General features: G+C 65.1%; 53 protein-coding genes, 1 tRNA gene, 1 other RNA gene and 1 pseudogene (1 of these 56 cut by a window edge). 32 read left to right on the top strand and 24 right to left on the bottom strand.

Annotated features, from left to right (window positions below):
- Positions 1-344 precede the first annotated feature (344 nt).
- The 5 genes from EO156_RS07040 to EO156_RS07020 are packed head-to-tail and all read left to right on the top strand — an operon-like array spanning position 345 to position 4,753.
- Positions 345-932 carry a hypothetical protein gene (locus tag EO156_RS07040; protein WP_016849962.1) on the top strand — a complete coding sequence of 196 codons (588 nt, stop codon included), beginning with the start codon at positions 345-347 and terminating at the stop codon, positions 930-932.
- Positions 929-1,129, top strand: a complete 201-nt coding sequence (locus EO156_RS07035; protein ID WP_005914830.1) for a helix-turn-helix transcriptional regulator — start codon at positions 929-931, stop codon at positions 1,127-1,129. Before EO156_RS07040 ends, EO156_RS07035 begins: the two co-directional genes overlap by 4 nt.
- A gap of 54 nt (positions 1,130-1,183) precedes the next feature.
- Positions 1,184-2,785, top strand: a complete 1,602-nt coding sequence (locus EO156_RS07030) for an alpha/beta hydrolase (protein ID WP_016849961.1) — start codon at positions 1,184-1,186, stop codon at positions 2,783-2,785.
- A 31-nt stretch (positions 2,786-2,816) separates the two neighbouring features.
- Positions 2,817-3,563: an ATP-binding cassette domain-containing protein gene (locus EO156_RS07025; RefSeq protein WP_003487292.1), complete on the top strand. Its 747-nt coding sequence runs from the start codon at positions 2,817-2,819 to the stop codon at positions 3,561-3,563.
- Positions 3,560-4,753, top strand: a complete 1,194-nt coding sequence (locus tag EO156_RS07020; protein WP_003487291.1) for an ABC transporter permease — start codon at positions 3,560-3,562, stop codon at positions 4,751-4,753. The genes EO156_RS07025 and EO156_RS07020 overlap by 4 nt, the downstream gene beginning before the upstream one ends.
- A gap of 187 nt (positions 4,754-4,940) precedes the next feature.
- Here EO156_RS07020 and EO156_RS07015 read toward each other — a convergent pair whose 3' ends face one another.
- The 6 genes and pseudogenes from EO156_RS07015 to EO156_RS24325 all read right to left on the bottom strand — a co-directional run bounded on the left by EO156_RS07015 (position 4,941) and on the right by EO156_RS24325 (position 12,952).
- Complete coding sequence (locus EO156_RS07015; RefSeq protein ID WP_029829588.1) at positions 4,941-5,951, bottom strand: energy transducer TonB; 1,011 nt, start codon at positions 5,949-5,951, stop codon at positions 4,941-4,943.
- A 139-nt stretch (positions 5,952-6,090) separates the two neighbouring features.
- Positions 6,091-7,656 carry a tryptophan halogenase family protein gene (locus tag EO156_RS07010; RefSeq protein WP_016849907.1) on the bottom strand — a complete coding sequence of 522 codons (1,566 nt, stop codon included), beginning with the start codon at positions 7,654-7,656 and terminating at the stop codon, positions 6,091-6,093.
- A gap of 10 nt (positions 7,657-7,666) precedes the next feature.
- Positions 7,667-8,680, bottom strand: a complete 1,014-nt coding sequence (locus EO156_RS07005; RefSeq protein ID WP_016849906.1) for a cupin-like domain-containing protein — start codon at positions 8,678-8,680, stop codon at positions 7,667-7,669.
- Entirely contained in the window at positions 8,670-9,371 is a 702-nt protein-coding gene (locus EO156_RS07000; RefSeq protein ID WP_003487286.1) for a SapC family protein, read from the bottom strand. The genes EO156_RS07005 and EO156_RS07000 overlap by 11 nt, the downstream gene beginning before the upstream one ends.
- Before the next feature lie 191 nt (positions 9,372-9,562).
- Positions 9,563-12,577, bottom strand: coding sequence for a TonB-dependent receptor (locus EO156_RS06995; RefSeq protein WP_016849905.1), 3,015 nt, complete (start codon positions 12,575-12,577; stop codon positions 9,563-9,565).
- Positions 12,578-12,745: 168 nt separating this feature from the next.
- Positions 12,746-12,952, bottom strand: a pseudogene (locus EO156_RS24325) (hypothetical protein).
- Between the two features lie 14 nt (positions 12,953-12,966).
- Here EO156_RS24325 and EO156_RS06985 point away from each other — a divergent pair.
- Both EO156_RS06985 and EO156_RS06980 read left to right on the top strand, forming a co-directional pair.
- Positions 12,967-13,656, top strand: a complete 690-nt coding sequence (locus EO156_RS06985) for a glutathione binding-like protein (protein ID WP_003487283.1) — start codon at positions 12,967-12,969, stop codon at positions 13,654-13,656.
- Between the two features lie 328 nt (positions 13,657-13,984).
- Positions 13,985-16,231: a S9 family peptidase gene (locus tag EO156_RS06980; RefSeq protein WP_016849904.1), complete on the top strand. Its 2,247-nt coding sequence runs from the start codon at positions 13,985-13,987 to the stop codon at positions 16,229-16,231.
- A 251-nt stretch (positions 16,232-16,482) separates the two neighbouring features.
- Here EO156_RS06980 and EO156_RS06975 read toward each other — a convergent pair whose 3' ends face one another.
- Entirely contained in the window at positions 16,483-16,854 is a 372-nt protein-coding gene (locus tag EO156_RS06975; RefSeq protein WP_011052694.1) for a hypothetical protein, read from the bottom strand.
- Positions 16,855-17,159: 305 nt separating this feature from the next.
- On the opposite strand from EO156_RS06975, the gene EO156_RS06970 reads away from it, so the two are divergent.
- Entirely contained in the window at positions 17,160-18,950 is a 1,791-nt protein-coding gene (locus tag EO156_RS06970; protein WP_016849903.1) for a DUF885 domain-containing protein, read from the top strand.
- A gap of 98 nt (positions 18,951-19,048) precedes the next feature.
- Here the strand turns inward: EO156_RS06970 and EO156_RS06965 are convergent, their stop codons facing one another.
- A complete protein-coding gene (locus EO156_RS06965; RefSeq protein ID WP_011052691.1) occupies positions 19,049-19,519 on the bottom strand; it encodes a hypothetical protein in 471 nt (156 codons plus the stop codon).
- A 225-nt stretch (positions 19,520-19,744) separates the two neighbouring features.
- Here EO156_RS06965 and EO156_RS06960 point away from each other — a divergent pair, with 225 nt between their 5' ends.
- Both EO156_RS06960 and hemB read left to right on the top strand, forming a co-directional pair.
- A complete protein-coding gene (locus tag EO156_RS06960; RefSeq protein WP_016849902.1) occupies positions 19,745-19,987 on the top strand; it encodes a hypothetical protein in 243 nt (80 codons plus the stop codon).
- A gap of 226 nt (positions 19,988-20,213) precedes the next feature.
- Complete coding sequence (gene hemB, locus EO156_RS06955) at positions 20,214-21,206, top strand: porphobilinogen synthase (protein ID WP_005916512.1); 993 nt, start codon at positions 20,214-20,216, stop codon at positions 21,204-21,206.
- Between the two features lie 44 nt (positions 21,207-21,250).
- Here the strand turns inward: hemB and EO156_RS06950 are convergent.
- A non-coding RNA gene (locus tag EO156_RS06950) (sX9 sRNA) lies at positions 21,251-21,328 on the bottom strand.
- A 64-nt stretch (positions 21,329-21,392) separates the two neighbouring features.
- On the bottom strand, positions 21,393-22,385 hold the full coding sequence (locus tag EO156_RS06945) for an SDR family oxidoreductase (RefSeq protein ID WP_029829586.1): 993 nt from the start codon (positions 22,383-22,385) through the stop codon (positions 21,393-21,395).
- 92 nt (positions 22,386-22,477) lie between these two features.
- On the opposite strand from EO156_RS06945, the gene EO156_RS06940 reads away from it, so the two are divergent.
- Positions 22,478-23,392: a LysR family transcriptional regulator gene (locus EO156_RS06940; protein WP_016851022.1), complete on the top strand. Its 915-nt coding sequence runs from the start codon at positions 22,478-22,480 to the stop codon at positions 23,390-23,392.
- Positions 23,393-23,520: 128 nt separating this feature from the next.
- Here EO156_RS06940 and EO156_RS06935 read toward each other — a convergent pair whose 3' ends face one another.
- The gene (locus EO156_RS06935) at positions 23,521-24,270 is read right to left on the bottom strand and encodes a DNA/RNA non-specific endonuclease (protein ID WP_016851021.1); all 750 of its coding nucleotides are present in this window, start codon (positions 24,268-24,270) and stop codon (positions 23,521-23,523) included.
- 230 nt (positions 24,271-24,500) lie between these two features.
- Between EO156_RS06935 and EO156_RS06930 the strand changes: the two genes are divergently transcribed.
- On the top strand, positions 24,501-27,035 hold the full coding sequence (locus EO156_RS06930) for a sulfite reductase flavoprotein subunit alpha (RefSeq protein WP_016851020.1): 2,535 nt from the start codon (positions 24,501-24,503) through the stop codon (positions 27,033-27,035).
- Positions 27,036-27,500: 465 nt separating this feature from the next.
- On the opposite strand, the gene EO156_RS06925 is transcribed toward EO156_RS06930, so the two are convergent.
- Positions 27,501-28,382, bottom strand: coding sequence for a PD40 domain-containing protein (locus tag EO156_RS06925; protein ID WP_016851019.1), 882 nt, complete (start codon positions 28,380-28,382; stop codon positions 27,501-27,503).
- Between the two features lie 64 nt (positions 28,383-28,446).
- Here EO156_RS06925 and aroE point away from each other — a divergent pair, with 64 nt between their 5' ends.
- The 13 genes from aroE to EO156_RS06850 all read left to right on the top strand — a co-directional run bounded on the left by aroE (position 28,447) and on the right by EO156_RS06850 (position 42,969).
- Positions 28,447-29,298 (top strand): shikimate dehydrogenase, encoded by an 852-nt coding sequence (gene aroE, locus EO156_RS06920; protein WP_029829584.1) that lies wholly within the window; start codon positions 28,447-28,449, stop codon positions 29,296-29,298.
- Entirely contained in the window at positions 29,288-29,662 is a 375-nt protein-coding gene (locus tag EO156_RS06915; protein WP_015471456.1) for a hypothetical protein, read from the top strand. Before aroE ends, EO156_RS06915 begins: the two co-directional genes overlap by 11 nt.
- On the top strand, positions 29,659-29,895 hold the full coding sequence (locus tag EO156_RS06910) for a hypothetical protein (protein ID WP_016849709.1): 237 nt from the start codon (positions 29,659-29,661) through the stop codon (positions 29,893-29,895). The genes EO156_RS06915 and EO156_RS06910 overlap by 4 nt, the downstream gene beginning before the upstream one ends.
- 267 nt (positions 29,896-30,162) lie before the next feature.
- Positions 30,163-32,298, top strand: coding sequence for an ATP-dependent DNA helicase DinG (gene dinG, locus EO156_RS06905; protein ID WP_003489836.1), 2,136 nt, complete (start codon positions 30,163-30,165; stop codon positions 32,296-32,298).
- A 411-nt stretch (positions 32,299-32,709) separates the two neighbouring features.
- A complete protein-coding gene (gene katB / locus EO156_RS06895; protein WP_016849710.1) occupies positions 32,710-34,215 on the top strand; it encodes a catalase KatB in 1,506 nt (501 codons plus the stop codon).
- A gap of 59 nt (positions 34,216-34,274) precedes the next feature.
- On the top strand, positions 34,275-34,856 hold the full coding sequence (locus EO156_RS06890) for an ankyrin repeat domain-containing protein (RefSeq protein WP_003489834.1): 582 nt from the start codon (positions 34,275-34,277) through the stop codon (positions 34,854-34,856).
- Positions 34,857-35,438: 582 nt separating this feature from the next.
- Positions 35,439-35,663 (top strand): hypothetical protein, encoded by a 225-nt coding sequence (locus tag EO156_RS06880; RefSeq protein ID WP_003489833.1) that lies wholly within the window; start codon positions 35,439-35,441, stop codon positions 35,661-35,663.
- 450 nt (positions 35,664-36,113) lie between these two features.
- The gene (dusA, locus tag EO156_RS06875; protein ID WP_016849711.1) at positions 36,114-37,118 is read left to right on the top strand and encodes a tRNA dihydrouridine(20/20a) synthase DusA; all 1,005 of its coding nucleotides are present in this window, start codon (positions 36,114-36,116) and stop codon (positions 37,116-37,118) included.
- A gap of 275 nt (positions 37,119-37,393) precedes the next feature.
- Entirely contained in the window at positions 37,394-37,759 is a 366-nt protein-coding gene (locus EO156_RS06870; protein ID WP_026006955.1) for a hypothetical protein, read from the top strand.
- Between the two features lie 71 nt (positions 37,760-37,830).
- A complete protein-coding gene (locus EO156_RS06865; protein WP_002808458.1) occupies positions 37,831-38,514 on the top strand; it encodes a response regulator transcription factor in 684 nt (227 codons plus the stop codon).
- Between the two features lie 74 nt (positions 38,515-38,588).
- Positions 38,589-39,959: an ATP-binding protein gene (locus EO156_RS06860; RefSeq protein WP_003489823.1), complete on the top strand. Its 1,371-nt coding sequence runs from the start codon at positions 38,589-38,591 to the stop codon at positions 39,957-39,959.
- Between the two features lie 117 nt (positions 39,960-40,076).
- Positions 40,077-41,666, top strand: a complete 1,590-nt coding sequence (locus tag EO156_RS06855) for a DUF1800 domain-containing protein (RefSeq protein WP_016849712.1) — start codon at positions 40,077-40,079, stop codon at positions 41,664-41,666.
- Positions 41,667-41,784: 118 nt separating this feature from the next.
- Positions 41,785-42,969 (top strand): DUF1501 domain-containing protein, encoded by a 1,185-nt coding sequence (locus EO156_RS06850; RefSeq protein WP_026006956.1) that lies wholly within the window; start codon positions 41,785-41,787, stop codon positions 42,967-42,969.
- Between the two features lie 148 nt (positions 42,970-43,117).
- On the opposite strand, the gene EO156_RS06845 is transcribed toward EO156_RS06850, so the two are convergent.
- Positions 43,118-43,873: a M90 family metallopeptidase gene (locus EO156_RS06845; RefSeq protein WP_003486629.1), complete on the bottom strand. Its 756-nt coding sequence runs from the start codon at positions 43,871-43,873 to the stop codon at positions 43,118-43,120.
- Between the two features lie 8 nt (positions 43,874-43,881).
- Entirely contained in the window at positions 43,882-44,193 is a 312-nt protein-coding gene (locus EO156_RS06840; protein ID WP_005917941.1) for a hypothetical protein, read from the bottom strand.
- A gap of 241 nt (positions 44,194-44,434) precedes the next feature.
- On the opposite strand from EO156_RS06840, the gene birA reads away from it, so the two are divergent.
- From birA to EO156_RS06815, 4 genes are all read left to right on the top strand, one after another.
- Positions 44,435-45,514, top strand: a complete 1,080-nt coding sequence (gene birA, locus EO156_RS06830; protein WP_313905334.1) for a bifunctional biotin--[acetyl-CoA-carboxylase] ligase/biotin operon repressor BirA — start codon at positions 44,435-44,437, stop codon at positions 45,512-45,514.
- On the top strand, positions 45,511-46,239 hold the full coding sequence (locus EO156_RS06825) for a type III pantothenate kinase (protein WP_003486621.1): 729 nt from the start codon (positions 45,511-45,513) through the stop codon (positions 46,237-46,239). Before birA ends, EO156_RS06825 begins: the two co-directional genes overlap by 4 nt.
- A gap of 9 nt (positions 46,240-46,248) precedes the next feature.
- Positions 46,249-47,142 carry an SPOR domain-containing protein gene (locus tag EO156_RS06820; protein WP_016850779.1) on the top strand — a complete coding sequence of 298 codons (894 nt, stop codon included), beginning with the start codon at positions 46,249-46,251 and terminating at the stop codon, positions 47,140-47,142.
- Positions 47,143-47,331: 189 nt separating this feature from the next.
- Positions 47,332-47,407 (top strand) — tRNA-Thr (locus tag EO156_RS06815).
- Between the two features lie 10 nt (positions 47,408-47,417).
- Here EO156_RS06815 and EO156_RS24135 read toward each other — a convergent pair.
- The 10 genes from EO156_RS24135 to EO156_RS06765 form a co-directional block, all read right to left on the bottom strand.
- A complete protein-coding gene (locus EO156_RS24135; protein WP_154666353.1) occupies positions 47,418-47,579 on the bottom strand; it encodes a hypothetical protein in 162 nt (53 codons plus the stop codon).
- A 26-nt stretch (positions 47,580-47,605) separates the two neighbouring features.
- On the bottom strand, positions 47,606-47,938 hold the full coding sequence (locus tag EO156_RS06810; RefSeq protein ID WP_005917950.1) for a hypothetical protein: 333 nt from the start codon (positions 47,936-47,938) through the stop codon (positions 47,606-47,608).
- Positions 47,935-48,651, bottom strand: coding sequence for a hypothetical protein (locus EO156_RS06805; protein WP_016850778.1), 717 nt, complete (start codon positions 48,649-48,651; stop codon positions 47,935-47,937). The genes EO156_RS06810 and EO156_RS06805 overlap by 4 nt, the downstream gene beginning before the upstream one ends.
- Positions 48,651-49,670, bottom strand: coding sequence for a transglutaminase-like domain-containing protein (locus EO156_RS06800; protein ID WP_230578017.1), 1,020 nt, complete (start codon positions 49,668-49,670; stop codon positions 48,651-48,653). Before EO156_RS06800 ends, EO156_RS06805 begins: the two co-directional genes overlap by 1 nt.
- 46 nt (positions 49,671-49,716) lie before the next feature.
- Positions 49,717-50,676 carry an integrase arm-type DNA-binding domain-containing protein gene (locus EO156_RS06795; RefSeq protein WP_016850776.1) on the bottom strand — a complete coding sequence of 320 codons (960 nt, stop codon included), beginning with the start codon at positions 50,674-50,676 and terminating at the stop codon, positions 49,717-49,719.
- A gap of 517 nt (positions 50,677-51,193) precedes the next feature.
- Positions 51,194-51,877: a dTMP kinase gene (tmk, locus tag EO156_RS06790; protein ID WP_011052674.1), complete on the bottom strand. Its 684-nt coding sequence runs from the start codon at positions 51,875-51,877 to the stop codon at positions 51,194-51,196.
- A gap of 437 nt (positions 51,878-52,314) precedes the next feature.
- The gene (locus tag EO156_RS06780; protein ID WP_003486615.1) at positions 52,315-52,857 is read right to left on the bottom strand and encodes a GTPase; all 543 of its coding nucleotides are present in this window, start codon (positions 52,855-52,857) and stop codon (positions 52,315-52,317) included.
- Positions 52,854-53,771: a hypothetical protein gene (locus EO156_RS06775; protein WP_016850774.1), complete on the bottom strand. Its 918-nt coding sequence runs from the start codon at positions 53,769-53,771 to the stop codon at positions 52,854-52,856. The genes EO156_RS06780 and EO156_RS06775 overlap by 4 nt, the downstream gene beginning before the upstream one ends.
- 96 nt (positions 53,772-53,867) lie before the next feature.
- On the bottom strand, positions 53,868-54,227 hold the full coding sequence (locus tag EO156_RS06770; RefSeq protein ID WP_003486613.1) for a hypothetical protein: 360 nt from the start codon (positions 54,225-54,227) through the stop codon (positions 53,868-53,870).
- 63 nt (positions 54,228-54,290) lie between these two features.
- Positions 54,291-54,743: a roadblock/LC7 domain-containing protein gene (locus tag EO156_RS06765; protein WP_003486611.1), complete on the bottom strand. Its 453-nt coding sequence runs from the start codon at positions 54,741-54,743 to the stop codon at positions 54,291-54,293.
- 320 nt (positions 54,744-55,063) lie between these two features.
- On the opposite strand from EO156_RS06765, the gene rocF reads away from it, so the two are divergent.
- From rocF to EO156_RS06750, 3 genes are all read left to right on the top strand, one after another.
- Positions 55,064-55,987: an arginase gene (gene rocF, locus EO156_RS06760; protein WP_003486608.1), complete on the top strand. Its 924-nt coding sequence runs from the start codon at positions 55,064-55,066 to the stop codon at positions 55,985-55,987.
- Between the two features lie 106 nt (positions 55,988-56,093).
- Positions 56,094-56,246, top strand: a complete 153-nt coding sequence (locus tag EO156_RS06755; RefSeq protein WP_003486606.1) for an entericidin A/B family lipoprotein — start codon at positions 56,094-56,096, stop codon at positions 56,244-56,246.
- Between the two features lie 74 nt (positions 56,247-56,320).
- Positions 56,321-56,387 carry the 5' end (the start) of an entericidin A/B family lipoprotein gene (locus tag EO156_RS06750; RefSeq protein ID WP_005914328.1) on the top strand. It continues 68 nt past the right edge of the window, so the window shows 67 of its 135 coding nt (coding positions 1-67); it begins with the start codon at positions 56,321-56,323; its stop codon lies beyond the right edge, outside the window.

Raw genomic sequence — 56,387 nt, 5'->3', positions numbered from 1 at the left:
CGCCATGCGAACGCGGCCGCGGCTCGGCAGCGGGATGTGCCGCGCGTACGCTGCGGCGGCTGTGTGTCGTCTGTACCTACCAGCCGACGTCCCGCGACGGGTGTTCGCCGCTTGGGCCAGGCAATGAAGACTGATGCGGAAAACCGCGTTCGAATGTGTAAAGGGTGCTTGACAGTAAGCGCCAGTGGGCGCATCTTGCCTGTCAAGCGTACTTGACAGGCGAATGAGATGCGGCGGCAGCATAGGCGAATGGAATGCAGACATGACCGCGCAACGCGATGCGCTGTGCGCACGGTCGCCGGGCATGCGCGCAGTGCGCGTCATGGCTTGGCCGAGGCCGTGCGATGACAAGCTGCAAACGCAAGGCGCTGCTGGTGTTCTGCGTGGGACTGGCCTTCCTCGGCATTGGGCTGCTCGGTCTGTGGCAGGTGCTGCCGTTAAACAACTACCTTGCCGGGCTCAGCGCCGGCATCGGTGGATCATGCATGCTGCTGTCGGTGCCGATGTGGCTGATGCGCGGCAGCATGCGCGACAGCGCCCGCCCGATGCTGGCGCAACGGTATTACCGCGAATTCGGCATCCCGATGGTGTTGTACGTACTGGTGATGCTGTTCTGGCGCTATCTGCTTGGGCATGTCGGGTCCAACTGGGCGCGGGTGTTGATCGCCCTGCTGCCGGCGGTGCTGGTCGTACTGGTCATTCGTGCGGTGGCGCGTTACGTGCGCGATTCTGATGAAATGCAACGGCGGATCGAGCTGGAAGCGATCGCCATTGCCGCCGGGCTGGTCAGCGGTGCGTACATGACGGCCGGATTTCTGCAGGCCGCCGAGTTGATCGATGTTCCGGCGAGCGCGGCGATGCTGTGGGTGTTTTCCCTGCTGTGCGCCATCTACGGCATCACCAAAAGCATCCACGCGCGTCGTTTTGAATGAATAGCCGCGTGCGCGAATTGCGCGAGGCCAATGGGTGGTCGCAAGGAGAGCTTGGCGAACGGCTGGGTGTGTCGCGGCAGACGATCAATGCGCTGGAAACCGGCAAATACGATCCCAGCCTGCCGCTGGCGTTCCGTATCGCACGCTTGTTTGGGGAATCGATCGAGCACGTTTTTCTTTACGAAGAAGGGCAGTAACGGTCACGTGTGGCCGCATGCAACGTCAGGGGACAGGCAATGCCAGGAGATAGGATGACGATGGTCAAGCAATCCACGATGGTGGCGGCAGTGCTGATCGCGATGCTGGCTGCCGGATGCCAGCGCGCTGCAGCGCCGGCCGCAGCGAACGACGTTGCAGCAAAGCCCACCGCGACAGCGCCCGGTACCACTGCGCCGCAGCCTGCGGCAAACAACCCACCCGGCAATGCTGCAGGCAATCGTTACGGCACGTTGCGGTTCACCCCGTGCACGCTGAGCGCCGGCGGTGCTGCCGGCAATATCGAAGCGCAATGCGCGAGCCTGCGCGTGCCGGAAAATCCGGCCGCACCGAACGGGCGCAGCATCGCGTTGAAGATCGCCTGGCTGGAAAGCGAGGCCGGCGGGGGCAGCACGCCGGACCCGGTGTTCTTCATTGCCGGTGGGCCGGGGCAATCGGCCACCGAAGTCGCTGCGATCGTGGACATGGGACTGCACGAAGTGCGCAAGCAGCGCGACATCTTTCTGGTCGATCAGCGCGGCACCGGTGGCTCGCATCCGCTGGAGTGTCGCGACGCGGCCGGCAAGCCGCTGGCGCTGGACAACAGCAGCGAAGCCACCGCCGAGCAATTGACCGCGTATGCGGCCAGATGCGCCGAGGGTTTGCGCAACGACGCCGACCCGCGTTACTACACCACCAGCGAAGCCATTGGCGATCTGGATGCGGTCCGCGCAGCGCTGGGCGTGCAGACGCTGAATCTGATCGGTGCCTCGTACGGCACGCGTGTGGCGCAGCACTATGCCGCGCGTTATCCGCAGCACACGCGCACCGTGGTGATTGATGGCGTGGCGCCGAACGATCTGGTGATCGGCGGCGAGTTCGCGCGTACCTTCGAAGATGCGATTGCGCTGCAGTCTGCGCAATGCCGCGCGCAGCCTGCATGCGCCAAGCGCTTTCCGGTCGATACCGCCACGCAGTTGCGCCAGGTGGTCGAGCGGCTGCGGCAGGCACCGGTGGCGGTGGAGTATCGCGACCCGCGCACCGGTGCCTTACGCCACGAACAGGTCACTGCCGACACCGTGGCCGGCCTGGCGTTCGGTTTCTCGTATGCGCCGGAAACCGCGTCGCTGCTGCCGTTGGTGCTGGACGAAGCCGCCGCAGGCCGTTACGCCTCGTTGATGGCCTTGGCGCAGATAAGCGCGTCGGGCATGTCCGATCAGATGAATCGCCTGATGCAATGGTCGGTGTTGTGCAGCGAAGATGCCGGGCGTTATCACCCACCCGCACACCAGGACACCACGTTGCTGGGCAACGAGGTCGCCGAGATGTTCTTCGCACCATGCAAGGTGTGGCCCTCCAAGCCGGCGCCGGCTGCCGCGAGCGCCCCGTTCCGCTCCACGTTGCCGGTGTTGCTGCTCTCCGGCGCGCTCGACCCGGTCACGCCGCCACGCTATGCCGAGCGCGTGCTGCAGGGACTGTCCAACGGCCGGCATGTGATTGCGCCCGGGCAGGGGCATGGCGTGTTCCGGCTGGGCTGCATGCCCAAGGTGCTGAGCCAGTTCATGCAGACCGCCGATGCCAAGGCGCTGGATACCACCTGCGTTGCCAGCCTCAACACCGTGCCTGCCTTCACCTCGTTCAACGGATGGGAACCATGAGCCGCATCGACCACGCCACGGAGGCGCTCGCATGATCGTCGTCGATACTCTGCATAAGTCGTTCAAGACCAAGACCGGGCTGGTGAAAGCCGTCGACGGGGTCAGCTTCAGCGCCGCCGATGGCCAGATCACCGGGCTGCTCGGCCCCAACGGCGCCGGCAAGACCACCACCTTGCGCATGCTCTACACGTTGATGGGGCCCGACCAGGGCAGCGTCACGGTCGATGGCGTGGATGCCGCCCGCGATCCGGTGACGGTGCGCCGCGCACTCGGGGTGTTGCCGGACGCACGCGGCGTCTACAAGCGTTTGACCGCACGCGAGAACATTGCCTACTTCGGCCAGTTGCATGGCATGTCGCGCAGCCAGATCGCCCAGCGCACGCAGCTGCTGGCCAGCGCGTTGGACATGGACGACATTCTCGACCGCCAGACCGAAGGCTTCAGCCAGGGCCAGCGCACCAAGACCGCGATTGCGCGCGCATTGGTGCACGACCCGCGCAACGTGATCCTGGACGAGCCCACCAACGGCCTGGATGTGATGACCACCCGCGCCATGCGCGGCTTCTTGCAGCAGCTGCGTGCGGAGGGGCGCTGCGTGATTTTTTCCAGCCACATCATGCAGGAGGTCGCCGCGCTGTGCGACCGCATCGTCATCATCGCCAAGGGCAAAGTGGTGGCCTCCGGCAGCGCCGAGGAATTGCGCGCTGCCACCGGTGAACACAATCTGGAAGACGCCTTCGTCAAGGCGATCGGCTCGGACGAGGGGCTGCACGCATGAGCACCACATCGTTGTTGTCCACGCTGTGGACCGTGCTGCGCAAGGAATTGCGCGACATCTCGCGCGACCGGCGCACTCTGGCATTGGCGTTGCTGTTGTCGCCGCTGCTGTACCCGATTCTGATCCTGGGCATGGGCGCCCTGAGCGAAAGCCGGGTACGCACGCAGATCGACAAGCCGCTGGACATCCCCACGCTCGGTCGCAGCAATGCACCGAATCTGGTGCGATTTCTGGCCGCGCAGGGGCTCAATGCCGTGGATGCGCCAGCCGATCTGACCGCGGCGATCCGCAACCAGGATGTGGATGTGGCACTGCGCATCAGCGACAGCTACGCCGAGGATTGGCGCGAAGGCCGGCCGGCGCTGGTGGAGATCATCAAGGACAGCACCCGACGCGAGGCCGATGTGCCGAGCATGCGCTTGCAGGCCGCGCTCACCGCCTACAGCCAGCAGGTCGGCGCCTTGCGGCTGCTGGCGCGCGGTATCGACGCGCAGGTATCCAGGCCCCTGGAAGTCGCCGCGCAAGATCTGGCCACTGCCGAAGCCAAGCGCGGCCAGATGATGGCGATGCTGTTGCCGGTGTTGCTGGTGATCACCTCGTTTCTGGGCGGCGCGTCGTTGATTCTGGACGCCACCGCCGGCGAGCGCGAACGCCAGTCGCTGGAGCCGTTGCTGGCCACGCCTGCGCCGCGCAGCGCCATCGTCAGCGGCAAGATCGCTGCGGCCTGCGTCATCGGCATGGTGTCGCTGTTGCTCACCTTGCTGGCATTCAAGCTGAGCGCGCAGCTCTCCACATCCAATCTGGGCCGCCAGCTCAATGTCGGCTTCGTGCCGATGCTGCAGATGCTCTTCATCCTGGTACCGATGCTGTTTGTCGGCACTTCGCTGCTGACCTATCTGGCCGCCGCGGCCAAGAGCATGAAGGAAGCGCAGGCGCACATGACCTGGTTGCTGCTGCTGCCGATGCTGCCAGGCTACGCCTTGATGGCCTATCCGCTGAAGACGCAGCTGTGGCATTTTGCGGTGCCGTTTCTGGCGCAGAACCAGATGCTGTTGAAGGTGATCCGCCACGAGACCATCAACCTACAGACGTGGGCGGTGTATCTGCTGGCCGGTTTCGGTGTGGCGGCATTGCTGTGGTATGCGGCAGTGCGCCGGTATCACCAGGAGCGTCTGGCGATTTCGGGCTGAGGTTGTTGCGTGGCGGCTGTTTGCTGCAAGTTCCTGCGGCACCCTCCAACGCGCAATACCGACGCTGCACCATCGCCACAACGCACCATCGCCACAACGCACCATCGCCACAACGCACCATCGCCACAACGCAAAAGCCCGCATCGCTGCGGGCTTTTGCGTTTCCATGTCATCGACGACGCAGGCATCAATCGCCCGGATTGAAGGACAGCGTACGCCGCGTGGTCACCGGTGCGGCCACCGGTTCGAAGCGCCAGCGCTTGACCGCGTTGAGGGCTTCGCGGTCGAACACGCGCGGCGGGTTGGCGCGCAGCACGCGCGAGGCGGTGATCGAGCCGTCGGTACCGACCGTGAGTTCCACCAGCACTTCGCCCGAGGTACCCGAGCGCAGCGCTTCGGCCGGGTAGCGCGGTGCCGGGGTGCTGATCGGACGCAGCGACTGCGCGGCCGGTGCGGCTGCAGCGGCGGCGGCCGGCGCCGGACGCGGGGCCGCCGGTGTGGGTGCCGGCGCTTCGGCCTGACGCCGCGCAGCCGCCTGGCGCTCGGCCTCGGCAGTCTGCTGGCGGGCCGCTTCCTGCTGGGCGGCAATCTGCTGGGCAGCGGCGGCCTCGCGGCTCTGTTGCTCGGCCAGGCGCTTCTGCTCGGCCGCCTGCTTGGCCTTGTCCTCGACCTGCTTCTTGGCTTGCTCGGCATCCTGCTCGGAGCGGTTGGCAGCGGTCTTCATGCCGGTTTCCAGGCCGCTCTTCAGGCGTGGCAGTGCCGGTGCCTGCGGGTCGACCTTCTCGATCAACGCGATCAAACGCTGCGCTTCGGGAAACTCTTCGCGGCTGATGCCTTGTTCGGCGGCGATCAGCGTATAGGGAAGCAGATCGGTCAGCGCGCTATTGACGGTGGCGTCCTGCGGCTGCTTCTCGCGCAAGGCCAGGTAGTACTCCACCGCGTTGTCGCCGGCCGGGGCGTACATGCGGTTGTCCTGCAGCGCTTTGGTGGCCGATTCGCGCAACTGTTCGGCAGCCATCGACTGCACCTGCGGCGAGACGGCCGTGGCCGGCGTGGGTGCCGTTGCCGCCGGTGTGGCGCCGGTCGCCGGCGTGGTGGCGGCGGCCTTGTCTTCCTGCTTGGAGCAGGCGACCAGGCCCACCAGCAAAATGACCGGCGCGATCCGGCGTGCCATACGGCCCTGTGTCAGATCCAACATGCGTCCCCCTTACCCCGAGTGCGAAAGATAACGTTGCTGCGGCGAGCGCCGGCCATTGTTCCCGCAATGGACGGCAATGCCGCAATCTAGCATTGCTGGGGCGGTCTAAGCCAAGGGTTGCGCCGCAGATCGCCGAAATTTATCCCGCCGGGGTCGCCATGACCGGCGGGGCCGGCACGCGCGCGGCCGCTTCGGGCAGCGGCGGGGCAGGGCAGTAGCGCTGCAGGAAGTCCGCGTGCGCAGGCAACCGCACCAGCGCCGCCTCCACCCGGGTGCGGATGGTTTCCAGAAAGCGGCTCAGCTCCGCATCGCCCATCAGGTCGGCCACCGGGTGGTGCTGTTGCGGCACCACCCCCTGGCCCAGCATCACCTGCACCCAGGAGTTCTCGGCGAACAGCTCGTTGGCCTGATGGAAGACCCGCCCGCTCTGGCGGAACAACTCCACCCGGTGACGCAGCGAATCGGGGATGTCTATGGCCGCGCAGTCGCGCCAGAACGGCGTATCGCGGCGATCGGTGGCGTGGTAATGCAGGATCACGAAATCCCGGATGTGGGTGATCTCCTGGGCCGCCTGACGGTTGTACTCGGCGATGTCGACAGCGTTGATCACCTGCGGAAAGGTCTGCAGCAGGCGGATGATGCCGCGCTGGATCAGATGGATATTGGTCGATTCCAGCGGCTCCAGGAACCCGCTTGCCAGGCCCAGCGCCACGCAGTTCTTTTCCCACACGCGGTGGCGCTGGTTGGGCGTGAAGCGCAGCGGCCGCGGTTCGGTCAGCGCGCGCCCGGTGAGGTTGCGTTCCAGTACCGCGCGGGCGCCATCCTGGTCCATGTAGCGGCTGGAATACACGATGCCGTTCCCCACCCGGTGCTGCAGCGGAATGCGCCACATCCAGCCGGCCTGATCGGCGCGCGAACGGGTGTAGGTCACCGGCGGGCCCACCGATTCGGTCTGCACCGCCAACGCGCTGTCGGCGAACAACCAGCGCGACCAATCGTCGCTGCCCACGCCCAGCGTCTTGCCGATCAGCAGGCCCGCAAAGCCGGTGCAATCCAGGAACAGGTCGCCTTCCAGCCGCGTGCCGTCCTGCAGGGTCAGTGCGGCAAGAAAGCCGCTTTGCGCATCGGTCTCCACCTGGCCGATGCGGCCTTCGACGCGGGAGACGCCGAAGCCTTCGCTGAAGCGGCGTAAGAAGCGCGCGTACAGCCCGGCGTCCAGGTGGTAGGCGTAATTCATGCCGCCATTGGGCAGATGCGCGAAGCGGCCTTCCTGCGCCGCACGCAGTTCCAGGCAGTAGTCGCCGAAGTCGCGCGCCACCCCGCGCTGGCGCCCCTTCAACCAGAAATGCTGGAACCCGGCGCTCCAGTGGTCGGTCCCGGCATGCCCGAAAGAATGGATGTAATGCTGGTCCACATCGCGCCAGTGTTCGAAGGCGATGCCGAGCTTGATGGTGGCCTGGGTGGCGGCCATGAAGGCGGCTTCGTCGATTTCCAGCAAGCGGTGGAAGGTGACCAGGCTGGGGATGGTGGCTTCGCCCACCCCCACCGTGCCGATCTCGTCGGACTCCACCAGGGTGATCTGCAGGTGCCGGCCCAGCAGTTTCGACAGCGCTGCAGCCGCCATCCAGCCGGCCGTGCCGCCACCGGCGATGACGACGCGGCGTACCGGGCGCTGCTGCGGGTCCGAAGGCGTGGTGTCGGGCATGGTCAAATCCTCAGCGATTCAAGCGTTGCAGCAGCCGCGCACGCAGGCTGCGCGCGCTGGACTCGTCCATCGGCGCCAGCACACCGCGCGCGGCATCGGGCAGATGCGCGGCGGTCCCGTCGTCGGACTCGAAGACATAGTGACGGAACACTTCCTGCCAGGTGGCGCGTTGTTCGGCCGGCAGGTCGCGAATGGTCAGCAGCGCCAGCATCAGCGCGTTCATCGGCGAATCCATATAGGCCGGGCTCTGCCGCCACCAGAAATTGACCAAGACGTTGAAGCTCTCCAGTGCCTCGACGTGATGCCACCACATGCTGGGAATGAACAGCGCATCGCCCGGCGCCAACTCGGCGACCAGGGCGTGGTCCAGCGCCTGCGCATAGCGTGGAAAACGCTGCAGGTCCGGTGCGGCGATATCCACCAGGCTGACCGGCTGCCCGGCCGGGGTGAGATCCAGCGGACCGATGTAGAGATTGGCCAGCTGATCGGGCGGGAACAGAGTGAAACGGCGTCGCCCGGCGACCACGCAGGCCAGGTTGTCGGGCAGGTCCTGATGGGCGGCGATGCGGGTGCGGTTGCCGATCCAGATGCTGGCCAGCGGCTCGCCCTGCGGCAGCGCGATCGGGTTATGCGCACGCAACCCGGGCAGGTAGGTGTCCAGCGTGGTGGAGCCGACGTAGATCGCCGGCGGCAGGGAGACGTGCAGGTCGCGCAGCAAGGTGTCCAGCACCACGCCCAACGGCACGCGTTCGGGGCGGAAGTTGAAGCCGCTCATGTCCGCGTTGTAGAAAAAGCGCCCACCGATCTCCGGTGGTCCAACCTGCGCCACCACCGCTTCGCCGCGGTCGAAGCCACGCAGGTAGGCGGCAGCGGCCTGCGCAGAACTGGCACCGGCGCGGGCCAGCGGCCAGTCGCGCACCAGCCCCCGCAGCACCAGCGGCGTGGTGGAGCGAAGGATGGCCGGGTCCAGCTGTTGCGGGTCCAGGCCGTGACGCTCTTGGATGGCGCGTGGCTCAGCCGGCATGACGGCGGTTCATGCGTTCGAGCAGATGGCGCAATTGCGCAATCGAGGCCACCGCCATGTACAGCGGTTCCAGATCGCCATGCCGGTGCAGTTCGAGCAGCGCCGCGTCGTCGAGTGCGCGCAGGCGTTCTTCGTGCACGACATAGAGCCCGGCCAGGCGGCATTCCAGGCCGTTGTTCAAGGTGGCTTCGAACACGAATGGTTCGAGCAGGTCGTAACGCAGCGCACGTTCGACGAATGCCGTGCTGGCCACCAGGCCATCGTGCAGCGTGCGCAGCACCTGGCTGATGTGGTCGAGAAATTCGGTGGTGCCGCCGTGTTCGCGAAACAGCAACTGGCCCTCGGTGGTGCTGACGCGTGGGCTGTCCAGGTCCACATGCACCATCGGCCCATCGGGCTGTTCGCCGATCAGGAACGGTTGGCGCTGGATCGCCAGCGGGATATAGGGCGCATCCCAACGCGCCCCATCCAGGAACAGGTTTTCGCCCAGGCGTAATCCCAGCAATGCCAGCGGCTGGAAACTGCGCTCGCCGCTGCGATGGAACACGATGGGGTATTGCGCCTGCAACTGGCGGAATTCCTGCGGAAAGGTCGCAGCCGACATCACGTCATCGCCATAGGCGGCGCCGTGCGCGGTGATCACGCGCAGATCGCGGTGATCGAGATTGTTCAACAACACGGCATTGGTCATGGGGGATAGGCACAGCACGCGGGGGCGCGTGGCCCATGCTTCAACGAATCGCCACTGCACGGCAAGCCCCGGATGCGTTCACGTCCTTGGGCGGGTGCAACGGCCGTGTACGTTCTCCCGGCAGCCAGGCTACCGGGGGAACGTGCGGCTTGCTGTAGCGATGCAGTCAGTCCTGCATCGCTACAGCGGTATCACCAGAACTTGTAGCGCAGACCCAGCATGTAGCGCGGGCCGGTCTGGGTGGCATAGATGATCTCGTTCTTCTGCCGGCCATGCTGGCGCTGTATTTCGTTGGTGAGGTTGATCGCTTCCAGGCTCAGCGACAGGTTGTCGGTCCACTTGTAGCCGATGTTCAGATCCAGCTGGCCATAGGCTTCGGTATAGACCGGGTTGGGCAGGCCGCTGCCGTCGAAACGCGCGGCCAGGAACTCGTCGCGCCAGTTGTAGGCCGCACGGACCTGCCATTGTCCCTTGTCGTAGAAGCCGACCAGGTTGGCCGAATCGCTCAAGCCCTCCAGCGCGAACTGCTCGCCGATCACATAGTTGTTGTAGGTGAGCCCGGAGTCGACCTTGGTGTAGTTGGCCGACACGCCGAAGCCGCTCTGGCCGAACATGTGCTGCACGTTGAATTCCCACCCGTCCAGCGAGGCCGACCGCTGGTTGGCCGGCGCGGTGATGGAGAAGTTGGCGACCGGGTCGCCCGGCTGCCCGCTGATCGTACCGGTGGCATTGCCATTGGTGTCGTCGGTTCCGCGGGCCACGCCGGGCTGGCCGGCGAAGTTGCGGAAGATGTAGTTGCGGATGCAGGTCAGGTCGGCGGTGGCGCAGCCATTGGCCAGCGCCTGGTTCCAGTAGGCGCCGCCCACCGGCGTGTGCAGGCCGAGCGAGGTGTCGTTGCGGGTGGTGACGCCGACGTAGTTGTCGATGTTCTTGCGGAAGAACCCCACCGAGGCGTAGCTCGCCTCGCCGTAATACCACTCCAGCGACAGGTCGATGTTGTGCGACAGCAATGGCTTGAGGCCGGGATTGCCTTCCTGGCCGGAGCCGCCTTCGATGCGGCCGATCTGGTTGAGCGTCTGCCCGCCCTGGATGTCGCCCCAACCAGGCCGGCCGATGGTTTCGCCGTAGCTGCCGCGCAGCACCAGGTCCTCGCGCAGCTTGAAGCTCAGGTCCAGGCTGGGCAGCCAGTATTCGTACTTGCCGCTGCCACCGGAGAACGCCGAGTCGGCCAGCCGGATCGGCAGCTCGTTGTTGGCAACCCAGTCGATGCCCACGGCCACCGGCACCAGCGCCTGTGCCTGGACCTTGGTTTCTTCGTAACGCACGCCGGCGGCCAGGCTGATCGGCACGCGCAGATCGTCCCAGCTATTGCCCCACTGCAGGTAGGCGTTCTTGGATTTTTCGGTCACGCGGCGGTCGGTGGTGAACACCGGCGAGATGCGGTACAGCGACTCATCGCCAGCGGCTTGCGCAGCGGCCTGGCGCACGCGCTCGAAGTCGAACAGGAACAGCTGGTTGAACTGCGCCGGATTGCCGCTGCCGTCGATCGCATCGAAGTACTGCGCGAACGTGCTGGGAATCCACAGGTCGTCCGCATAATCGGCCGCGGTGCCGTTGCCGCCCCAGGTGTCGCGCTGCACGTTGGAAAACGCCGAGCGGTTCTTGACCTCGGTGCTGCCGATGCCGAACTTCAACTGCGAATAGTTTTCGAAGGTGAAGTCGCCGTTGACCTGCGCCTGATCGATTTCCGACTTCATGTAGCTATTGCGAAACGCCGAGCCGGTGACCAGCGTGCGCGACGGGTCCAGGCCATTCAGCCCGAAGCCCAGCTGCTGCTGCAACACCGGGAAATCCTTGCTGAAATCCACCACCGAGGTGCCGCGGTAGAAGCCGGATACGCCCAGCGAGTTGCTCGACCCGTACGGGCTGTCCGCGCCGGCTTCGGCGGTGGAGCGGTGGATGTCGAAGTTGAGCTTGAACTGATCGTTCACCGCCCAATCCACATTGAAACCCAGCGACTTGTTCTGGTTGCGCGTGGCCGCCTGGGAGCCGGCGGTAGCCAGGTCGCTGGTGGGCGGATTGACGATTTCCGAATAGGTAATCGGACCTGCGACCGGTCCCTTGGTCCAGGCGCTGGCGGACGGTCCGTAGTTGAACCACACCGACATCTCGTTGCGCTGCTGCTGGATCTTGTTTTCCGAGTAGGTGTAATCCAGCGTGGTGGTGATGTTGTCCAGCGGCTTGTACTGCAGGGTCAACTGGCCGTTGGTGCGCTGGCGTTCGACGCCGACCACGCGGTAGTTGAGGTTCTGCGGCACCGAATAGATATCGTTCGGACCGGGGCGGTTGACGATGTTTTCCGAACCCGGTGCGCCCGGCTGCGGAATAGTGCCGTAGGCGGTGGAATCGCCACGGAATGCGCGCCAGCCATTGGGGACGCCGACCTGGCTGTAGCCGAAGTCGCGTTCCTGGTAGCTGCCGCTCAGCGACACGCCGAAGCGTCCGTCGGCCGAGGTGTTGCTGAAGATACCGGAGATTTCCGGCGTCAGCGAATCGCCCTGCAGGCGGCCGGGCAGGTTCTCGTTGGACGCGTCGTGCACACCCTTGAGGCCCACATTGGCATGCATGCCGGGGTTATCCAGCGGCCGGGCGGTCTTGATGTTGATGGTCGCGCCGATCCCGCCGGTGGGCGTGCTGGCGCGACTGGTCTTGAACACCTCGATGCCGGAGATCGATTCGGACGCCAGGTTGGCGAAGTCGAATGCACGCGAGTTGGAGGCGTTGGATTCTTCGATGCTGGCGCCCGGCATCTGCCGTCCGTTCAACAGCACCAGGTTGAAGTCCGGGCCGACGCCACGCACGGTGACGCGCGAGCCTTCGCCCAGCGAACGGTCGATCGACACACCGCTGATGCGCTGCAACGATTCGGCCAGATTGGTATCGGGGAACTTGCCGATGTCTTCGGCCACGATGCCGTCGACAATGCCTTGCGCGTCGCGTTTGACGTTCATCGACGAGGTAAGGCTGCCGCGAATGCCGCTGACCTGGACGGTATCGAGGGTGGCGGGGTCGGCCTGACTGGAACCCGGGACAGTGGATGCCGATTGCGGCGCCGGCGCGGTCTGCGCGGCCAGCGGAGTCGACAAGGCGAACAGCAGGGCAGACGTCAAGCGCCGCGTGCGCGGCAGGGTGCGAGTCTCTCTCACGGTAGTTGCTTCCCCAAACAGAAGATAAGGCCGGCCCCAGGCGGGGCAGGCAAAGGTCGATGAAACAATCCAGCATTTGTTAGTGCGGCCTTAACAAAGTCAATTTGCACTGCAGCATCGGCCGCGACCCTATCGCGCGTCACACATCGTTCCACCGAGCGAGGCGTGTCATGCATCCGTGTGCAAACGCTTGGCCTTACCATCGAGCTTCGATGGCAACGTCTCTCGAGATGCGATGGCACCGACGTAGCGGACGCAAGCCTTGAATGCGCAACCGGCAAGCGGATTCGTCAGGCGCTACTGCGCTTCCGGTCCGACGCCTGCATGCTAGGCATGCCGCCGTGCGTCATGTCTGCCGCAACGACCCCACCTTATGACTGGAGCGCACGATGATCGATCTGTACTACTGGCCCACGCCCAACGGGCACAAAGTCACGCTGTTTCTGGAAGAGGCCGGGCTGCAGTACACGCTCAAGCCGGTCAACATCGGCAAGGGCGAACAATTCGAACCGGCATTCCTGCAGATTTCGCCCAACAACAAGATGCCGGCCATCGTCGACCATGCACCGGCCGATGGCGGCGGTGCGCAGAGCGTGTTCGAGTCCGGCGCGATCCTGCTGTATCTGGCCGAGAAGACCGGCCGCTTCCTGCCGCGCGATGCCCGCGGCCGGATCGCTGCACTGGAGTGGCTGTTCTGGCAGATGGGCGGGCTGGGCCCGATGAGCGGTCAGATGGGTCACTTCAACGTCTATGCACCGGAAAAGATTGCGTACGCGATCGAGCGCTACAACGCCGAGGTGCGTCGCCTGCATGGCGTGCTCGACAAGCGCCTGGCCGACCACGCCTTCCTGGCGGGCGACGACTACGGCATTGCCGACATGGCCAGCTATCCGTGGATCGAAGTCTATGGCGACCTCAAACCCGACTACGCCGCCTTCCCCCATCTGAAGCGCTGGCACGACGCCATCGCCGCGCGCCCGGCGACCCAGCGCGCCTACGCGCTCAAGGAGCAGGTCAATCCCAATGCGGGCCAGCCGCTCAGCGATGAAGAGCGCAAGCACCTGTTCGGCAAGCGTTGAAGCAACGTCGTAGGAGCGGTTGCGTAACAGGACACGCGCATCAAACGCGCGCGACACATCAACGGGGCCGCACGAGCCCCTCTCCCCCGGGAGAGGGGTGAGGGTACGGCATCGCCGGAGACTGACAGCGCCCCCCCAAGTGCGCTCCCTCGCCATGCGTAGCGACGTGTCAGTCCCCACCGCCCACAGACATCTCGCGATGCGTGCGCATCCCGGGCACCATCAATCCCAACGCGCGCACGCCTGAGCGGCCAACGCCAGGATCGCCGCGCTTCTCAAATCCGTAGTACCTCCGCATCCTGTGCGCAGCCGTCAGACAGGATCATCGATGCGCGCCCTGCTGGTCACCCTTGCCCTCATGCTCAGCACCATTCCCATGGCCCACGCCGAAAAACTCACCCTGGAGGCCATCACCGGCCCGTTGCCGCTTTCCGGTCCCACGTTGATGAAGCCCAAGGTGGCGCCGGATGGCTCGCGCGTGACCTTCCTGCGCGGCAAGGACAGCGATCGCAACCAGCTGGATCTGTGGGAATACGACATCGCCAGCGGCCAGACGCGCCTGCTGGTCGATTCCAAGGTCGTGCTGCCCGGCATCGAGGTCCTGAGCGATGTCGAAAAAGCCCGCCGTGAACGTCAGCGCATCGCCGCGTTCACCGGCATCGTCGATTACCAATGGGCGCCGGATGCGCATGCGCTGCTGTTCCCGCTCGGTGGCGAGTTGTATCTGTACGACCTGCGCAAGACCGGCGCGGCCGCGGTACGCAAACTCACACACGGCGAAGGCTTCGCCACCGACGCCAAGCTCTCGCCCAAGGGCGGCTTCGTCAGCTTCGTGCGTGAGCGCAATCTGTGGGTGATCGAGTTGGCCAGTGGCAACGCGCTGCAGCTTACCCGGGATGGTAGCGAGACCATCGGCAATGGCGTGGCCGAATTCGTCGCCGACGAAGAAATGGAGCGTCACACTGGCTATTGGTGGGCGCCGGACGATTCGGCGATCGCCTTCGCGCGCATCGACGAAGCGCAGGTGCCAGTGCAAAAGCGCCCGGAAGTGTATGCCGACCATACCGAGGTGATCAGCCAGCGCTATCCGCAGGCCGGCCAGCCGAATGTAGCGGTGCAGCTAGGTGTGATCGCACCGCGCGCCAAGGCCACCCCGCGCTGGATCGACCTGGGCAAGAACCCGGACATCTATCTGGCGCGCGTGGATTGGCGCGATGCACAGCGCCTGACCTTCCAGCGCCAGTCGCGAGACCAGAAAACCCTCGAGCTGATCGAAACCACGCTGGCCAGCGGTGCGCAGCGCACGCTCATTACCGAAACCTCGCCCACCTGGGTGCCGCTCAGCAACGACCTGCGGTTTCTCAAGGATGGCCGCTTTCTCTGGAACTCCGAACGCAGCGGCTACGCGCATTTGTATCTTGCATCCGAAGACGGCCGCACGCTGACGCCGCTGACCTCGGGCAACTGGGTGGTCGATGCCCTGCTCGCCGTCGACGAGCAGGCCGGCACGGTGTATTTCGCCGCAAGCAAGGACGGGCCTACGCAAACGCATCTTTACGCCGTGCCCCTGGCCGGCGGCGCGATCGAAAAGCGTTCGGCCACCAACGGCACGCACGCGGCCAGTTTTGCCAACAACGCCAGCGTGTACGTCGATACCTGGTCCAACAGCACCACGCCTCCGCAGATCGAGTTGTTCCGCGCCAGTGGCGAAAAGATCGCCACACTGCTGGAGAACGACCTGAGCGATCCGCAGCATCCGTACGCCACCTACCGCGATGCACAGCGCCCGATCGCATTCGGCACGCTCACCGCCGCCGACGGCAAGACACCGCTGCATTACCGGCTGACCAAGCCGGAGCACTTCGATCCGGCCAAGCGCTACCCGGTGATCGTTTACGTGTACGGTGGCCCGGCAGCGCAGACCGTGCTCGATGCCTGGCCCAGCCGCGGCGATGCCTTGTTCGACCAGTACCTGGCCCAGCGCGGGTACGTGGTGTTTTCGCTGGACAACCGCGGCACTCCGCGGCGCGGGCGCGAGTTCGGTGGCGCGCTGTACGGCAGGCAGGGCACGGTGGAAGTGGACGACCAGCTGCAAGGCGTGGCCTGGCTCAGGCAACAGTCCTGGGTGGATGCCAAGCGCATCGGCGTGCAGGGCTGGTCCAATGGCGGCTACATGACCCTGATGCTGCTGGCCAAGCGCAGCGATGCCTATGCCTGCGGCGTGGCCGGCGCGCCGGTCACCGATTGGGGCCTGTACGACACGCATTACACTGAGCGCTATATGGATCTGCCGGCTCGCAACGCTGCAGGCTACCGCGACGCACGCATCGCCACGCATCTGGATGGCCTGCGCGCCAAGCTCCTGCTGATCCACGGCATGGCCGACGACAATGTGCTGTTCACCAATTCCACCGCGCTGATGAGCGCGCTGCAGCAACGCGGCACCCCATTCGAATTGATGACGTATCCCGGTGCCAAGCATGGGTTGTCGGGCGCCACGGCGCTGCATCGTTACAAGACTGCCGAAGCGTTTATTGAACGCTGCTTGGGACCATCTTGGGGCCCCGACGTCTGATTGAATACGTCTGTTCGAGACTGACGAAAGCTGCGGAAAACAGGGAGTGACCACTACTCCTTGGTCAGAGATTCCAACTTTCTATTCAATAAAAAAATAGATGGCTTCATGCATAGTGTTGAAGCAGGGTGACCGTTGCAGAAAGCAGGGCTCTCGTCTGGATGCAGGCTTGAGCGTGGAGAGAGTGCAGTGCTCGCAAGACACTCCGTGCTTACCGCACTTCAAACCAAGCGTTATCCGGAAGGCGCCGTTTAATGGTCGAACGGAACTTTTTCAGGCCGTTGCTTTCCTTTCCACTGGCCCTGCTTCTTCGCCTGGGGACAAATACTCATGTACTGGCCCACTGCGGTGACGGCGGTCTGTGTCCAGACGTTGAAGCAAACATTGCCAACACAACATGGTCCGGTACTCGTTGGCCATGGACAATAGCCTGGAACAGCGACCCAGGTTCCGGAGATCGGATCAATCGGCGTCCAGTTTTTGTCCTCGTCTTTGCACCCCTGGGTACAAAAAACAAAGGGATCATTGCTGCGGCATGCCAGCTCTTGATAAACACTTTGTCCCGCTGCGCTAGCCGCCTGAGTGAACAGAAGAACTGCAAACATCCCTATCCAGCGTTTCATGACAATTCCTTGAGTGCTGATTCTTGAAGTGTACGTTCTACCTATGGTAAGTCAAAGTCGGTATGCGTGCAGCTGGCCTCTGTAGTAAGCGTGTGAAAGCAGGTGCGCAGTGCCAAATCCATGAGGGGGGCCAGTCTTTCTGTTTTTCCCGCTTAATGCATGAATCGCTTCGCCTGTCTCCTTGCATCGATTCTTTGTGTGCGGCGAGGAAGTGGACTGTGGCAGCAGGCACGATGACCTTCGGCAGGTTGTCGGCGCCGCGTGCTCCGCGTACAGTCGCGCATCGCCCTGTTGGAATCTTCTCGATGAAGCCTCTTGTGATTACCGTCGCTCTGGCGCTAGGCACCTGTTTGCCGCTCCAGGCGCAGACCAGCCAAAGCATTGCCAAGGTACCCGCCAGCCCGGCCTGGGTGCAGACCAGCAACGGCTATGCGCAGATCCTGCTCAATGCGCAGGCGCCGTTCCAACCCGAATACGCCAGCTTCTTCGGCGTGCCCGGCTACGACGATCAGGTCGTCGACCTGGGTCCGGACAACGCCGCGCGCTATCGCGATGCCATGCGCAAGGCGCGCGCCACGCTGCAAGCGAAGTTGACCACCGAGCGCGATGCCAACGTGCGCCAGGACCTGCAGATCATGATCGGTGCGGCCGAGCAGAACATCGAAGGCAGCGAGCTCAACGAGCGGTACCTGTTGCCCTGGAGCGATGCTCCCGAGGCGGTCTTCAGTGGCCTCAACGGTCTGCTCTCCGACCAAACCGTGCCCGAGCGCCGCGCCAAGGCGCTGGATCGCCTCAAGCGTTACGTCGGCCTGGTACCGGGAAGCACGCCCACCACCACGCTGGCGCGCCAGCGCTACGAGGAGAAGCTGAGCAACAAGGCGTTGCTGCAGCCCACCCAGCGCGAAGTCGAGCAGGCACTGGCCAATGTGGACACGTATGTGGCCGGTATTGGCGAGCTGTTCGCCAAGTACAAGATCGCCGGCGCCGACGAAGCGCTCAAGGCGATGTCCACGCAACTCAAGGACTACGCCGCCTGGACCCGCAGCACCGTGCTGCCCAAGGCGCGCAAGGACACCCGCCTGCCCGAGCCGCTGTATGCCTTTCAGCTCAAGCAGGTCGGGATCGATATCGCCCCGCAGCAGTTGATCCAGCGCGCGCAACTGGAGTTCATGGAGACGCGCTCGGCCATGCGCCAACTGGCGCCGCTGGTGGCCAAGGCCAAGGGCGTGCAGGGCGGCGATTATGTGCAGGTGATCCGCGCCCTCAAGGGCAACAAGATCGCCGACGACCAGTTGGAAACCCACTACCGCGGCGTGATCGATCAGATCGACCCGATCATCCGCCAGCAGCGCATCGTCGATGTGCCCAACCGCCCGATGCAGATGCGCCTGGGCAGCGCCGCAGAAAGCGCGGCCCAACCGGCCCCGCACTTCCTGCCGGCCCCGTTGATCGGCAATACCGGCCAGCAGGGCCAGTTCGTGTTGCCGCTGGGCAACCCGACCGCCGATGGCGCCAAGAAGGAGCAGTACGACGACTTCAACTTCGGCTCGGCCGCCTGGACGCTTAGCGCCCACGAAGGCCGCCCTGGCCACGAACTGCAGTTCACCGCCATGGTCGAACGCGGCGTCTCGCTGGCGCGCAGCATGTTCGCCTTCAACTCGGTCAACGTCGAGGGCTGGGCGCTGTATGCCGAAGCGGAAATGGTGCCGTACGAACCGCTCGACGGCCAGCTCATCGCCCTGCAGTTCCGCCTGTTGCGCGCCGCCCGCGCCATGCTCGACCCGATGCTCAACCTGGGCCTGATCGACCGCGAACGCGCGCGCCAGGTACTGGAAGACGACGTCGGCCTGTCGCCGGCCATGACCCGCCAGGAACTGGACCGCTACACCGTCCGCGCCCCCGGCCAGGCCGGCAGCTACTTCTACGGCTATACCCGCATCCTCGAACTGCGCATGCGCACCGAACTGGCCCTGGGCAAGAAGTTCGACCGCCTGGCCTTCAACAACTTCCTGCTCGACCAGGGCCTGCTGCCACCGGACCAGCTGGCCAAGGCGGTGGAGACGCAGTTCATTCCCGCGCAACAAGCCAAGCGCTAACCAGTTCCGGCGGATGCAAAACCACAGGGCGCGATGGAAGGCTGCAAACAGTCATCCATCGCGCCCTGGTGCATTGATGCAGGTGAATCTTGCGGGCTTTACCGCGTCGCCGGCGGAACATCCGGTGCCGGGCGCTGCTCCGCCCCTGCCGGCACCCAGATCGCCACACCCGCTGCGCGCTTCTGGGTGGTGGGGATGCCGATCCCCAAGCCGCCGCCGACGTGGCCGCCATAGCTGCCACCGCCGACCGACAGGCCGCCGCCGGAGCGTTCGGAGCCCACGCCGACGATGACCACGCCGTTGGCGCCGAGCTTGGCGGCTTCGCGCTTGAGGCGTTGGACGGCGGCGTCGGTCTGGCCCTGGGTGCCGAAGCCGGCGGCGCTGGTCGATTCGAGCTGGGCGATTTCCACCGAGCCGACCGGTGCGTTGGAATACACCTGCACCTGTGCCGGGTCGATCGGCGCGCGCGCCTGGCCCAGCATCACCTTGGAGCTGCTGGCGCAGCTGGCCAGCAAGGCGGCGGTGGCCGCCGCGATGGCCACGTTCCTGATCAGCGATTGCTTGTGCATGGTGGACCCCCCCGTGGGTAATGAAAGCTGGGTAATGAAAGCCGGGTAGCGGCCGGCGATGATCCGGCGCCTGGACTGAATCGCGCCGGACTTTGGCGCACCCTAGCCATGCCGGTGTGAGGCTGCCGCCAAACCGCCATTGGTCATGATGACCACTCGCCCACGGTGTGAGGACGGCCGTGCCGGTAAGCTCGTGCTTTCTTCAAGACGAGGTGGCACGTGGGATTGATCAGCCTGTTGTGGGGCATCGTGGCGCTGCTCTGGATGGTGTTGGCCTTCATCCCGCTGCTGGGGTGGGGCAACTGGTTCCTGATTCCGTTCGCGGCGGTGGGCGCGCTGATCGCCGCCGTCGCGCTGTTGTTCACCTCGGCAGGCAACCGCGGCCGTGCCAAGACCGGCCTGGTGCTCAATGGCCTGGTGATCGTGGTCGGGGTGATCCGCCTGACCCTGGGCGGAGGGATTATCTAAGAGGCTCTCGACAAGGCAGCGATGACTACATGCGTCTGCGCGTGCCGCGTGCGCGAGGCGAGCGGGGCCTGTGTCGCCAGCGTGCGATTCGCTGCCGATGTGCCGTCAGGCGCACGCATCCAGCACGGTTGCCGTTGCAGCGCTGCGACACTGCGACACTGCGTCGCAGCGCGTCCTGCGCGTGATGGCGGGCGTAAACTGATGCGCTGTCTACAGGAGCCTTGTGATGGCCCACCCGCACTACCGCCCCCGCCGCATGCGCCACGATGCGTTTTCGCGTCGGTTGATGCGTGAAAACACGCTGACCACCGATGACCTGATCTGGCCGGTGTTCGTGCACGAGTTGTCTGGCCGCGCGCCGATTGCGTCGATGCCGGGCGTGGAACGCCTGTCGCTGGACGAGTTGCTGCGCGAAGCGGAAAACGCGCTGGAATTGGGCATCCCGGTGATCGACCTGTTCCCGGTGATCGACCCGGCCGGCAAGAGCCTGGATGCGGCCGAGGCCTGGAACCCGGACGGCCTGGCGCAGCGCGCGGTGCGTGCCTTGAAGTCGCGCTTTCCGGAGCTGGGCGTCATGACCGACGTAGCGCTGGACCCGTACACCACCCACGGCCAGGACGGCATCATCGACGCCAAGGGTTATGTGCTCAACGAGATCACGGTCGAGGCACTGGTCAAGCAATCGTTGTCGCATGCGCAGGCGGGCGTGGACATCATTTCGCCTTCGGACATGATGGATGGCCGTATCGGTGCGATCCGCCGCGCGCTCGATGCCGACGATCATCTCAACGTGCGCATCATGGCGTACTCGGCCAAATACGCCTCGGCGTTCTACGGCCCGTTCCGCGATGCGGTGGGCAGCGCCGGCAATCTGGGCAAGGCCGACAAGACCACCTACCAGATGGACCCGGCCAACGGCGACGAAGCCTTGCGCGAGATCGCCCTGGATCTGGAAGAAGGCGCGGACATGGTGATGGTCAAGCCAGGCATGCCGTATCTGGATGTGGTGCGCCGGGTGAAGGAGGAATTCCGGGTGCCGACCTTTGCTTACCAGGTCAGCGGCGAGTACGCGATGCTCAAGGCGGCAGCGGCCAATGGCTGGCTGGACGAGCGCAAGTGCGTGCTCGAGGCGTTGATGGCCTTCAAGCGTGCCGGTGCCGATGGCGTGCTGACCTATTTCGCTCCGCAAGTGGCGCGTTGGTTGCGCGAAACACGCTGAGCGCGAGCGCCTGCGGCCACGTCGCCGCAGGCGCATCTTAGAGCGGCTAACAAAAACGTAGCGAGCAGCCGTCAGGTGGATGCGGACGGCGCGCTCAGAACCGCAGTGTGTGGGTGGTACATGCCGATTCCGAGCACCGGCCGCGCCCGCCTGGCGGTTGCGCAGTCGTTTGTTAGCTGCTCCTGGTCAGTGCGCTGGTGCCAGCAACGGTGTCGGCAGGCAGCCTAATCCGGCGAGCGTCGCCTCGACGGCGTCTTCCAGGGGTGTGTGCGGTTCCTCGCCCAGTACCTCGCGCAGGCGCGTATTGCGCAGGCGCAGCGGGTTGCGCCACAGCGGGCGGATCTCGCGCAGTTCGCGTGCCAGCGGCACGAACGGGCTGGCCAGCGGCAGTGCCCACCACGGAAAGCGGCGCAGTGCTGGTTGCGCGCCGCCGTGGCGCACGACCACCCGGCCGATCGCCGCGGCCATCTGCGTACCGTCTGCATCCCAGTGCCCGGCCATGTGCAGGCGGCAGAACGCTGGCAGCGTGTCGCGGCGCTGCAGCAGCCGCAGCATGCATTGCGCAACGTCGGGCAGGTAGGCCCATTGATGGCCAACGCCCGGCGCGCCGGGCAGGGTCACCGTGGCGACCGGGCGCCCTGCGGCGACCAGCCCCTGCGCGAACCAGCTGTTGCGCGCGCGCGGGCCGAAGTAGTCGCCGGCGCGCACGATCAGCGCCCGCGCACCGTGCGCGGTGGCGGCCTGCAGGCGGCGCTCCATCTCGACCCGGATCGCCCCTTTGCGGCTGGTCGGCGTCTGCGGCGCCTCCTCGTCCGGCGATGGATAGGCGCTGGGGCCGTAGTTGTAGACGGTGCCAGGCAGCACGAGGGTGGCGCCTTCGGCGCGAGCCGCGACGATACTGTTGTCGAGCATCGGCAGCACCAGCTCTGACCAGCGCCGGTAGCCGGGCGGATTGACCGCATGCACGATCACCGCACAACCGCGCGCTGCCTGCAGGACATCGTGCCGTTGCATGGCGTCGCCGCGGCGCCAGTCGATGCCATCGCGCTGCTCGGCGGTGGCCGCCAACCCGCGTTGCAACGCACGCACCTGCCATCCTGCATCGCGCAGTTGCCGCGCCAGTTCGCCGCCGATGCCGCCACTGGCGCCCAGTACCAGGGCGGTTGCTGTCTGTGTCATGGGTCTGCTCCGCTATCGAGATGCGGCCAGTGTGGATAAGCCGTGGCTACGAATAAATTGCCGAAGCTGCGCGTGCAGCTATACATTTATGTATGGCCGACACGATCAGCTGGGAGCTTTACCGGTCCTTCCTTGCGGTGCTGGAGGAGGGCTCGTTGTCGGCAGCGGCACGCGCGCTGGGTCTGACCCAGCCCACCATCGGGCGGCATGTCGCAGCGTTGGAGGACCTGCTGGCGGTGCCGCTGTTCGTCCGTTCGCAAACCGGGCTACTGCCGACCGACGCCGCACAGGCGTTGCGCAGCCATGCACGGGCGATGGCCGACATTGCCGCGGCGTTGCAGCGCGCAGCCAGCCGTCATGGTGAGGCGGTGCAGGGCACGGTCAGGATCTCGGCCAGCGAGGTGGTCGGTGCGGAAATCCTGCCGCCGATCCTGGCTGCGTTGTGTGCTGCGCATCCGCAGCTGCGCATGGAACTGGTGTTGAGCAATCGGGTGCAGGATCTGCTGCACCGCCAAGCCGATGTGGCGGTGCGCATGATCCGGCCGCAGCAGGACCTGCTGGTGGCGCGTCGCGTCGGCAAGGTCGCGATCGGGCTCCACGCTCATCCGGACTATGTGGACCGGCATGGCCTGCCGCAGCGCCCGGAGGATCTGGCCCAGCATGCGCTGGTAGGTTTCGACACGGACACCCCGTTTCTGCGCGGCGCGCGCAAGGGCTTCCCGTTTTGGGAACCTGCGGCCTTCGCGCTACGGGCCGACAGCGATCTGGCACAGCTGGCGCTGATCCGCGCCGGGTGCGGCATTGGCTTCTGCCAGGCGATGTTGGCACGGCGAACGCCGGGCCTGCTGCAGGTGTTGCCGCAGCAGGTCGGCGTTGCCCTGGACGTCTGGGTCACGATGCATCAAGACCTGCGCGCCAGCGCTGCCTGCAGTGCGGTGTTCGCGGCCCTGGCAGATGGATTGGCCGCGCACTGCGCCGCGCCGGACGCTGGCCTCGGCAGCAACTGACAGCGGCTGGGTGCCTGCGCCCTGCGTGGCATCCAGCCGCTGCGATCAACGAGTCCGTTGCCGTTTGCGTGCGATGTCCGCCTGCGCGACGCGATGCAGCCGACCGCCGCACGCACAGGTGGCCATCCTTACGGCAGCACCAGCGCGATCGCGTGCGACTTCACGCTGGCGCTGAGCGAGGGGAACGGGTCGACGTTGGTCATCACGACCAGGTCGTCGATCGACACCACGTCGCAATTGATGCTGCTGTCGTTGACGCACAGATACGCGCCGGCGCCCACGCCCGGTTCGTAGATCGCCTTCCACACATATGCCGGGACGGCGACCTTGTCGGTGCCGATGGTCGGTGCTGTGCCGCTGTCGAACGCCGGGCCGGTCACCACGTACAACTCGCCGTGTTGCTTGACCAGCTGACGCACCTGCTCTTCGATGTGCGCCCACTCTCCGGTGTTGAGCTTGTGGTCCTGCGGGACGACGTTGGCCATGGAAAAGGTTTCTTTTTCCGAGCTTTCGGTCGATGCATCGCCGGCCGGCGTCATGTGCCCGCGATCGTAGCCGGTGTTGGTGTAGTCGGAGCTTTTGGAGCGGTCGGCGGCCGGAATGCCGGTTTCATCGTGAAACGAGCCGACCCTGCCGATCGCCTCGGCACCGGCGACCTGCTGGTCGGTGAGATGCTCGGCCGAATATGCCGGGTCCTTGGTCACGCCCGAGGCCAGCAGCACGTATTCGGTGTGGCAGACCTCGGTGGTGCGGGTCGTGCTGCTCACGCTAGGCGGGGTGCCGTTCGCGTAAAGAGTGGGACAACGGGTCGTGGCGGCCGCCACGGAGGTCGTGCACAACACTGCCAGGGCCACACAACCGCGCAGGAAGAAGGACATTGCAGAGCTCGCTTGCCAAGGGGAGTGAGGAAGGTGGCGATGCGCGATGTCCGAACGATGACCGCGCCATGTGCGGCAGATGACGGCGAGGCAGAACGCATCCGACAAGACGGACCGTTTCCGGTGCGTGGCGTGCAGCGGGACGCGGGCCGCCATCGGCATCGATGCAGATCGGATGCGAGACTCATTCTCATCTACAATGGCCGGCCGTCCTGTTTCGTGGCCAGGTCTTGATCAAGACGCTCCTGTTCCAGCTGCATTGGCTGCTCGGTATCACTGCCGGGCTGGTGCTGTCGGTGATGGGGTTGACCGGCGCGGCGATGTCGTTCGAAAACGAGATCGTGCGCATGGCCAATCCGGCCATTGCGCAACTGGCGCAACGGCATGCGGCGGGCGAGCGGGCCTTGCCGGTGGATGTGCTGCTGCAACGGCTCGATCTGGCGCCAGCCGGTGCGGGGCAAAAACAGGCGGTGACGCGCCTGTTGATCGACCCCACCGGTGCGCGCCCGTCTGCCGCGCGTCTTTCCGGCAAGGGCGCGGGCCGGGTGTACTTCGACCCCTATACGGGTGAGCGGGTCGCGCCGCCGCGGCTGAGTACAGCGTTTGCCTTCATCGAAGACCTGCACCGCAACCTGACGGCTGGCAAACGCGGGCAGGCGGTCACCGGTGCGAGCGCCCTCATCTTGCTGTTCTTCTGCGCATCGGGGCTGTATCTGCGCTGGCCGCGACGGTGGTGGAGCCCGCGCACCTGGTGGGCGGTGGAATGGCGACGGCAGGGGCGCAGTTTTTTGTGGAGCCTGCATGCGGTGTTCGGCACCTGGTGCTTGCTGGTGTATTTGCTGGTCGCGCTGACCGGGCTGACCTGGTCCTACCCCTGGTATCGCGATGGCATGGTGGCCTTGCTCGGCGGCCTGCCTGCGATACGTGGCGACAAAGGCGATAGCCGCCCGGCCACCGTCGATCTTGCACGCGTGCAGCGCACGCTCGATGGCATTCCCGCCACGCGCAGCGCCGCCCTGGATCTGCGCATTCCCACGCGCGCCGGGCAGCCGTTGAATGTGCGGTTCTTGCCCGACAATCCGGCTCACGATCGCGCCTACAACAGTCTTGATATCGCGCCGGACAGCGGAGCACTGCTGCAGCGCCAGGACTACGCGCTGCTGCCGCGCGGGCAGCAATTGGCGGTGAGCATGTTCCCGCTGCATTCGGGCAGTTTCTTCGGGTTGCCCGGGCGCATCGTGGTGATGCTGGCCAGCCTGGGCATGTCGGTGTTCTTCGTCACCGGCTGGATGCTGTATCTGGATCGGCGCCGCAAAAAACGCGCGCTGCGCGCTGCGCGCAAGGTGTTGCGAGGCGCAGCACCGGCCTCGCAGGCGGCACCATGGTTGATTGCGTTTGCCAGCCAGAGCGGTTTTGCCGAGCGCCTGGCGTGGCAGGCCGCCGGGCATCTGCAGGCTGCCGGCTTGCCGGTGCAGGTGCGCTCGCTGGCGCAGCTGGATGCACAGGCACTGCAACGCACCGGGCATGCGTTGTTTGTGATCAGCACGTTTGGCGATGGCGAACCCCCGGATGCGGCACGCGGTTTCGAGCGTGGGCTGCTGCGGCAACGCCTGGAATTGCCGCACCTGGCCTACGCGGTGCTGGCGCTGGGAGACCGCCAATACGCGCAGTTCTGCGGGTTCTCGCGGCGTGTCGAACAGTGGCTGGATGCGCAAGGTGCACGCGCCCTGTTTCCTGCGGTGGAACTGGACAACGTCGACCCGCAGGCGCTGGCGCACTGGCATGCGCAGCTGGGCCAGATCGCCGGTGCACCCATGAACGTGGCGCCGCTGGCACGCCCCAGATTGACCGAATGGACCCTGTCCTCACGCACGCATCTGAATCCGGGCAGCCAGGGGGCGCCGATCTGGCGTATCGATCTGCAGCCACCCGCCGATGCGCAGTGGCAGGCCGGCGACATCCTCGAAGTGCAGCCTGCGCATGCCCAGGCGCAGGTGCGCACCTGTCTGGCGGCATGGGGCCTGGCGCCGGACGCACTGGTGCATGTGGATGCGCAGCTGCTGCCATTGCAGCAGGCTGCCGCCGAGCGCGTACTGCCCGAGCCGCCCGCGACGCCGCTTGCCCATCGCCCTGATCCGCAAACCTGGCTGGACGCATGCGCCTGGCTGCCCACACGCGATTATTCGCTCGCCAGCGTACCGGCTGACGCCACTGCGATGGTGGTGGTGCGGCTGACGGCGCGTGCCGATGGCAGTCCCGGTCTGGGTTCGGGCTGGTTGATCTGCCACGCGGCGATCGGCGCGCCGGTGCGCGCACGGTTGCGCACCAATCCCGGGTTCCATCGGCTCGAAACGATGCCGATGGTCTTGATCGGTAACGGCACCGGCATTGCGGGCCTGCGCGCGCTGCTACGCGAGGCCGAGTTGGCCGGCGTGCATGGGCACTGGTTGTTGTTTGGCGAACGGCATGCGGCGCACGACCGCCTGTTCGCCGACGAGCTGCAGGTCTGGCAGGCGAGTGGGCATCTACAGCAGCTGGAATGGGTGTTTTCGCGCGATCAACCACAAAAACGCTACGTGCAGCATCACTTGCGCGACGCCGCCGACACGTTGCGACACTGGATCGACCGAGGCGCGGTGATTTACGTCTGCGGCAGTCTGGACAGCATGGCGCGCGCGGTCGATGCGGCATTGCGCGAAGTACTCGGCGACACGCGTCTGGACTCATTGACCGCGGCGGGGCGTTATCGACGCGATGTGTACTGAGCGCGGCGATGACGGCACCAGCCCCGCTTTACATCGGCTAGCAGAACCTGGCGAGTGAGCACTGTGCGGGTGCGCAGAGTGTAGAACCGCAGATCACCGTGGACGACGGATACGCGCCCACTTCGGGTGGCGAGCGTTCTACGTTTGCATGGCATTGGTGCAGCGTTGTATCGGCTTACGACCTGTTGGACGCATCAATAAATCCTCGCCGGTCGAGCGTGCGGTGTCCTCGCCGCTTGCAGGACACGCCGTGAACCCATCCCTGCGCGCCGGATGGCGGCATCCGTGCCGCCATCGGGCGCGCAATCGGCGAGGGCAACACGCCAGTCAGTTCGCTGGTTGTTTATTGAAGAATGAGGACTTCGCGTCGCACGGCTTGCTAGTCACCTCATCGGAGGCGATCAGCAGCTCTGCGGCGAATGCCCAGATAACATCTTCTCGATCTGACCGATGCACCCATCCACCTCAACGGCAACTCGCATCGCCATCGGCTGCCGGTGCCTTCATCCGATAAATGTCCAACTGCCCTGCGCGCGGCGCGCGAGCACTGCCGGTCACCAGCAATTCGCCGGGCTTGGCCGTATCCACGACCGCGCCGAAAGTGCGCTCCTGCGGCCCGTTGAACGACAGCGGCAGCGGCGAGCCCTGTACAAAATGCCCGTCCTTGCAGATGGCCAGCAGCAACTGGCTGGGGTCATCGGTCTTCCCGCGCGCCCATACCAGCGCGCGCCCGTCGCCGAGCCAGGCGGCGTCCAGCTCGTCGGCTGCGCTGTTGATGTCGACCAAGGCCACCGGCGCAGTGAACGCCTGCCCATCCCAGTGCGCGACGAATAGATCCATGCCGCCAGCACCGCCATGCCCGTCGCTGGCGAACAGCAGGCGTGTGCCGTCCAGCGACAGCGTCGGTGCGCGCTCGTTGCCGGCGCTGTCGATCGCTGCGCCCAGCGATTGCACCGGGCCGACGGCGCCTTGCGCATCCACCGGTGCACGGTACAGGTCGCTACCGCCCGCGCCGCCTGGCCGGGTGGAGGCGAACAGCAGCCAGCGGCCGTCGGCACTGAACAATGGGGTGGTCTCGTCCTGCGCGGTATTGATCGGCAGCGGCTGCGCGTCCTGCCAGCGCCCGCCGCGCAGCTGCGCCTGCCACAGATCCCAGCTGCCGGTGCCACCGGTCCGGTCGCTGGCCCAAACGATGCGCTGTCCGTCCGGGCTGAGCGTGGCGCGTGCCTCGTTGGCCGGCGTGGAGACCACACCCATGCCCTCGATGCCGAATTCAGCAAGCCCCGAAGCGGACGGGACGCAGAGTAAACTTGCCGCCAGCGTGAGCAGCGTCCATCGATAGTGCATGCGGTGTTCCTGCCTCAAGAGCGGCTCTACGTCGCGCATAGTCTAGTCAACCAGAGAGCGTTTCATGCCCGTCTCCCGTTATGCCGTATTCGGTCACCCCGTCGCCCATTCGCTGTCGCCGGCCATCCATGCCGACTTCGGGAAGCAGACCGGCATTGCGCTGGACTACACCGCCATCGACGCGCCGCTGGAAGACTTCAGCGCCGCGCTGCAACGCTTCGCCGATGAAGGCGGCAAAGGCGCGAACGTCACCCTGCCGTTGAAGGAAGCCGCCTATGCGCTGGCCAGCAGCCTGAGCGATCGCGCGCGGCTGGCCGGGGCGGTGAACACGTTGGTGCGTAACGACGGCCAGTGGCAGGGCGACAACACCGACGGCGCCGGCCTGGTGCGCGATCTCACCGAGCGCCAGGGCCTGGATCTGCGTGGCCGCCGCGTGCTGCTGCTGGGCGCCGGCGGCGCTGCTCGCGGCGTGGCGCCGGCGCTGCTGGAGGCGGGCATTACCGCAATGGTGGTGGTGAACCGCTCGCCCGAGCGCGCCGATGCCTTGTGCGATGCGCTGGGCGAGCCGGCGCGGGTGACATCGCGTTACATCGAGGACCTGCGCGAGCTCGGCGATTTCGAACTGATCGTCAATGCCACTGCCGCCGGCCGCGACCGCGATGCCGGCGCGTTCGCATTGCCACTGGGCCTGGTCAACAGCCTGACTGCCGCGGTCGATCTGAATTACGGCGATACCGCGATTGCGTTTCTTGCGTGGGCGCGTGCGGCGCACTGCCGGTACGCCATCGACGGGCTGGGCATGCTGGTGGAGCAGGCCGCCGAGAGCTTCGCGCTGTGGCATGGCGTGCGCCCGGATACCGACCCGGTCTACGCCGCGCTGCGCGCGCGCGAGGCCGTGCTGATCAGTGCCGACTGACGTGGGCAGCGCCGATGCCACCGCGATCCTGCTGACCCTGGTCACCAGCCTGCTGTCGCGTGTGCCGATGTTGATTGCGCTGCTGCTCGGGCTGGTCCTGGTGTGGCGCGCACCGCATAGCCCGCTGCGGCGCGCCGGGCTGGCCGCGCTCTGGCTGCTGCTGGGCTGCCTGTTCGCCGAGGTGGCCGTCCAGGCGATTCCGATGGTGTTGCTGCAGCAAGGCAACGTGCGTCAGATCAGCATGGTGGTCGGCGTCGCCCACTTCGTGCTGATGGCCATACAGGCCGTTGGCATTGGCGTGCTGGTGTGGACGCTGGCGGCCAGCCTGCAGCGTTTGCCCGCTGGCACTGGTCCGCGCCCGTGATTCCGCTCAAAGCCATCTTGCTGGCGATCGTTGGGCTGGTCTGCGCCGGGCAGGGCGTGTGGACGCTGCTGCATCCGCAGGCACTGGCGGCAGTCAATCGCGGTGGCCTGTTGTACGAACGCTTCGGCCCGAACGGCGTGGGCGCCGGCATGTTGCTGATGGGTATTGCGATGGCGGCCATCGGTTTGGTGTGGGCGCGCTATGCGTGGCCGGCGCGCGGGCGGCGGAACTGAGCGCGCATTGATACTGCTTACGCTTTAAAGACAGCGGCGTTGCCTGCATCGGCATTCACTGCGCCGCCTTCCGGGTTACCCCGGCGGCGAGTGCCTGGAGGCGGCCGCTGCTGGCAGGCAACCATCGGGGAATCGAACCATGCCCTCGGCCGCGCAGCAGTCGCACCGGCACGGGATTCGCCGGGTCGCCGCTGCAAGCAGGCAACCTGTTCAGCCGTGCGGCGCGCCGGTCGCAGTCACTGCGCCGGTCCGTGCGAAAATAGCGCGATGAGTGAAGTTGCCCCTCCGGCCGCGCCGTCGGCGCCCGTTCCCACCCAGCGCAGCCTGACCGACCCGATCAAGGCCAGCATCCGCGACGCCTACGCCAAGCTGCAGGCCAATACGCCGGGCTTCGCCACGCGGCGCGCACAAAGCCAGATGATCGGCCTGGTCTCGCGTGCACTGGCCACCTCCGGCGGCATCGGCATCGCCGAGGCGCCCACCGGCGTGGGCAAGAGCCTGGGCTATCTCACCGCCGGCGTGCCGATCGCGTTGGCCACCAAGAAAAAACTGGTCATCAGCACCGGCACCGTTGCGCTGCAATCGCAGCTGGTGGAACGCGACATCCCGGCCTTCCTCAAGGCCACCGGGCTGGATGCCACCGTGGCGTTGGCCAAGGGCCGCACGCGCTACCTGTGCACCCGCAATGCCGCCGAGCTGGAAGGCGACACCAGTCAGAACGCCATGTTCGAAGACGAGCAGGCGCTCTACGACCGCCCGCTCAGCCCGGTCGATGCGGATCTGGCCAAACGGTTGGCCAAGGCCTACGCCGCCCGCACCTGGAATGGCGATCTGGACGATGCGCCAGAACAGATCTCCGTGCCGCTGCGCATGCGCATCACCACGCCGGCGTCCGGCTGTGCGGGGCGCCGCTGCAGCTACGCAGCGCAATGTCCGGTGCTCAGGGCACGCACCGATGTGCGCGAAGCGCAGATCGTGGTCACCAACCATGCCTTGCTGTTGTCGTCGCTGTCGCTGGGCGATGCCGAAAACGGCCAGCCACTCATCGCCCCGCCAGCGGACATGCTGCTGGTGCTCGACGAAGGCCACCACATCGCCGGCGTAGCGATCGATCAGGGCGCAGCCAACCTGCCGCTGGACGACATGGCCAGGCGCACCGGGCGCATGCAGATCCTCATCGCGGCCGCTTATCGCGCAGTGGACAAGGACAAGCTGGGCAACTTGCTGCCCAACGAAGCCATCGAGGTGGCTGCGCGCGTGTCCAAACTGCTCAAGGCCTTCCACGCCGAGGTCGAACGCGTGTGGAAGCCGGAGCCCGGCGAGCGCGATCCGCTGTGGCGCGCGGCCAATGGCAAGTTGCCGCCGCAATGGGGCCCTGCCATCGAAGAGCTCGGCGAAGAAACCCGCGCGCTGTTCAACTGGGTGCATGCCGCACACAGCGCCATTGCCAAGGGAAAACAGGACGATTCCGCGCGCGAACGGCTGCAGCGCAGCCTCGGCCTGGCGCTGGAAATGGCCGAGCAACAACACAATCTGTGGAGCGGGTGGCGCCGCGAGGACAAGGAAGGTCAGCCGCCGATGGCGCGCTGGATCACCCTCTCGCGCGATGGCGACCTGATCTGCCATTGCTCGCCGGTGTCGGCCGCGCAGGTCCTGCGCACGATGATCTGGAACGAGGTGGATTCGGTGGTGATGACCTCGGCCACGCTGACCGGTGGCGGCGATTTCCAATCCTTCGCCATCGACAACGGCTTGCCCGATCACGCCGAAATGGCATCGCTGGCCTCGCCGTTCGACCTACCCAACCAGGCCGAATTGATCGTCCCCAATTTTCCGGTGACTCCCGACGACCGTGAAGGCCATCCCAAGGAAGTGGCCAAGTATCTCGTACGCGAACTGGATTGGAACGCCAAGGGCAGCATCGTGCTGTTCACTTCGCGCTGGAAGATGGAAAAGGTGGCCGACCTGATGCCGCTGGCGCAGCGCAACCGCGTGCTGGTGCAGGGCGAGGGCAACAAGTCGCAACTGATCACCGAACATCTGCGCCGCATCGGCGCTGGCGAAGGCTCGGTGTTGTTCGGCCTCAATTCCTTCGGCGAAGGATTGGACCTGCCCGGCGAAGCCTGCACCACCGTGGTCATCACCCAGGTGCCGTTCGCCGTGCCCACCGATCCGCAAACCTCCACCTTGAGCGAATGGCTGGAAAGCCGTGGCCATAACGCCTTCAACCTGATCGCCATCCCGCATGCGTTGCGCACGCTCACCCAATTCGCCGGCCGCCTGATCCGCAGCTCCAGCGACCACGGCCGCGTGATCATTCTCGACTCGCGCCTGCTCACCCGTCGCTACGGCAAACGCATCATCGATGCCTTGCCGCCGTTCAAGCGGGTGATCGGGCGTTGAAGACCGCCTGGCGATGCCGATACGGATGTAGCGCGCCGTTTTGGGTGTTGCACGATGCAAGCCGGTGCCGCGTTGTGCAGCTACACGGGGAGATGGCCAGTCGCACCGCATCGGCATACGCGCGATGCGCAATAGGCCACTCGCACCATCCACACTGCGCACGACCCTTGCAGCGCAACATTGGCTGCGCGCGATTGGAATCAAGGTCGCGCTAAAAACGCAATGACGCACATAGCGCTCGCGGTTATTTGCTATGCGCCGCTCGCGGGTTTGGCGATGCATATCACGCAACGCGGTCATCATCATGTTCCCCTATCGAAGCGATCATAACTAACGACTTCTCACGCTTCGGCCTGCTGGCGATGATTCAGCCTCCTCAAACGAGCCGACGCCATGCGCCCTGGACACCTCATGGTGCTAGCCCTGCTAGCCCCGACGTTGATCGCTTCGCCGGTCTTCGCCCAATCCGTTCTGACCCGCGACAATGGCGCCAAGGTCGGCGATAACCAGAATTCGCAGACAGCCGGTGCCACCGGCCCGACGCTGCTGCAGGACGTGCAGCTGATACAGAAGCTGCAGCGTTTCGATCGCGAGCGCATTCCCGAGCGCGTAGTGCATGCACGCGGCACTGGCGTCAAAGGTGAGTTCACCGCCACTGCCGATCTCTCCAATCTGACCAAGGCCAAGGTATTCAGCGCCGGCGAAAAAACTCCGGTGTTCGTGCGTTTTTCGTCGGTGGTGCATGGCAACCACTCGCCGGAGACGCTGCGCGATCCGCATGGCTTCGCCACCAAGTTCTACACCAGCGAAGGCAACTGGGATCTGGTCGGCAACAACTTCCCCACGTTCTTCATTCGCGATGCGATCAAGTTCCCCGACATGGTGCATGCGTTCAAGCCGGATCCGCGCACCAATCTGGATGACGATTCGCGTCGCTTCGATTTCTTCTCGCACGTGCCCGAAGCCACGCGCACGCTGACCCTGCTGTATTCCAATGAAGGCACGCCTGCTGGCTACCGCTTCATGGACGGGAATGGCGTACATGCCTACAAGCTGGTCAACGCGCAGGGCGAAGTGCACTACGTCAAGTTCCACTGGAAGACGCTGCAGGGCATCAAAAACCTCGATCCCAAGCAGGTCGCTGCGGTGCAGGCCAAGGACTACAGCCACCTGACCAACGATCTGGTCGGTGCGATCAAGAAGGGCGATTACCCGAAATGGGATTTGTACGTGCAGGTGCTCAAGCCGGAAGACCTGGCCAAGTTCGATTTCGACCCGCTCGACGCCACCAAGATCTGGCCGGACGTGCCGGAGCAGAAGGTCGGCCAGATGGTGTTGAACAAGAACGTCGACAACTTCTTCCAGGAAACCGAGCAGGTGGCCTTGGCGCCGGCCAATCTGGTGCCGGGTATCGAGCCGTCTGAAGACCGTCTGTTGCAGGGCCGTATTTTCTCGTACGCCGATACGCAGCTGTATCGCATCGGTGCCAATGGGCTGAGCCTGCCGGTCAATCGCCCGCGTGTGGCGGTCAACAACGGCAACCAGGATGGGCAGGGCAACATCGGTCAGACCACCAGTGGCGTGAACTACGAGCCGAGCCGCCTGGAGCCGCGTCCGCAGGACACCGCTGCGCGCTACAGCGAGCTGCCGCTGTCGGGTACGACCCAGCAGGCCAAGATCACCCGCGAACAGAACTTCAAGCAGGCCGGCGAGTTGTATCGTTCCTACAGCAAGAAGGACCGTGCCGACCTGGTGCAGAGCTTCGGCGAGTCGCTGGCCGCCACCGATACCGAAAGCAAGCACCTGATGCTGTCGTTCCTGTACAAGGCCGACCCCGAGTACGGCACCGGCGTCACCCGCGTGGCCAAGGGCGACCTGGCACGGGTCAAGCAGCTGGCCTCCAGCCTGCAGGACTGATCCGCCCCGACGACATCGCGGCTGCGCCGCGATGTCGTCTTTTTTTTCGGGAGATCCCTATGCGCACCCTGTTGTTTCTGATGCTTGGCAGCGTGTCTGCGATTGCCAACGCTGCGTCACCTGCACCCGCATCCGCATCCGCTGCCAGCGCGACGGCCACCGCCACGCCTGAGCAGATCAAGCTGCAGCTGCGCGAGTATTTCTTCGACGCCGCGCGTGAGGGCCGCCAGGACATGCTGGCCGAGTTCATTCGCTCGCATTACGACCTCAATACCCGCGACGAGAAGGGCTATACCGCCTTGATCCTGGCCGCGTACCACGGTCAGCGGCCAGCGGTGGAGCAGTTGCTGAGCGCCGGCGCCGACCCCTGCGCGCAGGACAAGCGCGGCAACACCGCACTGATGGGCGCCATCTTCAAGGGCGAGCTGGGGATCGCCAAGCGCTTGATGCAGGCCGATTGCGCGCCGGACCAGCGCAACAACGCCGGCCAGACCGCTGCGATGTATGCGGCATTGTTCCAACGCACCGACGTGCTCAAGGACCTCGCCGCCAAGGGAGCGGACCTCAGCCTCAAGGACGGGCAGGGCAACGATGTGACCAAGCTGCAGCGCGGCGAATTCGCCACCACGCCGGCGCGCTGAGCGCGCCAGTCTTGCCTGCCAGGCCTGCTGCCCACAGCGTGTCGTATCGGCCGCGATGCGCCTATGTGGTTGCGCTTTACCTGCTAGAAACAGCGGGCGGCTGCTCGTAGCCAACGGCTGCTGTGCGGCAGGCAGGTAGGTAGGCACGCGCGCGCGCGCTCGTCGCAACGCGTCTCGGCTCTGGCGAAGCACGCCACGGCTGGGGGTGCATGACGCGCGGCCTATCTAGTCGCTGCGCATCCTCCAGCTCTTGCTGCACCTGCCACGTCGACGCCGTCGAGGGGCATCGCCGCATCCATCGCAGCACTCCGAGCCACTGTCTGGTAGCGCCAAACCGCTCCTGGCAGCGCCGTCGGTTTTCCGCCACGGCCGCGCTGGATCTCTGACAGTGGTGGTGATTTTTCGCCATTTCGTCAGGATTTTTCTGACGCGCAAACCCTTGTGCGCCAAGGCTTTGACAGAAAACTGAGTGCTTGCTGACTTGATTTGAATCGCCTGGGAAAAACCGCAGAAAACAGTTCAAGAAAGCGCCGGGAACGCCGATGCTGCAGCTATCGCATCGCACCTTGGAACCCCCGGACCATGAAGCTCGATCCCTCCATCCCTTTCCTGATGTCGCTGCTGGCCATGGTGCTGTGCACTGCCACCGCCGTCGTTGCGCTGGTGTTCGGCCAGGTACACGTGCTGGCCAAGTCGTGGAGCTTCTACACGGTCATGGGCACGGCCCTGATTACGCTGATTGCCTCCTACCATGCGCTGGGCAAGCCGCTGAGCGCCGAAGAGCGTGTCGGTGTCCGTAACCCGTAAATTTCGCTTCCGTCCGGACGCAGCAGTGATTGCGGCACTGGACCGAGAAAGCTCCGCTCGTCACTGACGATGCAACGCGTTCGCTCCGCAGAGCGAACGCATACAGGCACCGCGTATCCTGCGGCGATGCCTCCGCTCCCGCCGGTCCTCGGCGAGCGAGGGAAAACCACGACAGTGCCAATGTCGGTGTTCATCGCTTCCGACGGTCGAACGTAGCCGTGATGCTGGCCGCCCATGCATCACCAGCGGCATTTGCATTGCGTCTAACGGTCGGGTTCGACCAACCGGTCCTCCTAGATCATCCGGCACGCGAACAAGCGACCTTGCAGCCAGGCCGAAGCGCAGGCGTTCCCGCATCCCATGCCGCACTGCCGCAGATTCATCGGGGCCCGTGTAAGCTGTTGATCCTGCTTCGCATTCCCATGGCCGCTTGCTGCGGCTACCTCGTCGATGACCGCCTCCACCGATCGTTACGCCGCCTCCCTGCGCCTGTCCGTTGCCCCCATGATGGATTGGACCGACCGCCATTGCCGGGTCTTCCACCGCCTGTTGGCGCCGTCGGCACGCCTCTACACCGAGATGGTGCACGCCAACGCGGTGATCCACGGCGATCGCGCGCGCTTGATCGGCTTCGATCCGGTGGAACATCCGCTGGCGCTGCAACTGGGCGGCAGCGATCCTGCCTTGCTCGCGCAGGCGGCGGCAATCGCGCAGGAATGGGGCTTTGATGAGATCAATCTCAATTGCGGTTGCCCGTCCGACCGCGTGCAGGCCGGGCGTTTTGGCGCCTGCCTGATGCGTGAGCCGGCGCTGGTGGCCGAGTGCGTTACGGCCATGTGCGCGGCCACCCACTTGCCGATCACGGTCAAGTGCCGCCTGGGCGTGGACGACGATGACGACTACGCGCTGTTCGCCCGCTTTGTCGACCAGGTGGTCGCGGCCGGCGCCGCCATGGTGGTGGTGCACGCCCGTAATGCCTGGCTCAAGGGCTTGTCGCCGAAGGAAAATCGCGAAGTGCCGCCGCTGCGGTACGACTGGGCCTACCGGCTCAAGCAGGAGCGGCCCGGTCTGCCGGTCGTGCTCAACGGCGGCATTGTGGCCGTTGAGCCGGCGATAGCGCATCTGCAGCACGCCGACGGCGTCATGCTCGGCCGCGCCGCCTACCACGATCCGTACGTCCTGCACTGTCTGGATGCAGCCTTGAACCAGCGGCCCGAGCAACCGCGTGAGTCCTTGCTGCGCGCCTATCAGCCGTATGTGGAATCACAGCTGGCACAGGGTCTGGGCTTGAAGCACATGACCCGGCACGTGCTGGGCCTGTTCCATGGCCAGCCTGGAGGCAGGGCGTTCCGGCAGGTCCTGAGCGAGGGCGCCCATCGTCCGGGTGCCGGCTGGGAATTGGTCGAGCAGGCATTGGAGCGCACCGATACGCGGTCCTGGCGAGTCGTTGCCTGACGTTGGCCCACCGCTTGCATTCCTGAACAGGCTGCCGGCATATCCGAGTATTTCCGGTCGCTTCTGCGGCAGGCGCGTCCGCAACAACGCGCGCTGGTCGTGCGCGCGGATCTGATCGGTATTCATTTCACTGAACGCCGTTAACGTGAAGCTAAAAAGTTCAGATCGGATTCACCCCGAAAAATCAAGAATTTGCCTCGATTCCGATGCTCGACCTTCAATTGTGCCTGGTCGATTTCACGAATTTTGAATGTTCCTGAACAACCCGCTAGGATCTGTTTGTGACCCAATCGCTCTGCCGCGCTCGCCAAGTCGCTCTGGTCGCCCTCTGGGTTGCCATGGCCGCGCCGTCGGCCTGGGGCCAGGGCTATCCGATGGTGCAGAGCGGGCGCGAGGCATTGCCGCCTTCGGCGCGCGGCAATAGCCGCACACTGTCGGACACCATTCGGCATGTGCAACGGTCTACCGGTGGACAGATTCTGGGTGCCGAGCGTGTGCCGTTCGATGGCGGCAATCTCAATCGGGTCAAGTACATGAAAGACGGGCGCGTGCACACCGTGTATGAGCCGGAGCAGACGCAGGCCGCGCCTGCGCGCAACTTGCCGCCCCCCGACGCGCCACCACGCGACGATAACCACTGAACGTAGATAGTTCTGCGTTCAGTCTTATAAATTCCCCGGCCACTGGCCGACAACGTAACTAGGGAGAGTGCATGCGTATCCTTTTGGTCGAAGACGAAGCTCCGCTGCGCGAAACCCTTGCGGCGCGTCTGAAGCGCGAAGGCTTTGCGGTCGACGCTGCACAGGACGGCGAAGAAGGCCTCTACATGGGCCGTGAAGTGCCATTTGATGTCGGCATCATCGACCTTGGCTTGCCCAAGATGTCGGGGATGGAGCTGATCAAGGCCTTGCGCGATGAAGGCAAGAAGTTTCCGGTGCTGATCCTGACCGCGCGCTCGAGCTGGCAGGACAAGGTCGAGGGCCTCAAGCAGGGCGCCGACGATTATCTGGTCAAGCCGTTCCACGTCGAAGAGTTGCTGGCGCGCGTCAATGCGCTGCTTCGGCGTGCTGCCGGCTGGAGCAAGCCCACGCTGGAATGTGGCCCGGTCGCGCTGGACCTGGCGGCGCAGACGGTGAGCGTCAACGGCGCCAACGTCGATCTGACCAGTTACGAGTACAAGGTGCTCGAATACCTGATGATGCATGCCGGCGAACTGGTCTCCAAGGCCGATCTCACCGAGCACATCTACCAACAGGACTTCGACCGCGATTCGAACGTGCTGGAAGTGTTCATCGGTCGCCTGCGCAAGAAACTCGATCCCGATGGTGAACTTAAGCCGATCGAAACCGTGCGTGGCCGCGGTTATCGCTTCGCCATTCCGCGTACCGAAGGCTGAGTCAGCGCGTCAACGAGCAGGAAGACCAAGTGCCGGGCCGCTCCAAGTGGTATAGACGCTGGCGGCCGCGCTCATTGCAGGCCCGCCAGCTGCTGGCCGCCAGCCTCAGTCTGGTGGCCTTCCTGGCGCTGGCGGGTTACGCGCTGGATGTGGCGTTTGCCGACACCGCCGAGAAGAACCTGCGCGAGCGGTTGAAGAACTACGCCTCCGCGTATGCGGCCAATATCGATTTCGTGCGCGACGGGTCGCTGTATATCGGCGGGCAACCGCCCGACCCGCGTTTCGATGTGCCTGGTGGCGGCCTGTATGTGGAAGTGGTGCGTCCGGACGAAAGCTGGACCTCGATGTCGGCCGAAGGCCCGAACATTCCGCATGGCCGCATGCTGGAGCCGCGCCAGGAAGAATTCATTGGCCCGCTGGAAATGACCCAGATCGACGGCAGCCTGGGCCAGCTGTATCGCTACGGGCTGGGCGTGAGCTATGTCGAACGCGAACACGGCGGCGAGATTCCGTACACCATCTACGTGATGGAGGACGCGCGCTCGATGGGCGCGCAACTGCGCGTGTTCCGTGGTGCGGTGTGGTTCTACCTTGGCAGCGCCGGTGTGGTGTTGCTGGTATTGCAAGCCTTCATTCTGCAATGGAGCCTGCGTCCGCTGCGGCGGGTCATCAACGAGTTGACGAAGGTGCAGCGCGGCGAGATCCAGCGCATGAGCGAGCAGCATCCGCGCGAACTGGAGCCGCTGACCGACAGCATCAATGCCTTCATCGAGAGCGAACGCGACAACCTGGAGCGTCAGCGCAATACGCTGGCCGATCTTGCGCATAGCCTCAAGACGCCCATCGCCGTCTTGCGCACACAACTCGATAGCGGTGCGTCCGAGCGCGATCTGCACGAAGAAATGGATGTGCAGCTGCGCCGCATGAACGACCTGGTGTCGTATCAGCTGGCACGTGCGGCTTCCAGTGGGCACAAATTGTTCGCGGCACCATTGCCGATCGAGTCGACCGCCGAAGAAATCGTGCGTGGTCTTGAGAAGGTGTATTCGGTCAAAGGCGTCTTGTGCGAATTCGATATTTCCCCCGAGGCCCGCTTTCATGGCGAGCCGGGCGATTTGCAGGAACTGCTCGGCAACCTGCTGGAAAACGGCTTCAAGTGGGCGCGCAGCCGCGTGCTGCTGACCGCGAAACCGGGGCCCACCACCGGTAGCCGTCGTGCCGGCCTGATTCTGTCGGTGGAAGACGACGGCCCCGGCATCGCGCCGGAAGACGTGGCCAAGATCCTGCAGCGCGGCGTGCGTGGCGACGAGCGCGTGCAAGGGCACGGCATCGGCATGTCGATCGTGCAGGACCTGATCAAGGGCTATCGCGGCGAGCTGCAGGTGGTGCGCTCGCAGGAACTGGGCGGCGCCCGCTTCGATGTGACCCTGCCGCCGGGACTGTGACCGCCGCAGGGCCGATGAACCCGTGGCCAATGTGCGCTGGCGTTCCGACAACCGTTTAACGCCTCACGCGTTGGCTTACCCATACTGGGTGGCAAGCCGTTGCGATGGAGGGGCTGCATGTTCGAGCAAGCTGGCCAGGCCGTGTGGGTGCACGCGCGCGTCGCGCGCGCGCAACACACGCGAGGATGGCGGGTGCTGCCGCTGTTGATCGGCAGCCTGTACGCGCTCACTTGCACGGCTGCGCAAGCGCCGCTGACACCATCGCAGATGCGCTGGCTGCAGCGGGCCACCTATGGTGTTGATGCCAGCAGCGCGACCCAGCTGACACGGCTGGGCCCCAAGCGCTTTGGTGCGCTGTTGTTGCAGCCCAGCGACGACGCTGCGTTGCCCGCGCCGGTACGCGCGCAGCTGCAGCGCTTCGACGCGCTGCATACCCCGCTGGTGGATCTGCTGACCCAGTACGAAGCCGACAAGGTTCGCCTGCAGTCCATGCCCGATGGCGATGAGAAGGTTGCCTTGCGCAAGCAGTGGCAGGCGCGCGGTGGTCAGATGCTGGTGCAGGCGCGGCAGGCGCAACTGTTGCGCGCGGTGTACGCGCCGGATCAACTGCGCGAGCAACTGGTGTGGTTCTGGCTCAATCATTTCAGCGTGTATGCCGACAAGGCCCGGGTGAAGTGGATGGCGGCCGACTACATTGAAAACGCGATCCGCCCCAATGCCACCGGCAAGTTCGCCGACCTGGTGATGGCCACGCTGGAAAGCCCGGCAATGCTGGAGTACCTGGACAACGCCAAGAACGCCAAGGGCAAGGTCAACGAAAACTACGCACGCGAGTTGATGGAACTGCACACGCTGGGCGTGCACGGGGGCTACAGCCAGCAGGATGTGCAGCAACTGGCGCTGATCCTCACCGGCGCGGGCCTGGTACCGATCAAGGCCACCGGCGCACCGCCGTTGGCGCCCGCAGCGCCAGGGCAGGCGCAGGTCGTGCGCAAGGGTCTGTTCGAATTCAATCCGGCGCGTCACCAACCCGGCGACAAGATGCTGCTTGGCCAGCGCATTGTCGGCGGTGGGCTGGATGAGATCGAACGCGCCGTGCAGCTGTTGGTGCGCCAGCCGGCCTGTGCGCATTTCATTTCGCAGCGCCTGGCCGAGTACTTCGTCAGCGACACGCCGCCCACTGCGCTGGTGACGCGCATGGCCAATACCTTCCAGCACAGCGATGGCGATATCGCCAAGGTCATGCAGACCATGCTGGCGTCGCTGGAGTTCGCGCAGGCGCAACCGCGCAAGTTCAAGGACCCGAACCGCTTCGTGGTGTCGGCGATGCGGGTGGCGTACGAGGAGCAACCGGTGATCAATGCCGCGCCAATGGCCAGTTGGGTGCAGCAGCTGGGTGAACCGTTGTTTGGTCGCATCACGCCCGATGGTTGGTCGTTGCAATCGCAGGCCTGGACCAGTTCCGGGCAGTTGGCACGCAGGTTCGAGGTGGCGCGTTCGATCGGCGGCGGACCGAAGCAGTTGTTTCGTCTGGAGGGCGACAACCAGACGCCGATTCCTGCGCTGGTGCAGATCGAGACGCGCCCGTCGTACCGCTGGTTGGCGCCATCGCTGTCGGCTGCCACACGGCAGGCGCTGGATCAGGCGCGCTCGCCTGCCGAATGGAATGGGTTTTTGCTGTCGTCGCCAGACTTCAACTATCGCTGAGGGCATGGCGCCGATTCGGATTCGCCGATTCAAGGCCCACGATTCACGTTCGCAGAATAAAAACAACCGATCCAGCGATTTAATCAATGCCAGGCGGTCAATGCCGCGGGAGTACACCATGCAACGACGTCAATTTCTGCTTGCCTCTGCAGCCGCTGCAAGCATGCCGTGGGCCGGTCGTCTGTTCGCTGCGCCACGCGATAGCGCACGCATGCTGGTGGTGTTTCTGCGTGGCGGCTACGACAGCAATAATCTGCTGGTGCCGCATGGCAGCGATTTTTATTATCAGTCGCGGCCGAGCCTGGCCATTGCGCGGCCGGATCCGGCCAATCCAAACAGTGCTGTAGCGCTGAACGCGCAGTGGGGTCTCAACCCGGTGATGCGCGAGACGCTGCTGCCACTATGGGAACGCAAGCAAGTGGCCTTCGTGCCGTTTGCCGGCACCGAAGACCTGTCGCGCAGTCACTTCGAAACCCAGGACGATATCGAATCCGGCCAGGCCGGCAAGCACCGCGATTACCGCTCCGGGTTCATGGCGCGCCTGTCGGGGGTGCTCAGTGGCGTGCCGGCCATCGCGTTCACCGATTCGTTGCCGCTGACGTTCCAGGGTGGTGGCGATTTACCCAATGTGTCGTTGCGGAGTATCGGCAAAGGCGGGCTGGATGCGCGGCAGGCACAGATCCTGTCGCAGATGTACGACAGTACGCCGCTGGCGGCCGCTGCGCGCGAGGGCTTGGCGCTGCGTCAGCAGGTCACCGCGCAGTTGCGCGAAGAGATGGAGCAGGCCGGCCGTGGCGCCGCCAGTGCACGCACCTTCGCCGATGAAACCCGGCGCATGGCCACCTTGATGCGCGAGCGCTATCGCCTGGGCTTCGTCGATGTCGGTGGCTGGGACACGCATGCCAACCAGGGTAGCGTGGAAGGTGGCCTGGCCAACAACCTGCGCAATCTCGGCGAAGGGCTGGCTGCCTATGCCGATGCGTTGGGCCCGGCCTGGAACGACACCGTGGTGGTCGTCATCTCCGAATTCGGCCGCACCTTCCGCGAGAACGGCAGCAAGGGCACCGATCACGGGCACGGCACCACGTACTGGGTGCTGGGAGGTGGCTTGCGCGGCGGTCGCATCGCTGGCGAACAGCTGGCGGTCGAACAGGCGCAGCTGCTGCAGAATCGCGATTACCCAGTGCTCAACAATTACCGCAGCCTGTTCAGCGGGATGCTCAGCCGTCTGTGGGGGCTGTCGCCAGCGCAGTTGGATCGGGTGTTCCCGGGTGCCAAGCCACGCGATCTTGGATTGGTGTGAATCTGCTTGGTGAACGATCGCACAGGCGAGGCCATGTGCGTGATGTCGACCGCGGGTTTGCGTCGATCCTGCGGCATCTGCTTCAAGCGACGGCTGCAGGTTGCCTCTGCCAACGGCGATATCGCTCGCCGCTCCGCGACGCGGCATATCACCGTTGCACTGAATCTGCAAACGGCGAGCGCCCGTAAAACCGTTCCAGGTGCAGGGCGACCTGCGGCATGCTGCGCAAAAGCACGTGCGGTGCGGAGAAGTGATATTCGCTGACCACTGCGAAGAATTCCTCCGGGGCTTCGGCGGCATAGGGATCGATCTCGGTGTCTTGACCGGCATCGACGCGTTGGCAAAACAGATCGTAGGCGTGCTGGAAATCGCGCGCCCAGGCGCGTTGCGCATCGCGCGGCAGGGGCGGCGTGCCGTCGAGCGCGCCATCCAGTGCATCGAGCTTGTGCGCCATCTCATGCACGATCACGTTGAAGCCTGCCTGCGGGTCGTCCAGGTCGGCTTGCACATCGGCCCAGCTGACGATCAACGGACCTTGCTCCCAGGCTTCGCCGATCAGGGTGTCGTCCCAGGCATGCATCACCCCGGCCGCATCCATGTGGGTGCGCTGCACGCGGAACGCATCCGGATACACGATCAGCTGCGACCAGCCGCGCCAGCCGGCGGCGCCGATTTCCAGCAGCGGCAGGCAGCAGGTCGCGGCCAGCACGAGCTGATCGTTCGGTTGCAGCTGCAACCCGTCGACGGGCGAAATGGTCTTTTGCTGCAGGAACTGCGCGGTCAATGCGCGCAGACGGTGCTGGCGGGGCGGATCGAGCGCGGCGACCCAGGCGCAACTGCCGCACAGCGGCTGCCACAGCGCATCAGCAATGTCGGGGGGCGGCCGGCGCAGCCGGCGCGTCAACCACTGGATCAGCGGAACATACCCGGCAGGAAACTGTGCCAGCGCGGCATCGTGCGCATGCGCGGGAACAACGAATCGCCATCGCTGCCGCCGCCGCCAGTGGACGGCGTGGCTTTGTGCGGGCTGTTGCGCGCCGGTGCCGCCTCGGGCGCCGGTGTTCTGCCGCGTGCGGCCGAGTTGGTGCTGATGCAGCTGTCATGATCGCCGTCGATCAGCTGGTCCGATGCCAGGGCGGCAAGCGGAGCCAACAACAGCAGCAGGCAAACCGTGATTCGGCGCATCGTCCACATCCAGGGCAAGCGGCGTGAGTCGCCGATCATAACGCGCTTTTCACTTCCTCATGCAAGCCGCGCTGGGCGCCCGGGAGGGCTTGGCGCATACTTTGGCGGATGGATTCGGGGACTTCGCGCGCAATGCACTGTGAGATGAAAGGCGCCGGTGGCCGGCGGTACGGCGCAGGCGCTGCGGGAGATGGGTCTGGCGCGCGCATCGGTCAGTCGCAGGGTGCATGCTCGGTGCTGTCGGTCGCAGAGCCGACCGCACGCCTGGTCTGGCCCGTCGATGCTGCGTCACGCGCGTTGCCCCGGCGGCACACAGGCTGCGCAGCGCAGGCGGTGCTTCCGGGGGCTGCAGTCCGCGCCGTCGCCACGTCACGCCCCATCGCCCGCCGCAGCCGTGGATGACCGTGCGTTGCTGGCCAAACTTGCCGGTGGCCGGCTGTCTGGCGATGCGTTGGCGCGCGAAGCCGGGCTGACCCGCGCGGCGGTGTGGAAGCGCATCCAGAATCTGCGAGCGGCCGGCGTCGACATCGAGGGACGGGCTGGTGACGGGTACCGCCTGGCCACGCCGTTGGATCTGCTGGACGCGACGCGCATCCGTGCAGGCATGGCACCCGGTGCGGCAGCTGGGCTGGCGGCACTGGATGTGGCCTGGACGCTGGACTCCACCAACACCACCTTGCTGGCGCAGCCGGCGCCCGAACAGGGTGTGGCGGTGCTGCTGGCGGAGCGCCAGACCGGCGGCCGCGGCCGGCGCGGCCGTCAATGGACCTCGCCGCTGGGCGCGCACATTTATCTGTCGGCGTCGCGCCGTTTCAATGGCGGGCTGGGCCAACTCGCAGGCCTGAGCTTGGCTGTAGGTGTGGCAGTGGCCGAAGCCTTGCGCGGTTGCGGGTTCGCCGATGTCGGGCTGAAGTGGCCCAACGATCTGCTGGCGCGGCAGCGCAAGCTGGGCGGCCTGTTGATCGAAGGCGGCGGCGAGATGGCCGGCAACGCGCGTGCAGTGATCGGGCTGGGCTTGAACGTACACATGCCGGCGACCGCAGCGGCAAGCATCGACCAGCCGTGGGTCGACCTGGATACCCTGGCTGGCAGCCCGGTGTCGCGCGACCGGGTGACGGCAGCGGTGCTGTCCGGGTTGCTGCCGGCACTGGACCTGTTCGAGGCGCAGGGGCTGGCGCCGTTTCTGGGACGCTATGCAGACCTGGATGTCTTGAGCGGGCGAGCGGTGCAGGTCGAAGAAGCCGGCAACCGACATACTGGAGTCGCGCTCGGCCTGGCGGCCGATGGTGCGCTGCGGGTGCAGCTGGGCGAGACGGTGCGCCTGTTCCACTCCGGAGAAGTGAGCGTGAGGCCTGCATGAGCGAGTGGTTGTTCGACCTGGGAAATTCGCGCTTCAAGTACGCGCCGCTGCACGGCAACCGTGCCGGCCAAGTGCAGGCATGGGCGCATGGCGCCGAGGCGATGGACGCGGCGGCGCTGGCGGCGCTGCCATCCGGGCGTATTGCGTATGTCGCCAGCGTGGCCGCGCCGGCATTGACGCAACGCATGATCGCCTGCCTGCAGGAGCGCTTTACGCAGGTGCGCATCGTGCGGACCACCGCCGAATGCGCCGGCATCCGCATCGCCTATGCCGACCCGAGCCGCTTCGGCGTGGATCGCTTCCTGGCGTTGCTGGGTGCGCGTGGCGACGCGCCGGTGCTGGTGGCCGGCGTGGGCACCGCATTGACCATCGACGTGCTCGGCGCCGATGGCCTGCATCACGGCGGCCGCATCGCCGCCTCGCCCACCACCATGCGCGAAGCACTGCATGCGCGCGCGGTGCAACTGCCGGCCAGCGGCGGCGATTACGTCGAGCTAGCCATCGACACCGACGATGCCTTGACCTCCGGCTGCGATGGCGCGGCGGTGGCGCTGATCGAGCGCAGCCTGCAGCACGCCCAACGCAGCCTGGGCGTTCCGGTACGGCTGCTGGTGCATGGCGGTGGCGCGCCGCCGTTGCTGCCGCTGCTGCCCGATGCCACGTTCCGCGCGGCCCTGGTACTGGACGGTCTGGCGACGTGGGCGACCGCCGCGTCGTCGCCGTAGAATCGGGGCATGTATGTGCGTGCCCTCATCGTCGTTTTGATCGTCCTCAACGCCGGGGTGGCGTTGTGGTGGGCCTTGCAGCCGCCACCGGCACCACCGTCGGCGCCGCCGCAGCCGAACGGTGTGGCGCGGCTGGAGTTGCTGCCAACAGCGACCGGTGCTGGCGGAGCTGTGCTGCCGGCTGCAGCGCGTACGGGATCGGGGTCTGCGGCAGAGAGTGCGTCGACAGCACCGGCGCCATCGACATCGACAGCATCCGGGCTTGCATCCGTACCCACGCCGGCCACGTCGGCAGTTGCGGGTCCCTCCACGCCCACGTCTGCGGCGCCGACACCGGCCACCACTGCTGCAGCGGAAGCGCCGCGCAGCGCATCGGAAGCTGCTGCGAAACCAGCCAATGGCGTCGCCACGACGGCTGCACAATCATCGCCCGCGCCATCCCCGCCTGCCGCAGAGCGCTGCGCCAGCCTGGGACCCTTTGCGGCACGCGCCGATGCCGATGCCGCGCTGGCGCGCGTACGTGGGCAGGCCAGCCGCGCCAGCGTGCGCGAGGACAAGGACGCCGGCATCAGCACATTTCGGGTGATGTTGCCCAATGTGGGCGATCGCGCGGCTGCGCAGGCCTTGGTCAAGCGCATTGCCGCGGCCGGGATGGGCGACTACTACGTGATCGCGCAGGGCGAGGACAACACCGTGGCGCTGGGCCAGTACCAGAGCCGCGAGCGCGCCGAGCGGCGCCAGGCCAGCCTGGTCGGCGCAGGATTTCCGGCGCAACTGGTGCCCAGCGGCAACGGCCAATCGCGGTGGTGGATCGATGTCCGCACCAGTGCGGCCACCAGCGCCCTGCAAGGGGCTGCCGGTGCCACGCGTCAGCGTTCGCTAGATTGCGCCGCGCTGCGCTAGAATGCGCACCGGCGCGCAACGCGCCTGCCTTCGCCGGCATAGCTCAGTTGGTAGAGCAACCGCCTTGTAACTCGGACGCGGTTGTTGTGGTGACGAGCCAGAAGGCTAAGCGCGGCAAGGCTTTAGGCTCGCCAGCGCGTAAACTGTGGGACAAGCCGGACACGGTTTGAGCAAGAGAAGTACGACATCGCCGCTTTAGCTCAGTCGGTAGAGCAACTGATTTGTAATCAGTAGGTCGTCCGTTCGATTCGGACAAGCGGCACCATCCCTCGTAGTCAGCGCCCCTTCGCGCTGCTCTTTCTGGACTTCGGCTGGAGCCCGGCCGCGCGCTGCTCCAGGCATTCGTTCCCTGGCCAGAGCGGCGTTAGGGGGCTTTGCAATTCGCGTTGCAGCAGTTGTAACCACTCGTGAGGGTAGGCTTTCAGGTCGGTAGCCATGGCCAAGCGAAAATGTAGAGGCGGCTTTAGTTAGCAGCCTTTCGTCGGACTGACAGAAAAGTGAACGTCGCCAAGAAGTGGATCACCGGGAACAGGGTCACGTAGATGTCGGCCCCTGGACCAAGACGCAGGCGATGGGGAACGAACCCCAAGCCACATGCGGCCAGACCGGAAAGAACGACAATGCCAGTAAGTGTGGTTCTGACTTGGGCACTGAACGCATTGAGGTACATGGCCAGGAACCACAATGCGCCGAACACGCCATACACGAGGATTTCTTGATCCTTCGTGTAAAGGAAGATCTGGGCGAGGTAGAGCGCCAGGGATAGCAATAGAGCGATGGGAGCCAGCGCTTTCATGGCTGCTGGGTCCTCCGCGTGATCTCTTCCGCACTCTGAGACCACACTTCCCTGGACTGGTTGTTCTTAGGGTCAAAGGCGCGTTGCAGGAAAGAGTCACCCTCGCCATACGTAATGATGTTCTGGGCACCGCCAGCTCCGGACTCCGTCGTTCGCAGCACGATGCCCCAGGTCGCGGCATGGTCGCCGGTCGTGACATTCAACACTGCATTGCCGCCGTTTTGGAGCGGTACTTGGTACGACATCACGTTGTCCTGTCCCGTGAACCTGCTGATCGCGTTGTTAGCGTTCACGTCGATCTTGTTGCCCTGCAAAGTGGCGGGCTGGTTCTGCATGGGGGTTGGGTTGTTGACTAACTGATTGTTCAACCGCTGGCCATAAGGGGCATCACCACTACCGGCCGAATCAGAGAAACGGTAGACGTGGTGGAAGGTGGAATCCTGCGGGCTGATACTCGCGGGAAAACCTTCTGGCCTCGGGAAGTTCACGGTGGGCAAGCCGCCGCCAATCGGCACCAACTGGCAGGTGTTGCCGGCGCACTTGATATCGCGGCCATCGGGGTCAACGAACTTGTAGGGGTTGTTCGCTGCGTAGGAGTAGCGATTGAAGCTGGCACCCGTGTTCGGATTAGCCTTCACGGGATCGGTCGAGGCATGAGCGGTGGTAGCCACCAATGCTATCGACAGCACACTACCCGTCAGAATTGCGCGCATCACGATCCCGCTTGGCCCTTGTCTTTCATGTTGTTGAAGTGGTGCAAGTAGCGCTGCCTTTCCGCCGGTCCCCACTGACGCCAGCCCAAGGACTCGGCCTTTTCGTACCAGGCCAAGTTTTGCTTACTGTAATCCAGATACTCGGCGCGAAGCTCCAAAGGTATCTGTTCTGCCTTCGGATACTTAGCCTTGAACCGCTGTTCGATGAGCAGGTAGTACGCATCCCCACGAAATGTCATTGCGTTGACATCCTTAGGGTTGACTGCAAGGACCAGGTCGCTCGCCGCAAACATGCGTTCGGCCTGCTTCCTCTCCCGGTAGTGGGGCAATAGGGAAGCGGTTGCGAACAGGGCCGCCGTTTCCCGTTGCGAGAAAGGGCGGAGGAACGTGTCGTTGCGCGTCGCCTCGGGTGGAATGCTCATGGCCTGTTCGTAGCCACTATCCGGATGGAACAAGGCACTGGTGGCCTCGAAATTCGTCCACTGGCCCTGTTCTTCGTCGCCGTATTTGACGATCAAGTGATACGGCGCCGTGGTCATGGTCAATGGCAAGCCCAGCCGCTGGCCGATGACCAAGAAGGCGATCGGCATGATGACGCACTGGCCCTTGCGGGTGGCGAAGTAGTGCGACAGCAAGCCCTTCTTTACGTCTTGGCCGAACGGGTCGGTGTAGTCGTAGCCGAATGGTCGATGGTCATTCCAAGGACCCGGCTCGTAGAGTGTCGAAATGAGCAGGTTCATCTTGACCTTGTTCGACGCACCGGCTGGAAACCTGGCCCGCGCCTTCGCTGCCCACTGATCGACCTCGCGCAACGTAGCGTCAGGGTCGATGGAAGGATCAATCATTCGGTCGATCGCGACCTTGGCGCTTGCCAAATCGATAGAACCTTCTGGCTGCAGCAGCAGGAGGCGTAGCGTTGTTTCCTGGGGAGTGGACGTGGTCGCCCAGGCTGATGCAGCCATGAGCGCCAGGCACAGGCCCAGCACCCTTACGAATCGCCAGCAGACATTTCGCCCCATCGCCCCTCCTTGACGAACTCACTGTATCTCTAGTCACTGGCTCGCTCTAGAGGGAGCCATCGCTGCCGTGGCCGTAAGTAGTCGTTGTTCCTGACTTGTTCGGCCTTAATAAGTTCATCAGGTAGGGCGTCTTGCGTCTCACGTCGTCGGCGTTCGTCTCGCGGTGCGCCAGTAGGTCGGAGAGCGCCGACGACAGCGGCAGGTCGAACTTCTTGGCGCTGCCGCCCTTGGGGTTCGGGACGTGAAGACAATCCTCGCCGAGGTTCGCGCGCTTCGCCTCGCATGAGGCCGTCCGGCGCATGCCCGACAGCAGCATGAAAAGTTGCAGGTCACGGCGAACAGGGTTGCCCAGCGACAGCACCGCCTTGCCCCAAGCTCTGAGCTTCTCGGGACTGGCGTCTACCTCGCGTCGGCGTATCCCGTTCATGTCCACGTTGCCTATGGGGTTGGGTGGCAGGTCCGGGAACTGCCGCAGGGCACGGTTGTAGACTGAACGCAGCACCCGCATGGTGTTGTCGCCCGAGGTGGCGCCACTCCTCTCGGTGATCCGACGGTGACGTTCGCGCACGCCCTGACGATCAGCACCGATTTCGGCCAGTGGCTTGTCGAGCCAGCCTTTGAGGTAGTAGGTGACGTGGTACTCGTAACCGCTGCGGGTCTTGTCGGCCAGCCGCCGAGAGTTCAGATGCAGATCTAACCCCTCACGCAGGGTGATGCCTCGCGCCCGGGCCTTGCGTCGCTCCTGGTTCGGGTTGGTGCCGCCCCGCATGCCGACCAGCGTCTGCCGGGCGGCATCGCGGGCCTGCTTGGCGTCCATCGCTGGATGGTCGCCAAGCTTCGTCCTGAGTTGACGCCCGTTGACGAGGGACTGGACGTAGAAGTTGCGCTTGGTGGGGGTGACTATGAGATAAAACCCCCTCATCTCGGTGTCGGCGTACAGGACCGACTTGCCCGGCTCGGGCCGGGTTGCCCTCTCGACGAAGGACTGGGTGATCTTCGACTTCATGTTGGCTCCAGGTAACGGGGCCACGGCTCGGACACGATTTCGCACCACAAGGTGCCGTGTTCAGACATGCCGTTTGTGCACCTGAAGCCTCATTAAGTCGCGGTTTTTCCTCAGTGTAAGCGGCCTCAGACCATCCGATTTCAAATCATGGCACGCTGTCCGCGTGCCGACTTGTAAGCAGTAGGTCCCCAGTTCGAATCCGGGTGTCGGCACCATCTTCGATCCATGCAGACGTGGCAATCACGGTCGACGTTGCTGCAGCCCGAGCACGCGATGCGGTGTGGGATTTGCATCAACTCATTGCCAAGCACGATGGCGCGTTGCTTGCCGCCATCTGTCCCAACAGACGGTAGCGTGCTCAGCGTCGTGTGAGCGGGCGTATGCGTCGCACCCCGTTCCGAGCGCGCTACCCATGCTCGCCTGAAGGCTGCTCGCATCGTTTTGGTAGCCGCTTCAAGTGGCTCGCACCATGTCGCGCGCATCGCGCGATGTTGATCGCGCGATGCGAGGTGCAGCATCAGGCCGGGCGGCCGGCCGAGAGCAGTTCCAGCGCGGCCTTGCCGGTGTCTGTATGTGCTGCATCGCCGCTCAGTCGGTCGGCCAATGCGGCCACGATGATGGCGTGGGCCTGACGCAGCACGCTGTCGGCATCGGCGCTGGCGTCCACCACGTGTTTGCCGGGCAATTCCAGCGCGGCAAAAATCGTGCGGCAGCGCTCCAGGTTGTCCTGGGTTTCGAAGTGGTTGGGCGCATCGCCGCGGGCGCGGATACGGGCCAGGCCGGTGGGCGGGGGAAGGTCGAGCAGCAGCAGGACGTCCGGGCGCGGCGCGAAGGCGTTGCGCTCCAGGAGTTCGTCCAGCGGCAGACCGGCCGCGCCCTGATAGGCCACCATCGACGGGAAATAGCGGTCCAGGATGACGATGTCGCCGCGTGCCAGCGCGGGCGCGATCAACGTGTCCACGTGTTCGTGGCGGTCGCGGATGAGCAGTTCGGCTTCTTCCTCTGCACTCAGGCGGCCGGTGGCGGCGGACTGGCGCAATTGGGTGCCCCATGGGCCGTTGGTGGGCTCCTTGCTCAGCACGACGCGCGCGCCGGCGGCGTCCAGGGTGGCGGCCAGGCGGCGGGCGAGGGTGGTCTTGCCAGCGCCGTCGATGCCTTCGATGGCGATCAGCAAGCCGCCGGGCTTCAGTTCGATTGTCATCGCGCTACTTTATCTGATCGTGGCGATGGACCCTACCGCCAGCAGCAATGGCGAGCATGCAATCTTCGCGACACCCGTGCTGGCGAAAATCAGCCGCAGGAGCATGTGGGATACGCGACGGCAACGCGACGGGGGTGAAGCCGAAAGATCTGAGGCGCGCCGTGGCGGATATTGCCTAACTCTTATCGCCGGTATGTCCTGCGCGATGTCGGAAATGTCCCGATATCCTGGCTTCTAGCCGCGGGCCATACTGAACAAGTCAGACACACTGCACACGCACATCGCGACTGAGTCGTGTTTTTGGCTTCAAGGAAAACGGACGCGTCGCCGCCACCCTAGAGGCGGCATCCCCCGCGTGACGCCCTCTCAGGCACCGTCGTGACCAGATTCCTTGTCTTGCTTGCCGTGCCCAGCGCCCGCGCCAGGCGCGCTTTCGATCAGCTGGTCGCCGAGGTGTAGCGGTAGGACAGCAGCGATTTCACCAGGAAGGTGATCTGGGTGGCCGAGCGCGCATCCACGCGCATGACCGGCACGCGGAAGCCTTCGGCCACCAGGGCTTCGCGAAAGGGCGGCACCAGGAAATCCTCGACTTCATCGGTCATGGTGATGCCCACCGCCAAGCTGGCCTCGGGTGCGATCTGCGAAAACTCGCGCAACAACTCCAGCGTGGCTGTGAGCATCTGCGGGTCGCGTGCGTTGGTCAGCACGATCACACCCAGCGCACCGTCGCACACCAGCGGCCACATGAAATCCAGGTATTTCTGGCCTGGCACACCGTAGACATGCAGCAGTTCGCCGTCTTCCAGCTCGATCGAGCTGTAGTCCAGCGCGACGGTGGTGTAGGTCTTGTCGCCGTACGCGTCCTGGCTGAGCGGCATTTCGGTGCTGACCGGCTCCACATCGGAGATGGAGCGCACTGCGGTGGTCTTGCCGGCGCCCATGCCGCCGACGAACACCAGCTTGTTGGCTGGAAGACTCATGACTGCCCCTGGAAGAGGGAAAGGCCGAACCGACGTGCGACCCAGGAAAAGAACCGCGTGTTTCCGCCGTCTGGGCGACGCTGCGTTGCAGGCACGGGAATCTCCGCAGTCTGGGCGAGGCCGCTGGCAAGTGCAGCGGCGAACAGGCATTCCACCGTTTGCAGCGGCAGCTTGCAAGCATTGGCCAGCGCCTGCGGGCGCCAGGGGCGTGCATGCAGGTGGGCAATGGCCAGCAACTGGGCTGGCGAACTGGTTTCTGCAGTCAACTCCGGCCACTGGCGCAATTGCAGCGCATGCCCGGGTTCCACTGCCGGCAGCGCCTGGCGCAGATGCTCGGGCAGGGCGAAAAACAGCGCTTCGAAGGAAATGCGTTGGGGTAACGCGGTCGCGGCAAGGTCGGGCACGACGTGCCAGCCCGAGCGGTCCAGCGCGGCGACCACCTCCGCCAGCGCCACGCCAGCCGGCAACTGCACGCAACCATTGCTCGGGTCCACACGCACGTGCAACTGCGCATGCTGCAGCGTCACTGCGCCGGCACCGAATTCGCCGCGGCAATACCGCAGCAGCAATGCCGGCTCCGCGACCGGGGTGGCGTGCGGCGAGGACAACAGCAGGCGCATGTGTTCGTTGAGTTCGCGCACGGTGGCGCCGTGCTTGATCCACGCGCCGGCCATGGGCGTGCGCGACACCACCAGCACACGCACCGGTTGCCCCTGCAATGCCTGCCAGGCGGCCAAGCCATCGGCGCTGTCCAGGCCCAGTACCACCACATCGGCTGCGTGCTGCGGCCATTGGCCCAACTGCACGTCGATGCGTTCGGCGAGCAGCAGCGAGCACGCCAGTTTCAGGCGTGTGGTGTGCAGCAGGTCCAGGCCGGCCGTGGCGACCCGCATGGCGTTGATGGGTGTAGTCATGAGCTGGCGCGGTGGCGGCGCATTGGATGACGAGATGCCTGCCGGTCAGCACCGGCAGGCTGGATCAGGCGATGCGCTGGCACCGCGCTGTCGGCATCAACCGAAATCGAGGGTCTTTTCGAACGCCTTGAGCTCGTGGCGAGCCATGGCCAGGTTGGCCTTGGCGCGGTCCAGCACCACATACAGGAACAGCGTGCTGTTGCTTTCAAGTGGGCGCAGCAAATGGTACTGGCGTGCAAGCGTGATCAGGATGTCTTCGATGGTGTCGTTCAGGCCGAGCTGTTCGGCGATACGGCGCTTGGCGCGCACCACTTCGGTATTGCCGGCCGCCGCCAATTCCAGGTTGAGCTCGGCACCGCCGGTCATGCCCAGCGCCATGCCGCTGTCGCTATCGACCAGCGCCGCGCCGACGAAGCCGGCCAGCGAATGCAGGTGTTCCAGATTGAGTTTTGACACGTGTGGTCCTTACAAACGATGAGGAATGGGTGCCTTGCGGCATGCACGAACAGTGCCAAGTGCTCAGCCTTGCGGCGGCGTCAACACGGTGGCGAGGCGGCCGGCGCAATCGCGGGCATTGAACAACAGCGCAGCGGCATTGATGTCGCTACTGCCCACTGCGGTGAGCGTCAGCGGCTTGTCGGCGCGGATGCGGATCAGCACCAGCTGCCCGACGCGCGTGCTGATGGTGGCGTAATCGGCCTCTTTCAGGCTGGATTCGCGCGCCAGGGTCTCGCCCAGGGTCAGGAACGAATTGGCCATCGCGGCAAGCCGGCGACTGTCCACATCCAGGCTGGAACGCTCGGTAATGGCACGCCCGTCGGCAGTGGAGAGCATCAACAGACGGATGCCCGGCTCACGTTCGATGGTCTGCGCAAATTCGTGCCCGATGCGCTGCAGATCGTAGAAATGCAATGCCCGCGGGACTTCGCCTACGGCAGCCTTGACGACCTGGTTGACGGCGTTGTGCGGCATGAAACTCCCCCTGTTGCGTGATGGCCCGAGCGCGTACGTGCGTGGTGTGCCGCGCCGGGCGGCGCACCATACCACCCGGATCCGAGCAGGCTGTCACGCCCGCCCGTGATGCTTAACTGGGCGGTCAGACAGGCAGAATCGGCAAAGTCCGGTGCGCCACAAAGTGCCCTGGCACGTCACGATAGCGGCGCGAGGAGGCAGATCTAAACCTCGCGTTTGCTCGCACTGTTCAGTACGGGCGACATGTGTGCTGCGCTGCCGCGCGTCACTGTGCGGGCGGGCAACTAGACTGCACGGCCTTATCGTGACTGGAGCAACGCATGGCAACGCAGTACGTGCCGGTTTCCCTGATTGGCGTCCCCACCGACATCGGCGCGGGCCACCGCGGTGCGCGCATGGGACCGGAGGCGCTACGCATCGCCGGCCTGCAGGAGGCGCTGGTCGGCCGCGGCGTGGAGGTGCGCGATCTGGGCAATCTGGATGGTCCGCGCAATCCCTGGCAGGCGCCGCAGGCCGGCTACCGGCATCTGGACGAAGTGGTGGCGTGGAACCAGGCGCTGATGGACGCCAGCTACGCCGAACTGCGTGCCGGGCGCATGCCGATCATGCTCGGTGGCGACCATTGCCTGGGCATCGGCTCGATCACGGCGGTGGCCAAGTACTGCCGCGAGCAGGGCAGGCCATTGCGGGTGCTGTGGCTGGATGCGCATTCGGATTTCAACACCAGTGAGGTGACCCCTTCGGGCAACGTGCACGGCATGCCGGTGGCCTGCCTGTGCGGGCTGGGCCCCGAGGCGCTGACGCACCTGAGCGGCAGTGCGCCGGCGTTGTTGCCCGAGCAGGTGCGGCAGATCGGCATCCGCTCGGTGGACCCGGAGGAGAAGCGGCTGATCAAGCAGCACCGCATCGATGTGTACGACATGCGCTACATCGACGAAGCCGGGATGAAGCGCACCATGGAAGCGGCATTGCAGGACATGAGCGCCGATACGCACCTGCACGTGAGTTTCGATGTGGATTTCCTCGACCCCAGCATCGCGCCGGGCGTGGGCACCACGGTGCCCGGTGGCCCCAACTACCGCGAGGCGCAACTGGTGATGGAGATGATTGCCGACACCGGGCGCATGGGGTCGTTGGATATCGTCGAACTCAACCCGGTGCTGGACAACCGCAACGCGACCGCCGAACTGGCGGTTGATCTGGTCGAAAGCCTGTTCGGCAAGTCGACGCTGATGCGGGATTGATGCCGTACCGAGCGCACCGCGACGCGTTCACATCAAATCCACGGCCGCGCAGTCAGATTTGGCGCCAAGCCAGGTGCGCTGGCACCGTATTGAACGAGGACGAGCGATGAAGCGACTGCTGACACTGATGGTGCTGGGCCTGTTTTCGGCCGGCGTGATGACGGGCTGCAACACCGTGGCCGGCGCCGGCAAGGACATGCAGGGTGCGGGCAACAAGGTCGAGAAAACGGCCGAAAAATGCAGCGACGGTAAGTGCTGATCCGTCACATCGCGTGGTCTTGTTGAATTGATCGATCTGCGGCAACGCGCCGCTTTACCCATGAGGAGTGTGTTATGAAGCGTGCAATTGTGCTGCTGGTGCTGTCGATGTTGTCGGTGGGAATGTTGGCGGGTTGCAACA

This window comes from Xanthomonas sp. DAR33341 (assembly GCF_003992815.1).
GTDB classification, from domain to species: domain Bacteria; phylum Pseudomonadota; class Gammaproteobacteria; order Xanthomonadales; family Xanthomonadaceae; genus Xanthomonas; species Xanthomonas cissicola.
The sequence above is the reverse complement of the archived record's forward strand: the minus strand, read 5'-3'. Positions and strand labels throughout refer to the sequence as shown.

What these genes read in the sequence shown, in the direction of transcription:
- aroE (WP_029829584.1), top strand. Translation starts at nt 28,447, where the DNA reads ATGCCCGTCTCCCGTTATGCCGTATTCGGTCACCCCGTCGCCCATTCG.
- EO156_RS06810 (WP_005917950.1), bottom strand. Translation starts at nt 47,938, where the DNA reads ATGAAAGCGCTGGCTCCCATCGCTCTATTGCTATCCCTGGCGCTCTAC.
- EO156_RS07030 (WP_016849961.1), top strand. Translation starts at nt 1,184, where the DNA reads ATGACGATGGTCAAGCAATCCACGATGGTGGCGGCAGTGCTGATCGCG.
- hemB (WP_005916512.1), top strand. Translation starts at nt 20,214, where the DNA reads ATGGCCCACCCGCACTACCGCCCCCGCCGCATGCGCCACGATGCGTTT.
- EO156_RS06805 (WP_016850778.1), bottom strand. Translation starts at nt 48,651, where the DNA reads ATGCGCGCAATTCTGACGGGTAGTGTGCTGTCGATAGCATTGGTGGCT.
- EO156_RS06935 (WP_016851021.1), bottom strand. Translation starts at nt 24,270, where the DNA reads ATGTCCTTCTTCCTGCGCGGTTGTGTGGCCCTGGCAGTGTTGTGCACG.
- EO156_RS06795 (WP_016850776.1), bottom strand. Translation starts at nt 50,676, where the DNA reads ATGAAGTCGAAGATCACCCAGTCCTTCGTCGAGAGGGCAACCCGGCCC.
- EO156_RS07015 (WP_029829588.1), bottom strand. Translation starts at nt 5,951, where the DNA reads ATGTTGGATCTGACACAGGGCCGTATGGCACGCCGGATCGCGCCGGTC.
- EO156_RS07000 (WP_003487286.1), bottom strand. Translation starts at nt 9,371, where the DNA reads ATGACCAATGCCGTGTTGTTGAACAATCTCGATCACCGCGATCTGCGC.
- EO156_RS06855 (WP_016849712.1), top strand. Translation starts at nt 40,077, where the DNA reads ATGTTCGAGCAAGCTGGCCAGGCCGTGTGGGTGCACGCGCGCGTCGCG.
- EO156_RS06945 (WP_029829586.1), bottom strand. Translation starts at nt 22,385, where the DNA reads ATGACACAGACAGCAACCGCCCTGGTACTGGGCGCCAGTGGCGGCATC.
- dusA (WP_016849711.1), top strand. Translation starts at nt 36,114, where the DNA reads ATGACCGCCTCCACCGATCGTTACGCCGCCTCCCTGCGCCTGTCCGTT.
- EO156_RS06780 (WP_003486615.1), bottom strand. Translation starts at nt 52,857, where the DNA reads ATGAGTCTTCCAGCCAACAAGCTGGTGTTCGTCGGCGGCATGGGCGCC.
- EO156_RS07005 (WP_016849906.1), bottom strand. Translation starts at nt 8,680, where the DNA reads ATGCCGGCTGAGCCACGCGCCATCCAAGAGCGTCACGGCCTGGACCCG.
- EO156_RS06965 (WP_011052691.1), bottom strand. Translation starts at nt 19,519, where the DNA reads ATGCACAAGCAATCGCTGATCAGGAACGTGGCCATCGCGGCGGCCACC.
- EO156_RS06820 (WP_016850779.1), top strand. Translation starts at nt 46,249, where the DNA reads ATGTATGTGCGTGCCCTCATCGTCGTTTTGATCGTCCTCAACGCCGGG.
- EO156_RS06825 (WP_003486621.1), top strand. Translation starts at nt 45,511, where the DNA reads ATGAGCGAGTGGTTGTTCGACCTGGGAAATTCGCGCTTCAAGTACGCG.
- rocF (WP_003486608.1), top strand. Translation starts at nt 55,064, where the DNA reads ATGGCAACGCAGTACGTGCCGGTTTCCCTGATTGGCGTCCCCACCGAC.
- EO156_RS06755 (WP_003486606.1), top strand. Translation starts at nt 56,094, where the DNA reads ATGAAGCGACTGCTGACACTGATGGTGCTGGGCCTGTTTTCGGCCGGC.
- EO156_RS07040 (WP_016849962.1), top strand. Translation starts at nt 345, where the DNA reads ATGACAAGCTGCAAACGCAAGGCGCTGCTGGTGTTCTGCGTGGGACTG.
- tmk (WP_011052674.1), bottom strand. Translation starts at nt 51,877, where the DNA reads ATGACAATCGAACTGAAGCCCGGCGGCTTGCTGATCGCCATCGAAGGC.
- EO156_RS06940 (WP_016851022.1), top strand. Translation starts at nt 22,478, where the DNA reads ATGGCCGACACGATCAGCTGGGAGCTTTACCGGTCCTTCCTTGCGGTG.
- dinG (WP_003489836.1), top strand. Translation starts at nt 30,163, where the DNA reads ATGAGTGAAGTTGCCCCTCCGGCCGCGCCGTCGGCGCCCGTTCCCACC.
- EO156_RS07010 (WP_016849907.1), bottom strand. Translation starts at nt 7,656, where the DNA reads ATGCCCGACACCACGCCTTCGGACCCGCAGCAGCGCCCGGTACGCCGC.
- EO156_RS06925 (WP_016851019.1), bottom strand. Translation starts at nt 28,382, where the DNA reads ATGCACTATCGATGGACGCTGCTCACGCTGGCGGCAAGTTTACTCTGC.
- EO156_RS06985 (WP_003487283.1), top strand. Translation starts at nt 12,967, where the DNA reads ATGATCGATCTGTACTACTGGCCCACGCCCAACGGGCACAAAGTCACG.
- EO156_RS06765 (WP_003486611.1), bottom strand. Translation starts at nt 54,743, where the DNA reads ATGCCGCACAACGCCGTCAACCAGGTCGTCAAGGCTGCCGTAGGCGAA.
- EO156_RS06970 (WP_016849903.1), top strand. Translation starts at nt 17,160, where the DNA reads ATGAAGCCTCTTGTGATTACCGTCGCTCTGGCGCTAGGCACCTGTTTG.
- EO156_RS06865 (WP_002808458.1), top strand. Translation starts at nt 37,831, where the DNA reads ATGCGTATCCTTTTGGTCGAAGACGAAGCTCCGCTGCGCGAAACCCTT.
- EO156_RS06840 (WP_005917941.1), bottom strand. Translation starts at nt 44,193, where the DNA reads ATGATCGGCGACTCACGCCGCTTGCCCTGGATGTGGACGATGCGCCGA.
- EO156_RS06800 (WP_230578017.1), bottom strand. Translation starts at nt 49,670, where the DNA reads ATGGGGCGAAATGTCTGCTGGCGATTCGTAAGGGTGCTGGGCCTGTGC.
- katB (WP_016849710.1), top strand. Translation starts at nt 32,710, where the DNA reads ATGGTGCTAGCCCTGCTAGCCCCGACGTTGATCGCTTCGCCGGTCTTC.
- EO156_RS06890 (WP_003489834.1), top strand. Translation starts at nt 34,275, where the DNA reads ATGCGCACCCTGTTGTTTCTGATGCTTGGCAGCGTGTCTGCGATTGCC.
- EO156_RS07020 (WP_003487291.1), top strand. Translation starts at nt 3,560, where the DNA reads ATGAGCACCACATCGTTGTTGTCCACGCTGTGGACCGTGCTGCGCAAG.
- EO156_RS06775 (WP_016850774.1), bottom strand. Translation starts at nt 53,771, where the DNA reads ATGACTACACCCATCAACGCCATGCGGGTCGCCACGGCCGGCCTGGAC.
- EO156_RS06975 (WP_011052694.1), bottom strand. Translation starts at nt 16,854, where the DNA reads ATGAAACGCTGGATAGGGATGTTTGCAGTTCTTCTGTTCACTCAGGCG.
- EO156_RS06850 (WP_026006956.1), top strand. Translation starts at nt 41,785, where the DNA reads ATGCAACGACGTCAATTTCTGCTTGCCTCTGCAGCCGCTGCAAGCATG.
- EO156_RS06880 (WP_003489833.1), top strand. Translation starts at nt 35,439, where the DNA reads ATGAAGCTCGATCCCTCCATCCCTTTCCTGATGTCGCTGCTGGCCATG.
- birA (WP_313905334.1), top strand. Translation starts at nt 44,435, where the DNA reads ATGCTGCGTCACGCGCGTTGCCCCGGCGGCACACAGGCTGCGCAGCGC.
- EO156_RS24135 (WP_154666353.1), bottom strand. Translation starts at nt 47,579, where the DNA reads ATGGCTACCGACCTGAAAGCCTACCCTCACGAGTGGTTACAACTGCTG.
- EO156_RS07035 (WP_005914830.1), top strand. Translation starts at nt 929, where the DNA reads ATGAATAGCCGCGTGCGCGAATTGCGCGAGGCCAATGGGTGGTCGCAA.
- EO156_RS06980 (WP_016849904.1), top strand. Translation starts at nt 13,985, where the DNA reads ATGCGCGCCCTGCTGGTCACCCTTGCCCTCATGCTCAGCACCATTCCC.
- EO156_RS07025 (WP_003487292.1), top strand. Translation starts at nt 2,817, where the DNA reads ATGATCGTCGTCGATACTCTGCATAAGTCGTTCAAGACCAAGACCGGG.